We start from the raw sequence: 57259 nt of genomic DNA on the forward strand, positions 1-57259 counted from the left end.
TCCGAGAGGCGCTGAGCCACCGGCTCGAGGCTGTACTTCGGGTCGGGTGCCCCATCGGGGCGTCCCAGGTGCGAGCACACGACGAGGCGCGCTCCCTGGTTGATGAGGGCGTTGAGTGTGGGAACGGAGGCCCGCACGCGGCCATCGTCCGTTATGACGCCGTCTTTCAACGGAACATTGAGGTCACAACGGACGATGACGCGCTTGCCGGCCAGCGAACCCAACGAATCGAGGGTGCGCAGAGCCATGTCTGTTACCGGATGCCGAGGCTCAGAGCTTGCTGGCGACGAGCTCGGTGAGGTCGACGAGGCGGTTGGAGTAACCCCACTCGTTGTCGTACCAGGCCGAAACCTTGACGAGGTTGCCGCTGACGTTGGTCTGGCCTGCGTCGAACACCGACGAGTGCGGGTCGTGAACGATGTCGGTCGAGACGATCGCGTCGGTGTTGTACTTCAGGTAGCCAGCCAGAGCGCCCTCGGCAGCAGCCTTCTCGTAGGCGGCGTTGATGGTCTCCTTGGTGAGGCCCTCGGCCGGCGTGATGATCGTGAGGTCCACGATCGAACCGGTGGGAACCGGAACGCGGTACGACGAACCACTCAGCTTGCCGTTGAGCTCGGGCAGCACGAGGCCGATGGCCTTGGCAGCACCGGTGGCAGCCGGCACGATGTTCAGCGCGGCAGCGCGAGCACGGTGCAGATCGCCGTGGGGGCCATCCTGCAGGTTCTGGTCAGCGGTGTACGCGTGAGCGGTCATCATGAAACCGCGCTCGATGCCGAAGTTGTCGTTGAAGACCTTCGCGAGGGGCGCCAGGCAGTTGGTGGTGCACGAGGCGTTGGAGATGACGTGCATCGTGGCGGGGTCGTACTCGCCGTCGTTCACGCCCATGACGAAGGTTCCGTCGACATCCGTGCCGGGTGCCGAGATGAGGACCTTCTTCGCGCCGCCGGCAATGTGCTTGCTGGCGTCAGCCGCCTTGGTGAAGCGGCCGGTCGACTCGATCACGATGTCGACGCCCAGCTCGCCCCACGGGAGGTTCGCGGGGTCGCGCTCTTCGAAGACCTTGATGCTCTTGCCACCGACGGTGATGGAGTCCTCGGTGTACGAAACCTCTTCGCCCAGCCGTCCGCCGACCGAGTCGTACTTGAGGAGGTGGGCGAGCGTCTTGTTGTCGGTGAGGTCGTTCACCGCCACGATGTCGAGGTCCGCGCCCTGCTCCAGAGCTGCGCGGAGGTAGTTGCGTCCGATACGGCCGAAGCCGTTGATACCGATCTTGACAGACACGGTGTCTCCCTGATTCTTATCGCGCCGAAGCGCCGGGGGTCAGCTCCGGATCGACGACCCGGAGAGGGGTGTCATTTGTGGTGTGTGCCAGCAGACAAATGAGGCTGCCGGAGCCCCCGAGCGGGCGAGGGCTCCGCGGCATCCTCACCTGATCATGACCCTAGCAGCAGACCTGCCGTCTTCTCACGAGCCGTGACAAAGCGGTCCTGGACGTTTTGCCAGTTCACGATGTTCCAGAACGCCTTCACGTAGTCAGCGCGGACGTTCTTGTAGTCGAGGTAGTACGCGTGCTCCCACACGTCGAGCATGAGCAGCGGCACGCTGGCGGCGGCGAGCTGGCCCTGCTGGTCGAAGATCTGCTGGATGATGAGGCGCTCACCGATCGAATCCCAGAACAGCGCCGCCCAGCCCGAGCCTTGCACGCCGAGAGCGGCAGCGGTGAAGTGAGCCTGGAACTTGTCGAAGGAGCCGAAGTACTCGTCGATTGCTGCAGCGAGCTCGCCCGTGGGCTTGTCGCCGCCATCGGGCGACATGTTCGTCCAGAAGATCGAGTGGTTGGTGTGACCACCGAGGTTGAACGAGAGGTCCTTCTCGAGCTTGTTGACGTTGGCGAGGTTCCCGGTCTCGCGGGCCTCGGCAAGCTGCTCCAGAGCGGTGTTGGCGCCCGTCACGTACGCCTGGTGGTGCTTGTCGTGGTGCAGCTGCATGATCGTCGCACTGATGTGCGGCTCGAGAGCCGCGTAGTCGTACGGGAGGTCAGGCAGGGTGTAGGTGGCCATATGCTCTTCTCTTCCTGTCGTCGCGGCGCCAGGAATGCCCCGGCGTCGCTGGGGTGACAGTTGCCATCCTAGTGAGGCGGAGCACCCACTCGGCGGGTCTTGCGCGAGAAGACAACAGCCGTTACGTCGCGGTCACCTAGCGGCTGACTCAGTCCAGGGCGCTGGCAGGAACGGCGGATTCCGTTCCGGGAATGCCCTCGGCTGCCGCCTTCTTGTCGGCCATCGCGAGAAGGCGACGGATGCGGCCGGCCACGGCGTCCTTTGTGAGCGGCGGATCGGCGTGGTGACCCAGCTCGTCGAGACTCGCGTCGCGGTGCGCGAGCCGCAGATCACCGGCCTCGCGCAGGTGATCCGGGATGTCTTCACCGAGGATCTCGAGCGCTCGCTCCACGCGTGCACACGCGGCCACCGCGGCCTGAGCCGAGCGACGCAGGTTCGCGTCGTCGAAGTTCACGAGCCGGTTGACGCCGGCGCGAACCTCCCGACGCTGACGCATCTCGTCCCAGTGTGCAGCGACCTGGCGTGCACCCATGACGGCCAGTGCCGTGCGGATGGCATCCCCTTCGCGTACGACAACGCGCGGTGCACCGCGCACCTCGCGCGCCTTCGCGCCGATGCCGAGACGGTGCGCTGCCCCGACCAGGGCCATCGCCGCTTCCGAGGAGGGGCACAGCACATCCAGCGACGCGGATCGTCCGGGGTCGGTCAGGGCGCCGGCGCCCAGGAATGCGCCGCGCCATACGGCGGCGAGGTCGCCGCGCGAACCCGTCGTGAGCTTGTTGGGAAGACCCCGCACGGGCCGGCGCCGCTGGTCGAGCAGGCCGGTTTGACGAGCAAGCGTCTCTCCCCCGTCGATGACGCGCACCGCGAAGAGGGCCCCTGCCCGCGAACCGGATCCCTGCGTCTGGACGATCTCGGGCCGGACGCCGTAGATCTCCATGAGCTCTCGGGCGACCCGCCGAGCAAGCGCCTCCGAGTCGACCTCGGCCTCGACAGCGACGCGGTTGGCGATGGAGTGGAGGCCTCCGGCGAAGCGGAGCAGTGATGTCAACTCAGCGACCCGGGCGCTGGGAAGCGGATCCCGGACTGCGATGAGCTCTGCTTTGACATCGGCCGTCAGCGACACGGGGCTCCTTTCGAGGGTGCCGGCACGGCCGGCGGATGACGCTCTAGCCTACTCGGGCGCACCCCTCGAATTCTCGGCTGTCTCCTGGTTCGGCGCTACTCTCGGCCGAGGTCGCGGTGCTTCACACGCACGGCGACCCCTGCCTCGTCGGCCAGTCGCCGGGCGAGTTCTTCGACCACCACGACCGAGCGGTGCTTGCCTCCCGTGCAGCCGACAGCGACGACCGAATGCCGCTTGTTCTCCCGCTGATAGCCCTGCAGCACGGGCTGGAGGGCTGCGGCGTACGCATCCACAAACTCCCGGGCACCGGGCTGGGCGAGCACGTACTCACGCACCTGCGGGTCCTGCCCCGTGAAAGCACGAAGCGAGGGGTCCCAGTACGGATTGGGTAGAAACCGCATGTCGGCGACCATGTCGGCATCCGTCGGCAAACCGTATTTGAAGCCGAAGCTCATGATCGTGAGCATGTGGCGAGCTGCGCCCTCATCCGAGAAGAGCTCGAAGATCCGCGTCGCGAGTTGGTGCACGTTCAGCGAGGTCGTGTCCACAACGATGTCGGCGCGTTCCCGAATCTCCGAGAGCCGATCTCGCTCGGTGCGGATGCCGTCGATGAGAGTGCCTTCGCCCTGAAGGGGATGCGGGCGTCGCACGGCTTCGAATCGCCGCACGAGCACATCGTCTGAGGCGTCGAGGAAGACGATCCGCACGTTGCGGCGCGAGCGCAACTCCCCGACCTCGGCCGGAAGGGCGGTGAACAGGTCCCGGCCGCGAACGTCGACGACGGCGGCGACTTTCGGCAGCGCGGATGCCGCGATCTCGGACAACTCGAGCATCGGCTTGAGCATCTGCGGTGGCAGGTTGTCGACGACATACCAGCCGAGGTCTTCGAGGGCGTTTGCAGCAGTTGAGCGCCCGGCGCCGGACATTCCGGTCAGGATGAGCACATCACTCGTTGTGGCTGTCGTCTGGTCCATCGGGACCTCTCGTCCTGTGGTGGCGCGGTCTGCGGGCTCGTCAGGCACCGGGCCTCCCGAGCACGGCCAGCCTATCGACTCGCCAGGTGCGCGTGGATCGTGGCGGCAAGCTTCGGGCCGACGCCGGGAAGTTCCTGAATCTCCTCGGGCGTTGCGTTCTTGAGCGCGGTGACCGATCCGAAGTGGCGAAGCAACGCCCGGATACGGGCATCGCCGAGCCCGGGGATCTCGGCGAGCACGGTCTGGATGTCGCGCTTGCGCCTTCCTCGCTGCTTGGTGATAGCGAAGCGGTGGGCTTCGTCGCGCAACCGCTGCAGGAGGTACAGCGCCTCGCTGGTGCGCGGCAGGATCACCGGATAGTCCTCTCCGGGGAGCCACACCTCCTCGAGACGCTTGGCGATGCCGCACAGAGCGATCTCGGAATGGCCCGCGTCGGCTAGCGCCCGTGCCGCGGCGTTGACCTGTGGCTTGCCGCCGTCGACGACGAGCAGCTGTGGGCGGTAGGCGAAGCGGGGGCGGCTGCGGGCCGTCACGACGGTACCCTCGGCGGTCGGATCCGAGCTGACGGATGGCTCGGTCGCGGCATCCGTCTCGCCCGTCGCGGTTTCGGTGTCAGGCGCCGCATCCCGCTCGTCGTCGATATATGCAAGTCGGCGCATGAGCACTTGATAGAGCGAGTCGGTGTCGTCGGTGGTCTGCGCAACACCGAAGCTTCGGTACTGGTCCTTGCGTGGCAGCCCGTCTTCGAACACGACCATGGAGGCCACCACATTCGTGCCGCTGAGGTGCGAGACGTCATAGCACTCGATCCGCAGCGGCGCTTCGTCGAGACCCAGCGCCTCCTGCAGATCGGTCAGCGCCTGAGAACGCGCGACATAGTCGCTCGTGCGCCGTGTCTTGTGCAGCAGAAGCGCCTGTTGCGCGTTGAGCGCTGCGTTCTTCATGAGGTCGGCCTTCGCGCCGCGCTGCGCGATCTGAATCGTGACGTTTGTGCCACGCTTCTCGCGAAGCCAAGCCTCTAGTTCCGCGGCGTCGTCAGGAAGCGCGGGAACGAGCACCTGCTTGGGGATGTCGGCACGGCCCGAGGGACCGTAGGTCCGCTGCAGGATCTGGTCGACGAGCTCTCCCCCGCTGATGTCCAGTTCCTTCTCGATCGTCGTTGCCCGCACTCCACGCACGCGCCCGCCGCGGATGACGAAGTGCTGCACGGCGGCGGCGAGTTCGTCCTCCGCAATGCCGAACAGGTCGGCATCCGTGTCATCGGGCAGCACGAGCGCACTCTTGTTGAGCACCGCCTCGATGGCCTGGAGCCGGTCGCGAAAGACCGCTGCAGACTCGTAGTCCATCGCTGCTGACGCTTCCTTCATCCGGGCCGTCAGCTGCCGGGTGAAGCGCTGATCACCACCGGACATGAACGCGACGAAGTCGTCGACAATCGCGCGGTGCTCCTCGATCGTCACGCGGCCCGAGCACGGTCCGCCACAGCGGCCGATCTGGCCGGGGAAGCAGGGGCGACCGGTGGCCATCGCTCGCTTGTATGACGAGTCGCTGCAGGTGCGAATCGGGAACACCTTGATCATGAGGTCGATGACCTCATGCACCGCCCACACCTTGGGATACGGACCGAAGTACTTCGCGCCGCGGATCTTGTGGTTTCGCGTCACCATGACCCTCGGAGCTTCATCGGCGAGGGTCACTGCCATGTACGGATAGGACTTGTCATCCTTGTACCGCACGTTAAACGGCGGCGAGAACTCCTGGATCCACATGTACTCCAGTTGCAGTGCCTCGACGTCGCTGCCGACCACCGTCCACTCGACGCCGGTGGCCGTGGTGACCATCCGTCTGGTGCGCTCGTGGAGAGTGTGTAACGGCGCGAAGTAGTTCGAGAGCCTGGCCCGCAGGTTCTTCGCCTTGCCGACGTAAAGGATGCGGCCGGCGTCGTCGCGGAACCGATACACGCCCGGATTGGTCGGGATCTCCCCCGGCGCCGGCCGGTAGGCGAGCTGGGGGTGGGTGGCGCGGGCCACGCTCAACCCGCCTTGCGGGCCGCCGGCGCGTCGTGGGCGTCGAAAAGCTCGGCCAGGAACTGTCCGGTGTAGCTCTCGGGAACCGCCGCAACCTGCTCCGGCGTTCCGGTGGCGATGATCTCGCCGCCGCCCGAACCGCCTTCGGGGCCCAGATCGATGATCCAGTCGGCCGACTTGATCACATCGAGGTTGTGCTCGATCACGATCACCGTGTTGCCCTTGTCGACCAGGCCGTTCAGGACCTCCAGAAGGCGACGCACGTCTTCGAAGTGCAGGCCCGTGGTGGGCTCGTCGAGCACGTAGATGCTGCGTCCGTTGCTCCGCCGCTGCAGTTCGGTCGCGAGCTTCACGCGCTGCGCCTCACCACCGGACAGCGTGGTTGCTGACTGGCCGAGCCGCACGTAGCCGAGGCCGACGTCGACCAGGGTCTTCATATACCGATGGATGGCCTGGATCGGCTCGAAGAACTCAGCTGCCTCGGCGATCGGCATCTCGAGGACCTCAGCGATGTTCTTGCCCTTGTAGTGAACCGCGAGCGTGTCGCGGTTGTAGCGCTTGCCGTGGCAGACCTCGCAGTCCACATAAACATCTGGCAAGAAGTTCATCTCGATCTTGATGGTGCCGTCGCCCGAGCACGCCTCGCAGCGTCCGCCCTTCACGTTGAAGCTGAAGCGGCCAGGCTGGTAGCCGCGCGCCTTGGCTTCCGGAGTCTCGCTGAAGAGGGTGCGGATACGGTCGAAGACACCGGTGTAGGTGGCCGGGTTCGAGCGCGGTGTGCGCCCGATCGGGGCCTGGTCGACGTGCACGACCTTGTCGAGGTTGTCGAGACCCGTGACGCGCGTGTGCTTGCCGGGCACCGTTCGTGCTCCGTTGAGCCTCGCGGCGAGCACCTGATACAGGATGTCGTTCACGAGCGAAGACTTGCCCGAACCGCTCACACCCGTCACCGCTGTGAGGACACCGAGCGGGAACTGGGCACTGACCTGCTTGAGGTTGTTCTCGCGGGCGCCGACGACTTCCAGCATCCGCTTCTTGTCGATCTTGCGGCGCTTGCGCGGCGTCGGGATGCTGCGGCGGCCAGCAAGGTAGTCGCCGGTGATCGAGTCGGAGTCGGCGAGGAGCTCGGCCAGGGGCCCGGAGTGCACAACGTGGCCACCGTCGACGCCGGCACGGGGACCGATGTCGACGATCCAGTCAGCGGCGTGGATCGTTTCTTCGTCGTGTTCGACGACGATGAGCGTGTTACCGAGGCCCTTGAGCTTCAGGAGCGTCTCGATGAGGCGACGGTTGTCGCGCTGATGCAGGCCGATCGACGGTTCGTCGAGCACGTAGAGCACGCCGGTCAGTCCCGATCCGATCTGGGTAGCGAGACGGATGCGTTGCGCCTCGCCGCCCGAGAGCGAACCGGCCGAACGGCTGAGGTTCAGATAGTTCAGCCCGACCTGGATAAGGAACTCCAGGCGCGCGCGGATCTCGCGGAGCACCGCGGCGGCGATCATCGCCTCACGCTCGGTGAGTTCAAGATTCGCGAAGTACTGCTGCGCGTCAGCAAGGCTCAGGCGTGAGGCATCCGCGATCGAGTGCCCGTGCACCAGAACTGCGAGCACCTCGGGCTTGAGGCGGTCGCCATTGCAGGCGGGGCACGGCACTTCGCGCAGGTACTCCGACCAGCGCTGGCGCTGCGTGTCTGACTCGGCCTGCACGTACTGGCGCTCGATGTAGGGCACGACGCCCTCGAACCCGGACGTGTACCGCATCTCACGGCCGTAGCGGTTCTTCCACTTGACGTTGACCTTGAAGTTCTCGCCGTGCAGGACCGCGTTCTGAACCTCGGCCGTCAGGTCCCGCCAGGGGGTGTCCAGCGAAAAATCGAGGTCATCAGACAGGCCTTCGAGGAGGCGCTCGTAGTACTGGAACAGCCCCTTGCCCTGCGTCGTCCACGGGATGAGGACGCCCTCGCGGATCGAAAGCTCGGGGTCGCCCAGCATGAGCTCGACATCCACTGACATCCGTGTACCGAGGCCAGAACACGTCGGGCAGGCGCCGAACGGGGCGTTGAATGAGAACGTCCGCGGCTCGATCTCGGTCAGCTGCAACGGGTGACCGTTCGGGCACGAGAGCTTCTCGCTGAACGACTGCCACGCGTCGTCGCCCTCCTCGTCGACGAAGTTGACCTGCATGATGCCGCCGGCAAGGCCGAGCGCGGTCTCGACCGAGTCCGTGACGCGGCTGAGGATGTCGGGGCCAGCGACGAGGCGGTCGACGACTACCGCGATGTCGTGCTTGTAGCTCTTCTTGAGGGTGGGGGGCTCGGCAAGCTGGATGAGGTCGCCGTCGACCACGGCACGGGCGTAGCCCTTCGCAGAGAGCTCTTTGAACAGGTCGACGAACTCCCCCTTTTTCTGGCTCACCACGGGCGCGACGATCTGGTATCGCGTGCGCTCGGGCAGCTCCATGAGCTGGTCGGCGATCTGCTGGACGGTTTGGCGCTGGATCTGCGCACCGCACTCGGGGCAGTGCGGGACCCCGATACGCGCCCACAGCAGACGCATGTAGTCGTGGATCTCGGTGATCGTGCCGACCGTCGAACGCGGGTTGCGGTTGGTGGACTTCTGATCGATCGAGACGGCGGGGCTGAGCCCCTCGATGAAATCGACGTCAGGCCGGTCGACCTGACCCAGGAACTGGCGCGCGTAGGAGCTCAGCGACTCGATATAGCGACGTTGCCCCTCGGCGAAGATCGTGTCGAACGCAAGGCTCGATTTTCCGGACCCCGACAGCCCCGTGAACACGACCAGTGAGTCGCGCGGGATGTCGAGATCGACGTCCTTGAGGTTATGGACGCGGGCGCCGCGAACACTCAGTGTTCCACTGCTGTGGGCATGCGAAGAGACGGGGACGATGGGCACCCGTCAAGTGTAGGTGTGGCCTCCGACATCGGCTCCGGAGTGCGCGTCCGGCGTACCGAACGCCCGGTTCGTGAGTTGGACCCGTCAGGGGCAGTGCATGAGGGGCTTGTCGCCGGAACGATCGAACGTGTGGCGATTCATGGGCTGATGGCACAGCGGGCACGCGCGCTCGGCGCGCTCCTGTGCGGACGGTTCCGGCTCGAGCCGACTCACCTGCGCGGGTCCCGCGACGCGGATGAGGTTCGTGTTGAACCAGGTGTACCAGCCGCCTGCATCGCGCACCCGCTCACGGAGCGGTCGCTTAGGCACCTCATTCGTTCGTGTCACGATTATTAGTGTACTAACTAATTGATAGACTGGCCACATGTCCGACGAGGAAGATCTGCTGAAGCTCGACAACCAGGTGTGCTTCGCGCTGGTGACGGCAGCGCGGAACGTCGTGTCGATCTACCGACCGATCCTCGAGCCGCTCGGGCTGACGCATCCGCAGTACCTCGTGATGCTCGCGCTGTGGGAGCAATCACCCAGATCACTGGGCGAGCTCGCCGAGGAACTCGCGATGGAGCCGGCGACCCTCTCCCCCCTCGTCAAGCGGCTCGAAGGCCAGGGTCGTGTGACACGTACCCGGCGACTGGAGGACGAGCGCGTTCTCGACATCGGCTTGACCCCGCAGGGTCGAGCGTTGCGCCAGCAGGCACTCGAGGTGCCACGACGCATCATGGCGGTGACCGGGCTGGGGATCGAACAGCTCAAAGACCTCCGCGACGGCTTGCAACCGTTCGCGGGACGGATGCCGCACCTCGCCGGCTGAGGCATCCGTCCGTCCCGCCCCGTCGGGCCAGGCTCGGATGCAGGTTGTCGCAACGGCGCAGGATCTACTCGACACGCCGAGATCACACCCCCGACCCCGGCGCGTCGGCCCATCCATGCGCCGTTACGACAGGCCGGGCCACTCAGCCGCTGGCAGCCTGGCGGCTATGATCCGATCGTGATGCGGCCGGCGCCGTCGAGCGGCCAGCCGGGATTGTGCGCCACCTCCCACGGATGACCATCGGGGTCGATGAAGACACCGGAATAGCCTCCCCACGGCGTTGCGGCGCCGGGACGCCCAAGCCGGGCACCGGCCGCCACCGCGGCGCTGAGGATCGAATCCACATCGGCGGGTGACCGCACGTTATGGGCGAGAGTCACGCCGCCCCACCCGCCGGCGTCGTCGACCATCGAGTCCGCAGCGAGTTCGGCACGGCTCCAGAGCGCGAACGCGAAGCCGTCGAGCTGGTAGAAGGCCACGACGCCGGGAACCGAACCCGGATGCGGTTCCCACCCCAGCCCGCGATAGAAGGCGATCGCACGCTCGAGGTCGGCGACGCCGAGAGTGATGAGGCTCAGGCGCTGTTCCATCTGTCCCCCGCTATGCGTGGCCGGCGCGTTCCATGGCCCGCAGTTCCTTCTTCAGGTCCTGCAGTTCATCGCGCAGGCGTGCGGCAAGCTCGAACTTCAGCTCCCCGGCTGCGGCGAGCATCTGGTCGGAGATATCTCCGATCATCGCCTCGAGCTGAGTCGCGCCCTCGGCTGCGATCCCCTCGCGGCGCAGGTTCGGCGTGGGGCTCTTGCCCTTGCCGTTCTTGGATGCCGCGGCATCCTTGCGGTTCAGCATCGCCTTCGTGTCGGCGCCCTCTCGAATCAGGGCATCGGTAATGTCGGCGATCTTCTTGCGCAGCGGCTGCGGGTCGATGCCGTGTTCCTTGTTGTACGCGACCTGCTTTTCGCGACGACGGTCGGTCTCGTCGATCGCCGCGCGCATCGAGTCGGTGATCGTGTCGGCGTACATGTGCACCTGCCCCGACACGTTTCGGGCGGCTCGACCGATCGTCTGAATGAGCGATGTTCCCGACCGCAGGAACCCTTCCTTGTCGGCATCCAGGATCGACACGAGCGAAACCTCCGGAAGGTCGAGGCCTTCGCGAAGGAGATTGATGCCGACCAGGACGTCGTAGACGCCCTGACGCAGCTCGCTCAGCAGCTCGACACGGCGAAGGGTGTCGACATCCGAGTGCAGATAGCGCACCCGCACACCGTGCTCGCCGAGGAAGTCGGTGAGTTCCTCGGCCATCTTCTTCGTGAGGGTCGTCACGAGCACGCGCTCGTCACGCTCGACACGAATGCGGATCTCCTCGAGCAGGTCATCGATCTGGCCCTTGGACGGTTTGACGACGATCTCTGGGTCCACGAGCCCGGTGGGGCGGATGATCTGCTCGACGACACCGTCAGCGATCCCCATCTCGTACCGCCCGGGAGTGGCGGAGAGGTAGACGGTCTGCCCGACCCGGTTCTTGAACTCGTCGAAGCGCAGCGGCCGGTTGTCGAGCGCGGACGGCAGGCGGAAGCCGTGGTCCACGAGGGTGCGCTTGCGTGAGGCATCCCCCTCGTACATCGCCCCAATCTGCGGCACGGTGACGTGCGATTCGTCGATCACGAGCAGGAAGTCGTCGGGGAAGAAGTCGAGGAGGGTGTGTGGCGGCTCGCCCTGTTGGCGGCCGTCGAGATGCCGCGAGTAGTTCTCGATACCCGAGCAGAAGCCCAGCTGCTGCAGCATCTCGAGATCGAACGTCGTGCGCATCCGTAGCCGCTGGGCCTCCAGCAGCTTCTGCTGCGACTCGAGCTCTTTCAAACGCACCGCGAGTTCTTCTTCGATCGTGCCGATCGCGCGCTGCACCGTGTCGGTTCCGGCCACATAGTGCGAGGCCGGGAAGATCGGCACCGAGTCCATCTTCTGGATGACGTCCCCAGTCAGCGGATGCAGCAAATAGAGAGCCTCGATCTCGTCACCGAACAGCTCGATGCGGATCGCGTATTCCTCATAGACCGGGATGATCTCGATCGTGTCGCCGCGGACCCGGAAGTTGCCGCGCGAAAAGTCGACGTCGTTGCGGTTGTACTGCATCGCGATGAACTTGCGGATGAGGGCGTCGCGGTCGTACCGCTCCCCCACCTGTAGCGCGACCATGGCCCGCAGGTACTCCTCGGGCGCACCGAGGCCGTAGATGCACGACACCGTCGAGACCACGACCACGTCGCGGCGCGAGAGCAGCGAGTTCGTGGTGGAGTGGCGAAGCCGCTCGACCTCGGCGTTGATCGACGAGTCCTTCTCGATGAAGGTGTCTGTCTGCGGGACGTAGGCCTCGGGTTGGTAGTAGTCGTAGTACGAAACGAAGTACTCGACGGCGTTGTTGGGCATGAGCTCACGGAACTCGTTGGCTAGCTGGGCCGCAAGGGTCTTGTTGTGGGCCATCACGAGCGTGGGCCGCTGCACCTGCTCAATGAGCCAGGCCGTCGTTGCGGACTTTCCGGTACCAGTAGCGCCCAGCAGCACGACATCCGTTTCGCCGGCGTTGATGCGCGCCGCGAGTTCGGCGATCGCCTGCGGCTGGTCACCTGACGGGGAGTACTCGCTGACGACTTCGAAGGGCCTGACGGATCGTGTGGTCTGCACTCCTCCAGCGTAGGCGGGGGTTCCGACATCGAGGCCGCCCGGCATTTCGGTGGGCGCAAAGGATGCCTACTCTGGAGGCGTGCTCGAGTTCTTCGTGGGATCCGGTCTTGCCGCAGCAGCGGGGCTGAACGCTTGGATGCCGCTGCTGGTGCTCGGGCTCGCGAACCGCTTCTTCGACGCGATCGAGCTGCCGGCGGGGTGGGCCTGGCTGTCGAGTGACATCGCCCTCTGGATCATCGGGGCGCTGCTCGTCCTGGAAATCGTCGCCGACAAAGTGCCGGTGGTGGACTCCATCAACGATGCGGTGCAGACCGTCATCCGGCCCGCATCCGGAGGAATCGCGTTCGGCGCCGGAGCAAGCGCCGAGACCGTGCGCGTGGATGACCCCAGTGCGTTCTTCGCGAATCAGAACTGGGTGGCCATCGGCATCGGGGTTGCGATTGCGCTCGCCATCCACGTGGTGAAGGCATCCATTCGCCCGGTCGCGAACGCGGCGACGGCCGGAGTCGCAGCGCCGATAGTGAGCACCGTCGAGGATGTCTCGAGCCTCGCACTCTCGATCTTCGCGATCGTGCTGCCGATCCTCGGATTCCTGTTGCTGATCGGCGCGATCGTGGCTGCAATCGTGGTGATTCCGCGCTGGCGACGTCAGCGGGACCGGCGGGCCGCGATCCGCAACGGCAACGCCTCCCAGAGCACGTCGACCTGATCTCGGGTCTGCGCGAGCGTCCCCGCCGTGTCGATCACGACGTCGGCGATCGCAAGTCGCGCATCGTCGGGAACCTGCGATCCGATTCGGGATGCAGCCTCCTGCGGACTCATGCCGCGAAGCTCTACCAGGCGCTGTTCGCGAAGCTCGGCGGGGGCGTGTGCGACGACGACCAGTTCCCACGGGTCATCCACCCGCGCCTCCACCAGCAGCGGCACGTCGTACACGACGACGGCGTCGGGATCGGCGGCAAAGGCCTGCCCGAAGCGGCGAGCCGACTCCTCCCGCACGGCGGGATGAACGATCGCGTTGAGCACGGCGAGCCGGTCCGCGTCTCCGAACACGAGGGAGCCGAGCGCGGCGCGGTCGAGCGCTCCGTCGACCGTGAGGATGCCGTCACCGAATTCTTCGGCGATGCGGTCGAGCACCGGCGACCCGACGCTCTGGACGTCGCGGACGACCTGATCGGCGTCCACGACCACGGCGCCGAGCTCGGACAGCCGTGATGCCACGGTGGATTTGCCCGCCGCGATTCCCCCGGTGAGTGCGATGAGGGGCATGATCAGCTCCCCGCCGGTGCTGACGTCGGCGCGTCGGGACCCACGGAGGCGGGCGGGTTCGAGCGCGGCGGTTCTGCGATCAGCACCGAGATGTCGCCGGTCTTGGCCGAACGGGTGGATGCCGCATCCGCTGCGTCGATGAGCGCGCCGGCGCCGTAGCCGAAGTCGTGGGTCACGGCGACGCCGATGCCGACGACCGGGACCACGGCGTCGGGGACGGTGCGCAGAGCCTCGAACACGGCGGTGGCGAGTCGGGATGCCTGCCGTCGCGCCTCGCTCGCGTCCCAGGATGTGTCGCACACCCACAACACCGTGGCGCCGTCATCGCCGATGACAGCGAGCGGTTCGACAGTGCGCCGCACGGCATCGCGGGCTGCGACAGCGACGTGGCGCCCGACCTCGTTCCCGAAGGCCTTCGCGATGAACGGCAGGTCATCGATGCGCATCGCGATGACGCCGACCCCGATGCCCTTCTCTTCGGCGCGTTCAAGCACGTCAGTGACCGTCGCACGGAACTGCGGTTCTGTCAGGATGCGGTCGCTTCCGTCAACTGCCACGAGGTTGGTGTACCCCCGCATCCCTGCGCGGCCCGCACGCAGGATGGAGGTGACGATCGCCGCAGTGATGACGAGCGTGATCGTGACGAAGCTCGCCGGGACTGTGGAGAACCACGCCTGAAACACGGGATCATCGGGTCCGCGCAGGAGGAAGACGAGGGCCCTCGCGGCCGTATAGAGCGCCTCGATCACGAGCACGATGGCGAGGGCAATGGTCGTGCGGGTCTGCGCCAATCGACCGCGTGCGGTCTCCCATACGCCAAACGATGCCAGCACCGCCAGCGCGGCATACATCCAGACAACCCCTGCCCAGTCGCCGCCTTGCGGACCCTCGACAACGACGGCGATGAACGCAACAGCCATGCCCACACCGACCGTGCCGTAGGCCCAGCCGATGCGGTGTCCGTTGTAGCTGCGGCATCCGATCCAGATGAACCCCGTGGCCGCCACGAATGCCGCGTTTCCGGCGGCTACCGCGATCCATCCCCCACCGGCTGCCCAGATCGCGTAGGCGATGGTGGTCAGGATGCCGGCGAGAAAGGCGATCGACCAGTGCCGACCCGACACCTCGTCACGGCGAATGAGGGTTTCGGAGATGTAGATGATCCCGACGATCAGCACGACCGCTGCCGTCATGACGCTGACCGAGTAGAGGTCGAGAGTCATCTCGTCGCCTCCATGTCGGAGCGGCCCGCCGTGGTGATCGCGCCCGACATGTTGAGTGCCTCTTCGGGGTCGATCGGCGGCAGCGGAACGTCGACCTGGGCGGGAACCCGCACGAGGAAGACAGAACCGACGCCCTGCTCGCTGCCGACGATGATCTCTCCGCCGTGCGCGCGAACGATGTCGCGGCAGATCGCAAGACCGAGGCCCGTGCCGCCGACGTCGGTTCGGGCCCGGAAGAATCGCCGGAAGAGGCGGCTCTGGTCATCGGGCGACAGGCCGATCCCGTCATCGCGCACCAGCAGGTATGACGCGACGTCATCGCCGTAGACGGCTAGCTGCACCGATCCTCCTTCGCGCCCGTACTTGATGGCGTTACTGATGAGGTTGTCGGCGACTTGGCGCATCCGTGCCGGGTCCACGTAGGCATGCGTGGGTTGCACGTCGTCGGCGAAAATCGTGATCCGCCGCTCGAGCGCGGAGGGTTCCCACGCCTCGGCGGACGCCAGCACGAGCTGCTGAAGGTCGACGTTCTCGGGCGACACCGTCACATCGACTGTCGATTTCGACGACGACGTGGCCGAGAGGATGTCGGAGATGATCTGGATCATCCGTTCGGCGTTCTGCGTGGCCACGTCGAGGTCGCCACGTACCTTCTCGGGGATGCCCTCCGTCTCCAGCGCCCGGTCGAGATAGCCGACGATGGCGGTCAGCGGCGCGCGCAGTTCGTGCGACACCGATGCAACCACGTTGTCGCGAGCGAGGAGCGCGGTGCGCTCGGCGGTGACATCTCGCGAGATCACGACGGTGCCGGCATCCGCTCCCTGGGTGTCTCGCAGGCGCCGCGTCGTCACGCTCAGGGCCCGTCGCGTGGTGTCGGGAGCACCGAACCAGACGATCTGGTTGTCGAAGACCTCGCCCCGCTGCGCGCGAGCAACCGGCATCCGTTCCGGGACGAGGGGGGTCTGGCCGTCGGCGTCGAATGCCGGGAGGCGGTTGTGTCCGTCGGCGCTGATGAGCGCGTGCTGCATCCGCGCGTGAGCCTCGTTGGTGACCGTGACTGCACCGTCCGGTGAGATTCGGATGACGCCGAAGTCCACCGAGTCCAGAACCTGGGTGACCAGCTGCTCCTGATGCTGGGTGCGTTCCAGGCTCTGTCCGAGCACCAGTGCCTGTTTGTCGAGCAGCGTCCGCTGCGCGGCGAAGCGGCGCAGACTGAAGTACGCCCCGGCCGAAACAGCAAGGGTCACGATCGGTAGGAGAATCAGCGCAAAGCTGAACGCCGACTCCTTGCCGGCGGCGATCACCCACCCATACGAGACCCAGACGAACAGATTCGCCGCGAGGAACCCCGCCAATCCCAATGACGCAGACAGCCACATCACGGGAAAGAGCCACAGCAACGCAATACCGGACTCGGGGAAGGCGGCCCGCATGAACAGGATCGCGACGACGTCGATCACCGGGACGATACCCACGGCCCACGGCGAGATCGCGTTCCACGGAACGAGCATCGTCACGATCGTCATGACGAACACCATCGCGACACCGACGAAGAACAGCGTGAGATCCCCCGGGATGGCGGCGATGATCGCAAACGCGGTGATGACCAGAACGACGACGGCGAGCATCACCTGCTGCAGCACTGCCATGCGTGCTTCGGTGCCGTCGCGGCGCAGGGCGAAGTCGTCAGCAAGAGAGCGCCACAAAGTACTTCGACCTGCTGCGTGGCCCGAACCTCGGCGTGCAGAGCCGGTTCCCACCTTCCCCATACATGAACGTTATCGCGCAGGCGGGGCGGGTGGAGTCCTCCGCACGCCGCTCACTCAGAAACCGAAGTCGCCGAAGTCCCCGAAACCGCCGTCCGCGAACCCCGTGTCCCCGGCTCCGGATGCGTCAGCCCAGCCTGCATCGCCGCCCGTGTCGGTTCCCGCGTCGGCAGTTCCAGAGTCCGTGGCACCGGCGTCGGCAGCGAAGACCGGAGCCATGAAAGCGGACACGAGCGCGGACCCGATGACATACCCGGCGACCGTTCCCAGCAGCGACGAGCCGACCATCGACCCGAAGGATGGTCCCTGGCGCTGGCCGCCGAGGGTGCGCTCCATCGAGCCGGGATTCATGTACTCAGCACGGGTGGCGGCGCGGGCCATGTCGTTCGGGTCGGTCGAGCGCGGTTGCTCGGATGCCGGGAGTGTGGCTGTCATATCGGCAAGAACGTGCTGCCGCTGCTGCTCGGTGAGTTTCGCGAAAGCCTCGGCGTGGACCTGCTCGATCGTCTCAGGCGGCGCTGTGCGCAAGAGGTAGCGGTAACGCTCGATCGCGATCTCGTCCTCGGACTTCGGTGGCGTCGTTGACGGGTAACCCGCAGCGCGAGGTTGATAAGCCCGCTGGCCGTAGGGCTGCGGTGTGGTCTGGCGCGGGTTCTGGGGCTCGGTGCCGAAGAGTCGGTCAAGGAAACCCATAGTGTCCTCCGTGGGGTCGAGTTCGGGGACTCCTGACGCTATCCAGCGCAGCTTTGGGAGGGCTGTGAGATGCGGGCGTTCTCACACCGTCGCCGGCACCCCCGGCTCTCCGATCGAGAGCATGAGACGGTTGGCCCAGTTGAAGAACGACGCCGCAAGGATCGTGTCGAGCACCTCGAGGTCATCGAGACCCGCAGCCTCCAGCGCGGCGAGCTCGGCAGCACCGAACGCGGAGGGAGTCTGCGTCAGCGCGACGCTCGCATCAACAATCGCGTCCCAGCGCTGGTCGACGCGGGCCGTTACTCCCTCGTCCAGGATGCGCTGCACGTCGTCGCGTCTACCCGACTGCTGGGTCGTGAACGCGGAGTGCACAGACGCGCAGTACACGCATCCGTTGACGCGGGATGCCGCGGTCGCGGCAAGTTCGCGCTCGGCGCGCGGCAGCCCGGCATCCGTGTTCAAGAAGATGTCGAGGTCGGCCTTGGTGCGCTCTCGCAGGATGTCGGGGTCGCGGGCCAGCAGCCGGAAGTAGGGATTCTTGACCCGGGATCGCTGCACGAGCGCCTCGTAGTGGTGCGCGGTGACCTCCTCGATCAGCAGCGGCTCCACCCACGGAACCCAGTCGAGGGTCTCTTGCGTGAATCGGGTCGGAGGCACGAGGCCCTCCGGTGCGGGGATGATGGCGCTCACTGGCCGGCTCCTTCCCTGATCGAGGCGGCGGGATCGAGGGCAGCGCGCGCATCCTGCAGCGCACGAAGCCCCGCGACGACGCGCAGCTGGAACGCGAGGAATGCGACGAGCTGCGAGAGCGTGACGATGCCGGTGGCGCTCCACCCGGCATCCTCGAGTCGCTCGAGGTCAGCGGGTGCCGCGTCCCGCGGGTGCAGGGTCAGCAGGTGGGCGTGTTCGAGGGCTGCCGTGAGGCGGTCGCCGAGGATGTAGGTCGACGCGAGGTCCGTGACGGCAAACCGCGGACCGGGAACGCTCTCGGGGACGTTCTCTCCGACGAAGTCCCCGTAGGGACCATGCGGTGCGAGGCGCCCGGCGAGGTCGGCGAGGTTCAGCACGGTCGACACGAGCCGCTCGTCCTCCCGCGCGAGAAGCGCCTGGTAGTAGGCGACGGCGCTGTCTTGCCGGTGCAGTGCCGCGACGAAGGTCGCGACGGCGGCGCGCTCGGCCAGGCTCGCGTGTGCAGTGTCGGCGGGGGCGAACAGCGCGTCATAGCTCCCCTGCGCGTGACGGCGCGACTCGGGGCGCCGCGCGCGGAGCCGGTCGATCGCGGAGTCCGGATCGATTCCCGCGAGCACGTCGATGACATCGATCGTCGGGATGGGTGTCCTTTCGGTGGTCAGGCGACGCTCTGGCCGAGGTAGGCCTCCCGCACCTGCGGGTTGGCGATCAGATCGGATGCCGTGCCTTCCAGGCGCACGGTGCCGCCGGCCAGCACATACCCGCGGTGCGCAATCGAGAGCGCGAGTTCCGCTGCCTGCTCGACCATGAAGACGGCGACCCCCCGCTCGCGGTTGATGCGCTGGATGGTGTCGAGCACCTGATCGACGATGATCGGCGCGAGCCCCATCGTCGGCTCGTCCATGCAAATCAGCCGCGGCCGAGACATCAGGGCACGCGCGAAGGCAAGCATCTGCTGTTCACCACCCGACATCGTGCCGGCCTCTTGACGGCGCCGTTCGGCAAGGCGCGGGAACAGGTCGTACTGTGCCTCGAGGTCCTCGCGCAGGGCGCGAGCGCCACCCCGGCGGGTGTGGGCGCCGACGAGCAGGTTCTCTTCGATCGTCATCTCCGGAAAAACCCGCCGGGCCTCTGGCACGCTCGCGATTCCCGCCCGGACGACGTCCGCCGTCGTGTCGCCGAGGACGCTGCGGCCAGCGAACCTAATCTCGCCGCTGCGGGGCTTCACGAGCCGCAGGATGGCCTTCATCGTGGTCGACTTGCCCGACGCATTGCCGCCGAGGAGCGACACGATCTCGCCCTCGTGGATGCGGTAGCTCACATCCTGCAGGGCGTGGAACTCGCCGTAGTAGACGTTGATGCCCTGCACGTCCAGAAGCGGCTGCGCGGCATCCGTATCGCTGACCTCGATGCTCATCGTGTGCCTCCCTGCCCGCCATCGGTCGGATCGCTCGCCCCGGGGGACTCGATCACGTCTTCGATGTGGTGCGTGCGTGCCACGACGCTCGCGCGGCGCGAACCGAGGTAGGCCTCGATCACCGCGGGGTCGTTCTGCACCTCGTGCGGCGTCCCCTCGGCGATGATGCGGCCGCCATCCATCACGATGACGCGGTCGGAGATCGTCATGACCAGCTCGAGCTTGTGCTCGACGACAACCATCGTCTGCCCTTGGGCTTTGAGGTCGAGCAGCTGGTGCATGACCTCCTTGGTCTCGGAGACGTTCATTCCGGCGGTGGGTTCGTCCAGCAGCAGCAGGCGCGGGTCGGATGCCAGGGCCCTGGCGATCTCGGTGCGCCGACGGTTCGCGTACGACAGGGTCGCGGCGGGGTCGTTCCGGCGCGCCGTGAGCCGTGTCGCGAACCGCTCAAGCTGAGTCGTGACGCGCGCCTGCAGTTCCAGAGCCTCGCGGCGCTGGGCCGGCGTGCCGATGATGGCGAGCACTGTTTCGACGATGAGCGCGATCCAGCGCAGCACGGGAATCGTGCGGACGCGCGCAAGCGGCGCCGACGCGCGCACGAGGGGCGTCTGACCGACGAGCACGTTCTCTTCGACCGTGGCGTTGCCGAAGACGCGACCGTTCTGGAACGTGCGGCGGATGCCGGCGCGGGCGATCACGTCGGGTGTGCGCCCCGTGATAGCGGTCTCGCCGATGGCGATGCTGCCGCGGTCGGGGCGCAGTTCGCCCGAGAGCAGGTTGATCGTGGTGGTCTTTCCCGAGCCGTTCGGGCCGATGATGCTGACGACTTCACCGGGCGCGATGGCGAACGAGACGCCGTCGACGGCGGTCAGCGCCCCGAATGACTTGGCGAGGTCGCTGACCTGCAGAAGGGGCTGGTTCGGAGTGCTCATGAGCGGGTCCCCTCTCCCCCGGCGGCATCCGCTTCCGGGACCGCGCCGGGACCGGCGAGAGTGCCGACGAGCCCCGCGGATGCCGACTGCTCGGCGACCACGGGGGTGCCAGCATCCTTCCGTCGGAACAGTCGGGCGAACGGCAGCGGCAGCGTCCAGATGCCCTGCGGGCGGAACCAGATCAGCAACAGCAGCACGACACCGTAGATGAGCAGGCGCGTTTCGCTGGCGACGCGGAACAGTTCGAGCCCGCCGACCAGCACGATCGAGCCGAGCACGGCGCCGAAGGGCCGCAGCATCGAACCGAGCACGGCGATGATGACGATCTGGAACGACAGGTTCGGGTTGAAGATCTTCGGCTCGACGAATCCGTATTGCGCCGCCCAGAAGGCGCCCGCGACGCCGGCGATGAATCCGCCGACCGCAAACGCGAGCGACTTGTACTGCGGGGTCGCGATTCCCGCCGAGCGGGCCGCCACGTCGTCGTCGCGGATCGCGCGCCACGTGAGGCCCAGGTGCGACTTCCCGAGACGGTGCACGAGCAGGATGAGTACGAGCAGGATGCCGAGCCCCAACGCATAGAACTGCGTGGTCGACGAAATCTGGATGCCGAAGATGTCGGGCAGGGGGATCTGCGCGATTCCGCTGCCGCCGCCGGTGATCGGCGTGGCGACCAGGAGCACGGCCGAGATCGCCGCTCCCGTAGCGAGCGTCGCGATCGCGGGATAGTGGCCGGAGAGCTTCCACGACGGCGCGTTCAGCAGCGCGATCAGCACGGCGGCGACGAGGCCCGCGAGGGGCGCTGCGACCAGGAACGGGAGTCCGGCATCCTTGGTCAGCATCGCCGCCGCGTAGGCACCCAAGGCGACCGGTCCTGCTTGCCCGAGCGAGAGCTGACCCGCAGCGCCGCCGATCACCGTCATCGACAGGGCGATCATCGCGAAGGCGAGGATCTGTACGCCGATCTGCACGGCGTAGCCGTCGAAGACGCCGGGGATCGTCGGAATGAGCGCGAGAGCAATGAGCACGGCGATCTGCCATCGCCGCATGACGACGGGGCGGGCCTGCGCGAAGAAGGTTCCGGTGAGCGGCTCACGGCGCACCGTCTTCTTGCCGAGGATGCCCTCGGGTCGGATCCAGAGCACGAGCAGCAGCGCGCCGAACGTGATCAGTTGGCGTGCCGAATCGCCCCACAGGCCCACGCCGAAGGCTTCGGCGACGCCGAGCACGAGTCCGCCGATGACGGCGCCGAGGAGCGACCCGAGTCCACCGATCGCGGCCGCGGCGATACCGGCGAGCCCGATCTGGAAGCCCTGGGTCGGGGCGATCGTGGTGAAGTATGCGGCGACGAGCACGCCGGCAAGCCCGCCGAGGGCGGCCGAGACCATGAACGCGATCGACTGCACCCGCGCGACGGGCACGCCCATCTGCGCCGCCGCCTCGCGGTCCTGTGAGGTAGCCCGGATCGCGCGTCCGATCTTGGAGTAGCGCAGCACGCCGGCGAGCACGAGCATGAGCGTCACGCTCGTGACCAGGATGACGACATCGATGAGCCGCAGTGTGATGCCGCCGATCTGCCACGTGATGTCGGGAAGGCCCGAGTCGAAGCGGCGCACCTCGGGCCCAAAGACGATCTGGGTGAGGTTGTCGAGGATGATCATCACTGCGATCGTCGCGAGCACCGCCGCGATCGGCGCCTTGCCCGCGAACGGACGGACGGCCACGAGATTGATGAGCCACCCGAGCGCCGCGGTCACGATGATCGCGGCCAGGGCACCGAGCCACAGCGGCATCCCGAGGCTCGAAGTGACCAGCCAGCCGACCATGGCGCCGGCTGCGAACAGCGACCCGTGCGCGAAGTTGACGACGTTCGCAACGCCGATCACGAGCGAAAGGCCCAGCGCCACGAGGGCGTAGGCGTTTCCGTTGATGAGGCCGGCGATGAGCAGGTCGAACACGAGGCTCCAGGGGTCGGGACGGGGCGGTGCGAGTCGGGGGCGGATGCTGAAACGCGAGAGCCCGGATGAACGAGACCCTACGGTCCCGGTCATCCGGTGCGTGCTCAGCCGACCTGGTCGGTGAGGACGAACTGTCCGTCTTCGACGACCAGCCACTGGAAGCGCGGGCTGTCGATACGACGCTCGTCGTTGTAGGTGGCGGTGCCGTAGATGATCGAGGGGATGTCGGTTCCGTCGCGCAGAGCGTTGCGGATGCCCTCACGGTCGAGGGTCTCCGCGTTCTCGGCGGCCCAGGCCAGCTGCTTGAGTCCGTCGTACGCATAGGCGGCGAACAGGTTGGGCGCGTGCCCGAACTCGTCGGTGTAGGCGGTCACGAAGCTCTCGACCGCCGGATCGTCGGACTCGGGGTAGAACGTCGTGTCGACGTACACGCCCTCGGCGGCATCCTGTGCCAGGTCGAGGAACTCGGCCGAGTAGTTCGAGCCGACGGCGAGGAACGGAACGTCCAGGCCCGTCTGCTCGGCCTGCTGCACGAGGAGCGCCGTGGTGCCGTAGTACGTGTAGAAGATCACGACGTCGGGCTTGGCGTCGCGAGCCTGCACGAGCTGCGGGCGGAAGTCGGTCGAGGCCTCTTCCACCGGCGAGCTGTAGACGATCGTGTCGCCGTTGGCCGCGGCCTGGTCTTGCAGCACACCGAACGCCGTGTTGCCCCAGTCGGTGTTGAGGTAGAAGACGGCGATGTTGGAGCCGATCTCGTGCGCGGCATCCTCGATCACTCGCGCCTCGACGGCCTGCGTCACCGACGGGCTGAAGATGTAGTCGCCGGTCGCGGTGAACTCGGGGTGCGAGTTGGTGATGCCCAGCTGCAGCAGACCCGCACGCTGGTAGATCGGGCTCGCGACCATCGAGGTCGCCGACGAGAAGTCACCCAGCACCGCGAGGACCGAGTCATCGCTCACGAAGCGCTGCGCGATCGTCGTCGCCTGGCTTGCCTCGCCCTGGCTGTCTTGGAAGTCGATCTGCACCTCGCGGCCGTTGATGCCGCCGGCGCCGTTGATCTCGTCGAGGGCGATCGCGAAGCCCTCCTGCCAGTTCTCGCCGTACTCGGCCTGGTTGCCGGTCAGGGGCCCGGAGACGCCGAAGACGATCGGTTCGGTGCTGTCGGCATCCGTGCTGCCGCCGCTGCTGGAGGCGCAGCCTGCCGCGACGAGGGCTGTCGCGGTGAGGGCGGCGGCTGCCGCAAGGGTGCGCGTGCGCAGGTTCATGCTGACTCCTGGTGAGAAGGGTGCTGTGGTGCCGTGAGGTACGGCCGGATGCTGCCGCTTTCGTCGAAGCGACCCGGCTATCTTGCGCACGGGGCGCCGGAATCACGCAGCCGGGCCGTCATGAAGCGAAGCATTTCGTCACAATGCCCCGCTTCCGGTGTCACAGATTGCGGTGTTTTCGCGTCCCAAACGACAGTTTGTGACACTCGAGTTCGCGTTTCGGGCAGGAATTGCCTAGACACGAAGGTATGTCTGCCGCCTCCGCGATCGCGCTCGTCGGCGGGGGCCCTCGCGGCGTCTCGCTGCTCGAACGCCTCGTGTCGGCGCTGGCCGAGCTGCCGGAGCACGAGGCCACGCGGGTCGATGTGCACCTGATCGATGATGTCGAGGTGGGCGCTGGGCGCGTGTGGCGCACCGACCAGACTCGCGAGCTGTGCATGAATACGCTCGCGGATGCCGTGACGCTGTTCACTGACGACTCGGTGCAGATGGCCGGCACCGTGCGGCCGGGGCCGACGCTGTATGAGTGGGCGATTCTCGCCGCCCACGCCGAGGCGCCGGATGACCGGACTGGCGAGATCGTGGCAGGAATTCCCGCGCCGCGGCGGGCCGGGTTCGCTGAGTCTCCCGTACGTGAGGGGTTTATCGCCGACTACCGCGACGAGCTAGCGGTGTTGCGCCCGGAGTCGCATCCGAGCCGGTCGCTGTATGGCGAATACATCGCCTGGGCGCTCGCACGGGCGATTCAGGTGGCGCCGGGCGGCGTCACCGTGCACCCGCGCATCGGACGCGTGAGGGCAATCGTCGAACGCGGCGGACGCCAGGTACTGCAGGTCACGGATGCCGAGGGCGCGGCATCCGAGATCGCCGTCGATGCCGTTGTGTTGGCGACCGGGTGGCTCGCGAACCTACCCACCGCCGAGGAGAGCGCACTCGCGGCATCCGTGTCGGCGCGACCCGACCTCGTGTGGGTGGCGCCGGGTAACCCCGTCGACCAGGACCTGTCGCGGGTTCCCGCGGGCGAGGACGTCATCATCCGGGGTCTCGGGATGGGCTTCTTCGACACCGTCACGCTGCTCACGCTCGGGCGCGGCGGGCGGTTCGTCACGGATGCCGCCTCCCCCGGCGGTCTGCGCTATGAGGCGTCCGGGGCCGAGCCGATCCTGTGTGCGACCTCCCCGCGCGGTGTGCCGTATCGGGCCAAGACGCTCTTCGGCAGCCTCCCGCCACGCTCCCCGCAGCGACACCTGCGCGCGCTGCTGGAGGCCGGAGTTGCGCGACCGATCGACGTCGAGGGCCTCCTCTGGCCGGCGATCCGCAAGGACGCGTTCGAGGCGTACTACGAGACGCTGCATCGCGTTCGACCCGAGGCGCTGACCGGCTCGTGGGATGACCTGCGGGAGACGATCGCCGCAGATTCCGGAGACGCGGATTCGTTGGCCGCAGCTGTCGCGCCGTTTGTGGCTAACTCCTCAGATCTGTTCGATCTCGCAGCCGCACTCGACCCGTCGAACCGATCCTTCGCCGATCGCGAGGAGTTCGATGCGTGGGTGGCCGGCTTCCTCGCCGATGACCTGCGCGAAGCCGAGCGCGGTGCCGACTCACCGCTGAAGGCCGCCCTGTGGTCGATCGGATCGGCCCGGCAGCCCGTAAGCCTCGCCGGAGCCTTCGGCGGGTTCGACGCGGCGACCCGGCGCGGAGCGTTCGGACGTCTGCTGTCGATCGGCGGGATGTTCGGCTCCGGCCCGCCGGCGTTTCGCAACCGGCAGCTGCTCGCGCTGCACGCCGCGGGCATCGTGCGCTTCGTCGGTCCACGCCCCGCGCTCAGCATCGCCGACGACGCCTTCCGCGTGGTGTCGACGGAGATCCCGGATGCCGACATCACCGCTCGCACCCTCATCGATGCGTGGATGCACATGCACGATGCCGGCTCCAGCGCGGATCCCCTCGTGCGGTCGCTGACGGATGCCGGACGCCTGCGCGTCTTCCAGGTAGCGGGCCGCGACGGCGAGCTCGGCGCGACCGGCGGCATCGATATCGATCCCGACACGGGCCTGCTCGTCCACGCCGACGGTAGCCTCGATCCCGCCATTCATGTCGCGGGCATCCCCGTCGACGAGGTCGTGCACGACACGATCATCAGCCCGATGCCGGGCACCAATCCGACCATGCTGCGTGAGACCGATCGCGTCGCGCGCAGCGCCGTGCGGATCGCGCTGCGCGCGGCATCCGTTTCGTCCACCGTTTCGCTCGCAAGGAGTTCTGCATGACCGCATCCGATGTTCGCCCCCAAGCCCTCGTGACGGGCGCGACCGGCGGCATGGGCAGTGCGATCGTGCGCGAGCTCGCGCGCACGCACGACGTGATTGCCGTCGGGCGCAGCGCCGATGCACTGAGCGAGTTGGCGGCGCAGACCGGCGCGACCACCTGGACACTGGACATCACGGATGCCGACGCCCTGGCTGCCCGCACTGCCGAGCTCACGCGCCTGGACGTTCTCGTGCATGGCGCCGCGATTGCCGCGGTCCACACCACCGAGACCGCGACTCCCGAGGACTGGGAGCGGCAGTTCGCCATCAACGTGTTCGCTCCGGCCGAGCTCACGCGGCACGTGCTGCCGCTGCTGCGCGAGAGCCAGGGAACCGTCGTGTTCATCGGGTCGGGCGCCGGAACCCGTCCGGTCCCGGGACACGCCATCTACACGGCATCCAAGCACGCGCTTCGAGGCTTTGCCGACGTGCTGCGCATCGACGAGCAGCGCCACCGGGTGCGGGTCGTGACCCTCGCGCCGGGACAGACCGACACCGGGATGCTGCGCACCCAGTCAGCCGAGATGGGAACGCCCTACGAGCCCGAGCGTTACATCAAGCCGTCGTCGGTGGCGGCTACCGTGCGCTTCCTCGTGGATGCCTCCCCCGACGTGCACCTCACCGACATCGCCGTGCGGCCGCGGGTCGAGATCGCCCGCCTCTGACGCACGCTGTCGCCCGGTGCGGCGGCGAGCCGACGTTCGCAGAATCGCGCGAACTTCGCACTCCTGCCCGCAATGCCTGCGACATACGCGCGATTCTGCGAGGTTCGTGACGTCGGCCGCGCGCGACTCGGCGGCCACAGAGACCGGATGCCGTCACGAATCGAGAAGACGGATGTCGCGGCATCCGGCTAACGTGTGCTCATGCCTGCACCGACGCCGCACGCCGCCGACGCTCACGACCTGATCCGGGTGCAGGGCGCGCGTGAGAACAACCTCAAAAACGTCGACGTCGAGTTGCCCAAGCGCCGGCTCACGGTCTTCACCGGGGTGAGCGGCTCGGGCAAGAGCTCGCTCGTGTTCGGCACGATCGCGGCTGAGTCGTCGCGGATGATCAACGAGACGTATTCGACGTTCATCCAGGCATTCATGAACACGCCGCCGCGCCCCGACGTCGATGTGCTCGAGGGACTGACGCCGGCGATCATCGTCGACCAGGAACGGATGGGCGCAAACGTCCGATCCACGGTCGGAACGGCGACGGATGCCAACGCCCTGCTGCGGATCCTGTTCAGCCGGGTCGGCCAGCCCCACGTCGGCGGCCCGCAGGCCTTCTCGTTCAACGTCGCCTCGGTCAGCGGCAAGGGCGCGGTGACGATGCAGACGGCGGAGGGCAAGAAGGTCGAGCGGCGCAGCTTCACCGTGACCGGCGGCATGTGTCCGCGATGCGAGGGCATGGGCCAGATCAACGACGTCGACCTCCCGCAGCTGTTCGACGAATCGAAGTCGCTTGCCGGCGGCGCGCTCACCATCCCCGGCTATTCGGCCGACGGGTGGTACGTGAAGATCTTCGGCGCCGTCGTGCCGCTGGATCTCCCCATCCGCGATTTCACCGAGCAGCAGCGCCACGATTTTCTCTACGGCCAGGCGCGCAAGGTCAAGTTCGAGAACATGAACATGACCTACGAGGGGCTCGTACCGAAGATCCAGAAGTCGTTCCTCTCGAAGGATGTCGAGGCGATGCAGCCCCACATCCGGGCGTTCGTCGAGCGCGCTGTCGCATTCCAGCCCTGCCCCGAGTGTGGCGGCACGCGCCTGAACGAGGGGGCACGCTCGTCGAAGATCGCCGGCACGAGCATTGCGGATGCCTGTGCCATGCAGATCTCGGACCTTGCGGCGTGGGTGAAGGGCCTCGACGAACCGAGCGCCGCTCCCCTCCTGCGAAGCCTCGGCGCCCTGTTCGATTCCTTCGTCGACATCGGGCTCGGATATCTGTCGCTCGACCGCGCATCCGGGAGCCTGTCAGGAGGCGAGGCGCAGCGGACCAAGATGATCCGGCACCTCGGATCGGCGCTGACAGATGTCACGTATGTGTTCGATGAACCGACCGTCGGGCTGCATCCGCACGACATCCAGCGCATGAACCGGCTTCTCGAGCAACTGCGCGACAAGGGCAACACCGTGCTCGTCGTCGAACACAAGCCCGAGACGATCGCGATCGCCGACCATGTCGTCGACCTCGGACCCGGCGCCGGATCGAATGGCGGCGAGATCATGTTCGAGGGCACTGTCGAGGGTTTGCGCGCCTCGGGCACCCTGACCGGCCGCCACCTGGATGACCGGGCGCAGCTCAAACCCGCCGTGCGCGAGCGGACGGGCGCGATCGAGGTTCGCGGCGCAAGCTCGCACAACCTGCAGAACGTGGATGTCGACATCCCGCTCGGGGTGCTTGTCGCCGTGACGGGCGTTGCAGGGTCGGGCAAGAGTTCGCTGATCCACGGGTCGGTCGCCGGGCGCGAGGGCGTCGTCGCGATCGATCAGAGCGCGATCAAGGGTTCGCGCCGGTCGAGCCCCGGCACGTACGCGGGGATGCTGGATCCGATCCGTAAGGCCTTCGCAAAAGCAAACGGCGTCAAGCCGGCCCTCTTCAGCGCGAACTCCGAGGGCGCCTGCCCGGTGTGTGGTGGGTCGGGCGTTATCGTCACCCAGCTCGGGCCCATGGAGCAGGTCGAGTCACCCTGCGACGTCTGTGACGGCAAGGGCTTCGACGAAGCCGTTCTGGAGTTTCGACTGGCCGGCAAAACCATCGTCGAGGTGCTCGACATGTCGGCATCCGAGGCCCTCGCCTTCTTCGGGGCGGGTGAGGCGAAGGTACCGGCGGCCGCGACGATCCTGGGGCGGATGGTGGATGTCGGACTCGGCTACATCCGGATCGGCCAGCCCCTGCCGACGCTCTCAGGCGGTGAGCGGCAACGGCTGAAGCTTGCCGTGCAGATGGGCGAGAAGGGCAGTGTCTACGTGCTGGACGAGCCCACGACGGGCCTGCACCTCGCGGATGTCGAGAACCTGCTCGCCCTGCTCGACCGGCTCGTTGATTCGGGTGTGTCGGTCATCGTGATCGAACACCACCAGGCGGTGATGGCTCACGCCGACTGGATCATCGACCTCGGCCCGGGCGCGGGCCACGACGGCGGCCGAGTCGTGTTCGAAGGCACCCCCGCCGATCTCGTGAAGGCCCGCTCGACGCTGACAGGCGAGCACCTCGCCGAGTACGTCGGCGCCTGACGCACCCGCCGCGCTGCGCGCAGCATCCGTGCCCGCGCGCTGCGCGCAGCATCCGTGCCCGCGCGCTGCGCGCAGCATCCGTGCCCGCGCACTGCGCGCAGCATCCGTGCCCACGTAGCGCACTCCGTGCGCCGCGAGACACCCCGCGCTGCGCGAGACACCGTGCGCCCCGTGAGGCACCGCGCGAGGAGGGGTGTCTCAGCACCCGAGCAGTGTTTCGTCCGGGGCAGGGTATGTCACGCGCCGGCCCCGGCATCTCCCACGTTCGCAGAATGGCGCGAAGTTCGCAGGTTGTGCCACCGGTATTACGAGGTACGCGCGAAACTGCGGAGTTCGCGCCCCCACCAGACTCAGGCCTTGTCTGCGTCAGCCTTCTCGTAGGAGGCGACGAGTTCGAGTTCCTTGGACTTTTTGGGCAGGAAGATCCAGACGACCGCCGCGCCGATCGCGATAGCGACGGCTCCGACGGCGTAGGCCGCGATCGCGCCGGTCTCGAGCGACTGCTGCGCGGCCTGGATGATCTGGTCTTTGTACTGCGGGTACTGGTCGGCCACGTGCAGCGCCGATGCGTACGAGGCCTGGAGGGCTGCGGTGACCTGATCGCTGATGCTCGAGGCTTCGGAGGACTCAGAAATGAGCTTGCCGAACGCGTGAGCGAAGCCGGCGGCGAGGATGGCGCCGAGCACACCCTGCATGACGGATCCGCCGAGGTCGCGCTGCAGGTCGGCGGTGGCAGATGCCATCCCGACTCGGCGGACCGGAGTCGATTCGGTGATGGCGCGGGATGCCGGTGTCATGGCGAATCCCGCGCCGATACCGATCACCATGTAGCCGAGCGAGACGTACCAGAACGGCGTGGTCTCGTTCCAGAACAACGCCATGATGAAGCCAACGAGCACGAAGACGTAGCCGAGCATCATGGTGAACCGCGAGCCACGGGTGAGGACGAGCTTTGCCGAGTGCGGGGCGACCAGCAGCAGGCCGATACCGGCGGGAACGATCGAGAGGGATGCCTCGAGCGTGGAGTATCCGAGGATGTTCTGCTGGAACTGCTGACCCACGAACATCGCGCCCATTAGCGACCCGAAGACGATGAGACCGCCCGTGGCGGGTGCCCAGAACATCCGGCGCCGGGCGACCTTCAGGTCGTAGAGCGGGCTCTTGGCGGTCAGCTGGCGCCACGCGAACAGGGCGATCAGGACCACCGCTGAGATCAGCAGGATGACGCCGAACGTGCGCGTGGTCGGCACGAACACTGTCGAAAGGCCGAGCACGATCGACCCGATCATGAACACCGAGATCACGCCACCGAGGTGGTCGACCTTGTCCTTGTTCTCGGCGACGTGCGACGGCACATAGAGCCACACGAGGATGAACCCGGCGATCGCGAACGGCACCGCGAGCAGGAATGCCGCTCCCCACCAGAACCACAGCAGCAGGATGCCGGCAAGCACCGATCCGATGACGGTTGAGGTGGCACTGACCGCCGACCAGAGGGCGATCGCGAGGGTGCGCTGCTTGCCAGGCCCCCACAGCGCCGTGATGAGCGAGAGGGTCACCGGGTAGGCCATGCCCGCCGCGATACCGGTGAAGATGCGCGCGACGACGAGCATCTCGATGGACGCCGCGAAGGCCGCGAAGAAGCTGATGATGACCGTGAGCCCGAGGCCGATGACCAGCAGCTGCTTGCGTCCGTAGCGGTCGGCAACGGCGCCGAGGTAGAGCACCGACATCGCGAGGCCGAGCGAGCAACCGACAGCGACGAGGTTGAGCGCGGTCTGCCCCGCCCCGAACGCGTCGCCGATGTCGGGAAGCGCGATGTTCGCTGCCGCGAGGTTGATGTTGCAGACCAGCGCACCGAGGATCAGCGCGGTCAGCACGAGCTTCGGCCGAGCGGGTGCGGCGGGGGCGGCGGGGGCGGCGGGCACGGATGCTGCAGCGTCGGTCACGCGACCACACTAGCGATGCTCGGTCAGCCCACCGGACGGTTGGGCTTCTTCAATTGCCGCAACACGCCGCGACGTCGCTGCCTGACCGGCAGCTTGCGGCAAGTGAACTCTCCGAAGCATCCGGTGCGTCGGCGTCAGGCGGCCGCGGCAGGGGCGAACCTCACGCGCGCGAGCTCTTCCGAAGCGTCCCAGAGGCGCGCGGCATCCGTCTCGCTGCGCAGCGGCTTCCAGAGTTTCTGGCGCCCCGGCCGACCGCCGACCTGTCCGAGGCCCTGCGGCCCGAAGAACTCGCCACCCTCTCCGGTCGTCGCGGCCATGAGCGCCGGCAGCGCGGCCGACTCCGGCGTCCCGGCGAGGCCCAGCCGCGACATCCGTCGCACGAGCCGGATGTCGCTTGTGTCTTCTGTCCTGCCGATCTCGGGCCGCGCGGCAAGCAGACTCGTCGGGGCCACGCCCGGGTGCGAGATCGTGCTCGTGATCCCCCATCCGGATGCGGCGCTGCAGCGCTGCAGCTCGAGACCGAACAGCCCGCAGCCGAGCTTGGACTGCCCGTACGCGCGCATGTCGTCGTACTCGCTCTCCCAGTTCAGGTCGTCCCAGTTGATCCGCGCATTGCGCGCCGCGATGCTCGTCTGGGTCACGACGCGAGCACGGCCGGCACGCAGCAACGGCAGCAGGTGCGCCGTCAGGGCGACGTGCGAGAGGTGGTTCGTGCCCAACTGCATCTCGAATCCGTCGGCGGTGACCTGCCGCGCGGGCGGCCGCATCACGCCGGCATTGTTGATCAAGACGTGCACGGGCGCACCCTCCTCGCGCAGGGACTCCCCGAGCGCGGCGACGGATGCCAGCGACGACAGGTCGAGGTCGCGCAGCGACACCTGCGCGTCCGGGTGCGCCGCGCGGATGCCGGCGATGGCGGCCTCGCCCTTCGTGCGGTTGCGCACGGGAAGCACGACCTCGGCGCCGGCTCCCGCGAGGGACCGGGCGATCACGAAGCCGATCCCGTCGCTGCCGCCGGTGACGACGGCACGGCGTCCGGTGAGGTCGGGCAGGGGCAGATCGTAGGTGCGAGGCATGTCGATTCTTCTTTCGTCCGGAGGGATGGCTTCAGCATCCGTCGCCGGGCGAACCGTATCCACGGCCTGACGATCCGAGGCTGCGCACGGCGATCTGGGAGAGGATGCCTACATGATCGATCGACCCGGACTCGCGCACTTTCTGCGCACCCGCCGCGAGGCGCTGCAGCCCGAGGATGTCGGGCTCTTTCGGGGCGCTCGCCGGCGCACAAGCGGCTTGCGACGTGAAGAGGTCGCGGCCCTGTGTCACATGTCGGCCGATTACTACTCCCGTCTCGAGCGCGAGAAGGGTCCGCAGCCGTCGGAGCAGATGGTCGCCGCCATCGCGCAAGGGATGCACCTGTCGACCGACGAGCGCGATCACCTCTTCCGCCTCGCCGGCCATCGTCCGCCCGAGCGTGGCGCGGCATCCGAGCACGTCAGTCCCGGGATGCTGCGGATCCTCGACCGCCTCACCGACACCCCCGCCGAAGTCGTCACCGAGCTGGGCGAGACGCTGCGGCAAACTCCCCAGGGCGTCGCACTGGTCGGAGACCTCATGCGCTTCACCGGCCCCGCGCGCAGCATCGGTTACCGCTGGTTCACCGATCCGGATGCCCGCGGCATCCATTTGGAAGAAGACCACGAGTTCTACTCCCGCATGTATGCCGCGGGCCTGCGGACGATCGCCGCGCAGCGCGGGCCGACCTCGCGCGCTGCGCGATACGTCGAGCTGCTGCTGGCCGAAAGCGCGGAGTTCCGCGAGTACTGGGATCGGCATGAGATCGGCATCCGTCCCCGGGAGCTCAAGCGGTATGTCCATCCCGAGGTCGGGCTGCTGGAGCTGACCTGCCAAGTGCTGACGGATGCCGAAACCTCGCACAGTCTGCTCGTCTACACGGCCGTCCCCGGGAGTGAGAGCGCCGAAAAGCTTCAGTTGCTGGGCGTTCTCGCCCGCGCGGGCACCCGGTAGCCCGTCGGGGCCGTGGCTAACTCCTGAAAGATCCGCCGCGAGCGGCCCGTTGAGCCGGAATCTAGCCCCACGGCCACCGATCTGCAGGAGTTAGCCACACCGTTGCCGGCGCTACTCCCCCGCGGCGTGCGGGTCGGAGGTGTTCAACGCCGCCACGACCTGCAGGTAGTCGCCGCGCGCCTCGCCGTAGCGCAGGAACTTCACACGCTCGACGAGAATCTCGGATGCCTCGGGCTGCGTCTCGAGGAGGGTCATGACCTCGTCGATGAAGTCGGCGAGCGGCAGCGCGTTCGGGTTGGCCTCGTGTCCGGGCATGAGCTCGGTCTGCACCGCCGGCGGCACGAGCTCCAGCACAGATACCGACGTTCCGGCGAGCTGTAGCCGTAGCGTCTCGCTGAGCATGTGGATCGCCGCCTTCGACGCGTTGTAGCTCGGTGTGACCCGCAGCGGCGCGTGCGCAAGTCCCGACGAGACAGTCATGATCGTGGCATCCGGCCGGGTCTGCAGGTGTTCGATCAACGCCGCGATGAGCCGGATCGGCCCGAGCACGTTTGTCGTGATGATCTCTTCGGCGGTCGGCAGGAATCCGTCCGCACGGGTCCAATCCTCGGCCCGCATGATGCCGGCCATCGTGATCAGGACGTTCAGGTCGGGGTGGTTCTCGAGCACGGTAGCGGCGGCAGAACGGATGCTGTCAGCATCCGCCGTATCGATCTGCACCGTGTCGATGCCGGGGTGCGCGTCGCGGATCTCGTCGAGCAGCGCCGTCCGACGCCCGCCGACGATCACGGTGTTGCCGCGCTCCTGCAGCCGAAGGGCGAGAGCGAGCCCGATGCCGCTCGTGGCCCCGGGAATGAAGATGGTGTTTCCGGTGATGTTCATGTCTCCACCGTGCGCCGGGGTGCGAGGCCGCGGCAGAGAGCGGATGTCCAGGGATTCGCGGTCCCTGGAACGGATGCCGACAGCCGCGCATACTGGCGGAATGGACCGTGACGCGCTCGCCGAGTTTCTCGTGCATCACCGCTCCGCACTCCAGCCGCAGGATGTCGGCCTCTCAGCCGGGGCGCGCCGCCGCACGCAGGGGCTCCGACGCGAGGAGGTCGCGCAGCTGGCGGCGATGTCGACCGACTACTACACGCGTCTCGAGCAGCGCCGCGGACCACAGCCAAGCACGCAGATGCTCACTTCGCTCGGCCGGGCGCTGCGTCTGAACGCCGAGGAGCGCGACTACCTCTTCCGCGTCGCCGGGCACAGCGCGCCCGACCGCGCCGCGAGCGACTTCGTGTCACCGGGCCTCCTCCGCATGATGGATCGGCTCACCGACGTGCCCGCGTTCATCCTCACCGCCCTCGATGAGACGCTCGTGCAGAATGCGCCGGGCCGGGCGCTGTTCGGCGACGCGTCGGTGTTTACGGGGCTCGAGCGCAGTGGCATCTACCGCTGGTTCGCCCACCCCGACACCGCCCGCACGGTCTACCCCGAGAGCGATCACGCCCGCCAGTCGCTCGCGCTGGTCTCGTCGCTGCGGGCGGCGTATGGGGCGATGGGTCCGCGTTCGCGAGCTGGCGAGATCGCCCGGGCGTTGGAGGCCCAGAGCGCGGAGTTCGCCGAGCTGTGGCCAAGCCAGCGGGTCGGGCGCCGGTTCGAAGACCACAAGGTCGTCATCCATCCCGAGATCGGGCCGATCGAGGTCGACTGCCAGGCCCTGTTCACCGAGGATGCCTCGCAGACCCTCGTCGTGCTGACGGCTCCCCCGGGCACGGATGCCGACAGCCGCCTGCGCCTGCTCGCGGTGCTCGGCACGCAGCAGTTCAGTGACGTCGACCGGTGAGCCGGCTCACTCTTCGCTGGATGGAGTAGGCGGAGCGATCAGTTCAAGCCCCGGGAACGACGTGCGATATCTGCGAGCGTCACGGGTAAGTAGCGTGTGACCGCGCACAAGCGCGTGGGCGCCGATGTAGAAGTCCGGCAGAACCGCCGAGCGCGACCCGCCCCGCTGTCGGTAACGGGCGAAAGCCTGCGCTGCCGGGAACCCCGCGTCGAAGGGGATGCTTTCTCTGGTCAGCGCGAGCGGCGCAAGCGCTGCGTCGACATCGGATGCCGCTGCGAATCTCACCGACAGCTCGGCGAAGATCAGTTGGTTGATCAGGATGGGGCCGCGGTCTATCGCCGCGGCCAGGGCGTCGCTCGACCACGCACCCCATCGGGGATCATCGGTGAGAACGTCGAGCAAGACGTTCGTGTCGACGAGCGTCGATCGCTCAGCTGTCACGAGTCAGCGCGAGGATCTCGTCGGTGGATGGTCCCGGGCCAGCTGCGCCACGTATGCGCAGCACCGCGCGCTGACCGGGAGTCAGATCGTCACGATGGATGATCCGCAGAACTCCCCCGTCATCAATGACTTCGACCTCGTCGCCGGTTGCGAAACCGTGTTTGTGGCGCAGTTCGGCTGGGATAGTCACCTGTCCCTTGGCATTCAGCTTCATCTCACACCCCGTATTACACCGACGCTCTTCAGTGTAATACCCCGCGTAGCGCCGACTACCGGGTGGCGTCGATGACGCAGAAGCGGTTGCCCTCGGGGTCCTCCATGATGATGTAATCAGCGTTGGCGGGGCGCTTGCTCCAGTGCACTTCGCGCGCGCCGAGCGCGGTGAGCCGCTCGACCTCAGCGGCTTGGTCGTCGGCGTACAGGTCGAGGTGGATGCGTGGGGGAAGCATCCGGGTCGAGGGCACTTTGTCGAGTGAGACGTTGGGGCCGTCCCCCGAGCGCGGGCGCAGCAGCGCGAAGTCGTCGTCGATCGGTTGCCGCGGCTCGTAGTCCAGCGCCTGCGTCCAGAACCGAAGCTGCGCGGCGAGGTCGTCGACACGGATGACGATAGATCCGACGGTCAGCATGGCTCGACCGTACGCGCGACGGATGCCGTCAGCAACCGGTCCCGGCCGCCAGGCCTCGCGCCACAGATCACCGCACGACGAAGACGTTCTCGGCGAGCTTGACGGCTCCGTCCGGCGCGGGGTCACCATCGGGCACGAGCTGGTACGTGGCAGAGGTCCCTCTGCTCACACCGAGAACGCCGCGAGATGTGCATCCGGTCGACGCCTGGTCGTGGGCGACCAGCACAAGGCAGAACTTGAGTCCCTCGGCTCCGATCCCGCGCACGGCCCACACCTGCGTGCCGTCGTCGTCGCCGGCGTACCGCGACATGCTCTGTGTGAGATCCGAAAGCAGGTCACTTGCAGCTTCGGGCAGCGTGTCGACGTCTTCGGCCCCGGTGTCGAAGATGCCGTACGTGTAGGTGCGCGGCGAGTTCGTCGGCTCGGGTGTCGTCTCGGTGCACCCGACGAGCCCGAGCACGCCAACAAACCCCACAGCAAGTACTGCGATCCCCCGATGCATGCGCCCAGTGTGCCACAGCACCTCCGGTCGTTGAGCGAGCCCGCTCCCGGTCGTTGAGCGAGCGAAGCGAGACGAAACGCCCCCACCAACACCAGAAGGCCGGGACCCCCGTGGGGATCCCGGCCTTCCGTTGCTGTGTGGTGCTACCGGCTGTGACGCGGGTGGTGCCGGGTCTTAGCGGCCCGAGAGCTTCTCGCGAAGGGCCGCGAGTGCTTCGTCATCCGCGAGCGTGCCCACGGGGCTTTCGCTCGAGTACGAGCCGGAGCCGGATGCAGATGCACCGCTGTAGCTGTCGTCGGCTTCCTTGGCAGCCTCGGCCTCGGCGGCCTTGGCAACCGTAGCCTTGTGGGCTTCCCAGCGCGCCTGGGCTGCAGCGTATTCCTGCTCCCACTTCTCGCGCTGCTCGTCGAAGCCTTCCTTCCACTGGTTGGTCTCGGGGTCGAAGCCCTCGGGGTACTTGTATTCCCCGTTCTCGTCGTACTCCGTGACCATGCCGTAGAGGGCCGGGTCGAACTCGACACCGAAGGGGTCGATGGACTCGTTGGCCTGCTTCAGCGAGAGCGAGATGCGGCGACGCTCGAGGTCGATGTCGATGACCTTGACGAAGACCTCTTCGCCGACCGACACGACCTGCTCGGCGAGCTCGACGTGCTTGCCCGAGAGCTCGGAGATGTGCACGAGGCCCTCGATGCCGTCTGCGACGCGAACGAACGCACCGAACGGAACGAGCTTGGTGACCTTACCCGGTGCGATCTGGCCGATCGCGTGGGTGCGGGCGAACACCTGCCACGGGTCTTCCTGGGTGGCCTTGAGCGAGAGCGACACGCGCTCGCGGTCGAGGTCGACCTCGAGGATCTCGACGGTGACTTCCTGGCCCACCTCGACGACCTCGGATGCGTGCTCGATGTGCTTCCACGAGAGCTCCGAGACGTGCACGAGACCGTCGACGCCACCGAGGTCGACGAACGCACCGAAGTTGACGATCGACGAGACGGTGCCCTTGCGGACCTGGCCCTTGTGCAGGTTGTTGAGGAAGTTCGAGCGCGACTCCGACTGGGTCTGCTCGAGCAGCGCACGGCGCGAGAGCACGACGTTGTTGCGGTTCTTGTCGAGCTCGAGGATCTTCGCCTCGATCTCCTGGCCCAGGTACGGGGTCAGGTCGCGGACGCGACGCAGCTCGATCAGCGATGCGGGGAGGAATCCGCGCAGGCCGATGTCGACGATGAGTCCACCCTTGACGACCTCGATCACGGAACCGGTGACAACACCGTCGTTCTCCTTGATCTTCTCGACGTCGCCCCAGGCACGCTCGTACTGGGCACGCTTCTTCGAGAGGATGAGGCGGCCTTCCTTGTCCTCCTTCTGGAGAACCAGCGCCTCGACCTGGTCGCCGACGTTGACAACCTCGTTGGGGTCGACGTCGTGCTTGATGGAAAGTTCACGGGAGGGGATGACACCCTCGGTCTTGTATCCGACGTCGAGGAGCACCTCGTCGCGGTCGATCTTGACGACGGTGCCCTCGATGAGCGAGCCGTCGTTGAAGTCCTTGCCCTTGAGGGTCTCTTCGACCGCGGCCAGGAAGTCCTCAGCAGATCCGATGTCGTTGATCGCAACCTGCTTGGTGGCCGGGGCGGTCGTTGCAGTAGTCATGTAGTGGGTTGTCCTTGGATGGTGTTGTAGTCGGGGCCAGGCTCGAAATCCGGGCAAACGGATGCCGCACCAAGGCCAGGTGGATTGGGTTATGCGATGTCACTCCCCCGCGTTCCCGCGGGCAGGCATGCAGAACGAAGCCCACGAGTGACACTTCAGGATATCAGAGTTGGGGGTGCGATTCGACGGCGGCCCCGCTCCCCCTCGGCCTCCTAGATGGCGGAGACGCCCGAGGACTTCACGCACGATCGTGAGAGTGCCGCACGAATCAGCGACCTTTAGTGGGACCTGCATCGCGCCGGGTTATTGAGGAACCCGGCGCGCGGCGCCTGACCCTCGCGCGCGCCTCACGGTTGGGCCGCGGGAGTGACCTAAGCCATACTGAGCAGGTGCATGCGACGCCGTACGATGCCATCGCCAACGAGTACTACGACAACGTTCACAAGACTTGTCGCAACTTCGATGCGACCACGGTAGCTGCGCTGGCAGGCATCCGATCGAACCTTCCATCGGGCAAAGTGCTGGAGGTTGGCGCCGGTCGCGGACGCGCCAACGAATTCCTGGGAATCGAGCCGCAGCGTGTCGTTCAACTGGACAATTCTGAAGCCATGCTCCGCCTCAAGCCGCGAGAGGATTCGTTTCTCAGGGTGCTGAACGATGCGGAGAGTTTGCCGTTCCCTGATGGCGAGTTCGACCTGGTGCTCGGCTTTCTTTGCGATCCCTTCCTGGGCCTCAACTTCCTAAGTGAAGCGCGACGCGTACTCAGACCGGGCGGCATGTTGGTCGCAACTACTCCTAGCGAGACCTGGGGTAAGGCTCTTCGCGGGGGTATTGGAGTCGATGGCATGGAAACGCGCTTTGTCCTGCGCGATGGGAGCACCGTAAAGGTGCCGTCGGCGTTGTACCCAGTTGCCCAACTGAGGTCCATGCTCGAAGCTGCGGGATTCAAGGGCGAGAGCATCGAGATCAACTCGCACCACCTTCCGCACAGCGCGGAACCGGTGTCGGACGACGTCATTGCCCCCGCGAAGCAACTCGGAGTCTCGCCGCATGATCTCGTACTGTTGGATCTCATCGAGGCCCGAGCCTGAACTATGAAGTCGCTCCTACGAGGAATATCCCGACGCCAGCGTTATCGAGTCTATGCACGCCTGGGAGCTATCTTTGTGGCGGCGGTTGCGGCTTACTTTTTCGCGCTACTCGTCCAGGAAAATCGCTACGAGTGGGCGCTGATTCCAGCGGTCATACTCGCGGCCGCAAGCATTGCCGAGTTCGTTGTCACAGATCTTCTCCTCGACAAGCGGTTCCCGCCTCGAAGTGCCGCACTGCTCGAACGTCTACAGCAGAAACTCATCACGACGCCTATCCATAACGAGATCGTGTCCGCGCTGAACTCTTGCGTTAGTGGGTTTCACGGCTGCGACCCGTCGAAGATCAGCTCAACATTGCACTTGCGTGTTGACGTGCTCTCTGAAGAGGATTCGGAGACCGTTCCCTCCCTCATACAGGTCGCTAACTACACGCGACCTTCTCTCGGGGGTCCGAGGTGGCGAACCCTTAATCCCGCGGTAGGGCTGGTGGGCAGATGCCTTCGATTGAACGACCTCGTATGGGTTAACTTTCGAGACCGTGCGGAGTACGACTACAGGATGGTGGCCGAGTTCGGTTTCGCGCCAGAGGATGTCCAACGACACACGACGAGTGCACGCTCATACCTGGCGTCGCCCCTTCGCGACAGCGGACGTCTCGTGGGCGTTCTGTATTTCTTCTCCACAGAACCGCAAGTGTTCCCAATAGCTGCGGACCAAGATCAACTCACCCGTGCCGGCGACGAGATACTCCGCCTCATGCGCGTAGCGGAGATTCTCTGACTCATATCTGCCCGTGGTACGACCGACATTGGCGCGATCTCAGCGGCCCGCACGGGCGTGTCCTCCCCCGATAGTCTCCCGATTGAGGCAGACGAGTTTCGCGATCGTGTCCAGTGGCCTCGACACGACCGAGGACGGCCGGCCCGTGCACGAAGGACTCGCAGACCGCGTTCTCCTCGCCGTCACGGTGGTGCAGCTTCCCCAGTCGCGACTAGTCGTGAGCCATAGCGGGTTCTCCGTTCCCCTGAGCACCTAGGAGCTGTTCACGAAGTGCGTTGAGCCACGGCCCGTTCTCGACCCGCCAGAAGTACCAGGCGTTCCCGCTCTTGCCTTCACGGACAACCCTCGCGGCAGCTGCAGGGCTCGAATACGTCTTGCCCTCGTAGAGGACCTGTCCCCCGGCCAGCACTTCGCACCGCGCATCCGGCCATCGGTCGTCGGTGCAGACAAGTACCGCGCCCACATCGAGAAGACCCGCCTCGATGAGGTGGGCGTAGCTCGCAGTCGCCTTCGACAGACGCGAGGATCGATCAATCACCTTTCCTTGGTGTCCGTCCGGCACCGGCCAGGTGTCCAAGAATGCCTTCGTAAGCTCAGCGGTGCGCTCGTCGATCAGCAACTCGTCCCAGCCTTCACTGGAGCGATCGACGACTACTCGGTTCATGAGGAACACGTCGTGACGGCGCATAGCGGCGCGCTTGCCCCCCCACTCCGAGCCACGCGCTGTTCGAAACCGAGGCGTTGAGCGATCCCGTGAGGAGCGTGAGGTTTCCGAGACGGTGCACGTGATCATCGCGATCGGCTTCGTCTGCAGCACCGTCGACGGGCCAGTTCGTCCGCCACCCCCGCGGCAGAAGATGCTCGATCTGTTGCTTGTCGCGTGCCACACGGATGCCCGTCCTCGACGCGCCGGGCGAGGTGTAGCCGCGGTACCAGTCCTCGGCCGCCTGAAGGAGGAGCCGCTGCATTGGCTGCGAGAACCGACGGTAGAAGTGCTCTGTCGCGAGCACCGAGGTGACCTCCGCGTCACCTGGCCAATAGGTGCTCGCATACTGTTGACCGGTCAAGTATCGCTCGACTGCTTCGGTAAGTTCCGGCTCGGCAACTCCTCGCCCGACCGAGATGAGATCGGCGGCGATGCGGCCGAGGTCGCTGCTCTGCAGTCGCAGAAGCCTACGCCGGATGATCCAGCTCTCGACCATTCCGATTACTTGATCGACGACCGGCTGCGAGTAGCCGGCGCCCGGCTCCGTCAGCCACAGCACGACGGGCTTCGTGATCTCAACCTGCGCTACACCCATCCGGTACATGTGGAGTTCGAGACGACTGAGGTCAGCGTAGGCGTCCGCGGCACGCTCGGTGAGGTGCTGATAGGTCTTTGCCTGCTCGCTGATCAACTGGAGCAGCTCGACCATCGAGAGCGTCGTCTCGTGTTCCACGAAGAACTTGAAGCGGGTAAAGGTCGAGCGGGGGCTGATCTCTTTGCCCACCCGGGACACGAGCCACTGGCTCAGGAAGACCGCGCTGCGCGTCGTCGCGTAACGACCGACGCTGACCTCCGTCTCCCAGAACTTCGACTCGAACGGCCACAGCTCCCTATACGCGCGCTCTTCATCCTCACCCTCGAGCTTAAGGCGCTGGAAGACGAAGTTCTTGATGAGGTCCGCCGCGGTGAGCGGCGTGCCGCGTGCGTTCAGCGTCTCAAAGATCTCCTGAGAGTCCTCGCTCGCGTTGAGCTGGATGACGACCAACTCAAGGGCATTCTGGAGAGCTACTGAAAGCGCGTCGGCTCTCACTGGCGTCGGCTCGGGTCCCTCGTCGAGCCACTTGCCCACGCGGCCGTAGAAGTACTCATGTGCCCTAACGATCAGCGAGTCACGGTGCGAGAGTTCGGCGTATTCGATGGGTGGGTCCGCCTGCATCACCTCCTGAAAGGCGACTCGATCACGGTTCGTGTGGCGGAGCTTCAGCCCGGGCTTGTCCGTACCCAAGAACATCGCACTGTTGTGGGTCAGGAACTCGAGCTGACCGGTAAGCGCCGCCAGCTCGCGAGCGGTGAACGCCGCCGCGGTCGCGTCCAGCACAAGCTGCAGTGTAGTGAGTCGCTGCTGACCGTCCACGATCAGGAACTCCTGCACGCCGACCGGCTGCGCGTCCGCCTGCTGCGTCACGACCGCCCCGAGGAAGTGGGTCGCAAGCGTCCCCGTGCTACCCAGGCGGTGCTCCGCGATACGACGGATGTCGGCCCAGAGCGGCCCCCACTGCTCGTCCTCGTTCCATACGTACGGACGCTGATACAGAGGGACCGTGAGGTGCTGCGGCATCCCGAAGATGCCCTGGGGAGTGGTTACATCAGTTTTCATGTCTCACCTCAAGCCCGGTTCATCGGGCTAACTCTCGATCCGAATCCGCTGCGAGCGCCTCAACTAATCCTCGACAGCTGCTTGAGAAATGAGCCCCTCAGTCTTCGTTCCCTCGACAGCCATCCAGGCGATGAGGCGCACGTCGTCCAGCGCGATTGGAGGAAGCGGTTCGACCTTCTCGGCGGGCTGGATGCCGAATGCGTCGAGCACCTGGATGATCTCAGCCACTACATCCTCCGGCTTCCCGGGCGTGCGGAGCGCAGCTCGCATCGCCTTCCGAGCCTTGGCAGTCGGAACGGTATTGAGGCGCTTTATCGTCTGGAGTTGCGCCGCACCGAGGTGCCCGCCGTTGTTCAGGATGACCTCTCGCGCGTCGCGGAAGGATACCGGGATCTCGGCAGCGAGGGCGTTCGGATCGGTGGCCCGCATCCATTCGTCGTGCGCGTCCTCCTGGGCGAGCGCCCACGCTTCATAGGCAGCGCGGAACGCCTCGCTCGGCAGGGAGCGCGGCCTGTCGGGCTTGCCGGGGTCTGCGGTGACGAGCGAGATCAGGGTGTCGTCGACCACGACTCGACCTTCTTCGTCGGCGACGGGCTGCCAGGCGTCGTCGGCATTCACGTTGCGGAACCAGATGTGTCCGGTGTCGCCCATCTTCATGCAGAACACGAACGAGCGGCCGGCGACGGCCGGGTTCACGAATCCGCTGCCGATACCGTAGGGCAGGTCTTCGAGCCGTCCGCGGAGCGCCTGGTCGGCGTCGAGCGCGTTAGCGAGCCGTCGCCGGTACTCCTCCCCCGATCCCGCAGCCGAGCCGCCTCCCTGCTCGATAAGTTCCTCGATCTCGCCGACGATCGCGTCGGGGTCGTAGTGCTCCTGCGGCGGGTAGTGCGAAACCCCTGGGAGCACCTTCCCCGCGCCGATGGCGGCATCCGCCTGCCGAAGCTTGCGGATCAGGGTCTGCTCCAGCCCGAGGAACTCGTCAAGGTGCTCGGCCGGGAAGAACACGTCGAGTTCGATCGACTTGTGCTGGCTGCCGATGCGGTCGACACGGCCGTGGCGCTGCACGATGCGCATCGGGTTCCACGGCAGGTCGTAGTTGACGATGTGCGCTGCCTGTTGGAGATTCACGCCTTCGGCGAGCACGTCGGTCGTCAGCAGGATGTCGTAGAGGTCTGCCTCGATGGGAGTGCCATCGTCGCGGAGCTGGCCCGCAGTACGGGGCGCGAAATTGGCGACCGCTTTCGCGCGAGTGGGCTGGTCGATGCCGCCGCGCTTGCCCGAGGCGAACTCGCCGATCACCGCGGGGGCGACCCGGCCGCGGTACGCCGCGAGTGGCGAGCCGTCAGGCACCGCGTCCAGCGCAGCGACAAGGCGTTCGTGCAGGTCGCGGATCGTGTCAGCGTAAGTGGAGAACACGATGACTTTCCGCCGGTCGCCGCTGGGGGCGTTCGTCACGGCGGGCTTCTCGGCCTCGGCCGCGATCCGCTCCAGCTCGGCGAGCAGTGCCGCCACCTTCGGCTCGCCGTCGTGCGCCGCCGCCTGAGCGAGCGACTGGAGTTGACGGATCAGCACGAGGTCGCGCTCAACATCCGATGCCAGCAGCTCCGCGTCGTACAACGCGGCAGGCGTGGCCTGATGCTCATCGTCTTCGTCGAGACCGGCGACGATTTCGTCAAGGTCCTCTGACTCGGAGTTCACATAGTCCCGCAGCGCGCCACCGACCAGCACCGTGCCTTTCCCCAACGCCGAGAGGAACGCCTCGTGCGTCTGGATGAGCACACCGAGCGTGCCGGCCAACGCAGTCGGGGAGGATTCGAGGCGCTTGAGTAGCGCGGAGCGCAGCAGCCCCATGTTCGAGACCTCGGTCTTGTTCAGGTCCTCGGTCCTCAGATACCTACTGGGAACGTACCGGGCAAGCAGGAGCCGCCCTAGGTCGCTGCGGCGCACGCTGAACGACGCGACATGCGCCTCATCGTCGGGGATGTCGAGCGCGTAGGTGACCGCATCGACCAACGCCTCGCCCGGCGCATCGAGCTGATAGTCCACGCGACGCACGTCGGCATCGGGGAACTCGACCGGGATCTTCTTGCCGCCCGGCCCGGCGATCGTCTCGCCGCGATAGTTGTCCTTGACGAATTTCCTGGTGCGTCGCACCGCGACCTGATCCATCAGGTCGAACAGGTGCGCGGGCGTCAGCGCCTCCGAGTCGAGCGCCTGCGCGTCGCGGATGTACTTGCGGATCGACGGGATGCCGATGGAGGCGAAGCGCGCGTCGTCGCGGATGAAGTACTTGACCAGGGTCTCCAGGTCGATGAGCGAGTTGTTCACCGGCGTCGCGGTCAGCAGCACGACCTTCTTCGGGTGCCGCCCCGCGAGGATAATCCGATCCAACGCCTCCGAGCGCGCAGCTCCCGCGTTCCGCAGGTTGTGCGCCTCATCCACGATCACCAGCGCAGCGTCCTCGGCACGCTCGTAGAACCCGAGGTGCTCCGGGTGCCCCGGGTCCATGCGGCTGCGAATCTCCTCATAGGAGTGCACCGAGACGCGGCGAGAGATGTCGTACCGCTCCAGCACCGGGTCCCACACCGATGCCTTCAGCGCTGCGGGAGCTGCGACAAGCACACGCTGACGCTGCTGCTCGGTGGCCGCTGCGATCACTTCGAGCGCGAGGAAAGTCTTACCAAGACCCACTTCGTCGGCCACCAGCACGCCGCCGATCTCCTCCAACAGCCGCCGCATCCGCTTCACGCCGTCGGCCTGGAACCGGGTCAGCTCGAAGCGCGTCGGACCAGCCTGCTCATCGTCGAGGTGCTCGCCGTAGCGGGCCAGCAACATGCGGAGGAAGACGCTCCACGGGGTGTGCTCGGCCCACAGCGGCTCGTACAGACCCGCCAGGTCGAAGACTTCGGAGTCGGCCCAGCACTCCTCGAACCAGTCGATCACCTGCGGCGTCGACCCGTGCTGCCCAGACGCGCCGACGTTCAGCTCGGCGTTGCGCGTGAGCCCAGCGTAGGTCAGGTTCGACGACCCCGCGAGATACGCGGGATGCGTCGGATGGTGGCTGATGAACGCTTTGCCGTGCAGGAACCCGCCCGTATAGCGGCGGATCTCCACAATCGGCTCACCGCGCTCGTCGGCGGCACGCAGCCACGCCACGAGCCGCTGCGCCGACTGGGTAGCCCGAAGCTCGAACCCGAGCGCGTCGCGCTCCGCCTTCAGCCAGCGCACATGGTCGGTCAGCGCCGCATCGAGTCGCTTTTGGAGCGTCGCGTCGGCATCCACCGGCAGCAGCGGATCGGGCACCGGGTCGGCCCCGAGCAGGATGCGGATGCGCGGCAGCTTCTCCAACTCATCAGCGAGCAACAGGAACCCTGCCGGGTTGATGTAGGCCGTCGCAATCGCGGCGCTCGGCGGCACCGCAAGCGCCTCCCGGTTGACCCGGAACAGCCGACGCACCTCCTCGCGCACCGTCATCGGCGGCGCGATCCGGTTCGTCGCAAAGACCGGAAGCTGGTCGGTCATGCCGCGTCCTTCCACTGCTCGTAGTACGCGAGCACACGTTCCAGCCGGGCGGCGTAGTCCCAGCCACGATGGAACGTGGCAAAGACGTGCTCGACCTGCTCCTGCGTCAGCCCGTAGAGGAGCGAGACAAGTGCGTCGAGTTCCGCGATCAGCTCCATCTTTGTCGCCTCATCGACGGCCGTCGCGACCTCGACTCCGACCTCTTCGGCCCAGGTCTTGTACCGCTCGTCGACTGCCGCGAGGCGACCTGCAATCACAACCGTCCGAGCCGCGATGGTTGACTCGAACTTCGACCACGGCACCGGGAGCCGAGTCAAGATTCCGAAGGTCAGGTGAAGCTCAACCCACCGCCGTGCACTCCAGTCGAACGGTATCGAGGCCATCACCCCCAACAGGAACGCCTCGTGTCGCGCTGACCCCCGACGGGTGACAACCATGTGAGCGGGATCGACAATTGCTCGCCCAGGCGGCGCAAGGCAAGGAATGGAGGTTCGTGTGTCCGTCGCGCGCGCGATGCCTCGGTACACGATCCGGGCCTGGTCGAGCTGTAGGCGTCCTTCAGGTAGCGTCATGCCCGAATAGGCCGAACGCGAAGTCCGTGCAGCCCCTTCAAACTTTCGTCGGAGGTACGGACGCAGCACATCCACCGGGGAGTACGCGTATGGAACCCCAGCATCTGGGTTCCAAATATTGAAGGAAGCACCGGTACCAACTGGAATGCGTCCGCGCGACTCCTCGACATCGAACTCAAGGACTGGCTTGTCCTTTGTCGCATTCAGGTCTCCCTGGATTAGAGCGAAATCCACGTCAGGCGGAGTGTTGCGGAAGACACCTGAGAGCATCATCGTTCGCAGGACTTGCGCAGCCGCCGTGTCTGGGATCAGCGGGAATGCCGCAGTTTCGGACCACGACCCGAACTCTTCGGCAGGAACCTCCGCCGTAGTGGCAGCTCCCGAAACGAACTCCGACTGATTGAAGAAGGGCCCTGCGAACCGCACGACATGATCCGCGCCGCGCTCCAAGACAGTGAGACCCACCGTGTACTGAGGATGGACGTTTGGAAATACCCACTGCATGTTGTTGGTCAGGAAGCACACGTCAGCGAAAGAACCCCCTGCGAGAACCGAGCGACGCCACTCCGCAAGTGACGCGCCCGAGAGCGCGCCACGGGGCAGAACCAGCCCAGCGCGACCCCCTTCGCGCAACAAGCTCCAGTTCCTCCACCCAAACATCTGGTAGAGATCGAGATGTGCAGCGCCGACTCCAGGGAATGGCCCCGCTGCAATGGCCCGCCGCAGCGAATTGACTTGCTCAATCTCGGCCAAGTATTGCGACTCAAGATCGGGCCGATTCTCACGAAGTTCACGAAGCACAACGATGCGCTTCGACTGCGGCATCGAGCGCAGACCTGGCAAGCGAAGCCCCCACCAGTGATGCTCCGCGACGTGCAACTCCTCCCAGGGCGGGTTGCCCACCAACACGTCGAAACCGGGCCGGTCACGGAGGAACACCTCGGGGAAGAGATACGGCATGTGCGCAGGCTGGAGCCGACCGACGGCCTCGCGCACTTCGCGCATTGCCGCGAGGGCAGTGAACTGCTCGGCGTTCCATGCCTCGTCAATGGTCACGCCCAGGCGCTTGGCGACGGCCACATCGAAGATCGCCTTGGCCGGGGCAGCGGCGTCTCGCGCCTTCGCCAGCATTTCCGCGCCCGCCGCGACTTCGGACTTGTCGGCTTCGGATGCGTTCGCGTAGTCGATGAGGAGGTCGCGTGCGGCCGTCAGCGGTTCACGGATGATCTGCTCGAACAGGCCGTCGGCCTTCAGCGCGTCCATCGCCTCGTCGATGGTGCCGATGCCGGTGAGAGAGTTGGCGAGGACGAGGCCGTGGTCGAGGCTCGACATCGGCAGGCCGGGCACGAAGGTGTGGATCCAGAGGGCGAGCTGCGACAGCTCGACGGCGAGCGGGTTGATGTCAAGGCCGTAGATGCAGCGGCGGGCCACCTGGCGGCGAAGGAGCTGGCCGTCGGTGATCGCCTTTGCGCCCTCCGTGTCCTGCCCGAGTGCCTCGCGCGCCTTCTCCGCGAGGCGTGCGAGTTCAGCCCGCACGCCTGGCACCTCGGTGGCGGTGAGGAAGTCGCGCATGCCGCGCTCGATCTTGTCTACGGCGGCGACGAGGAAGTGGGCGGATCCCATCGCCAGGTCGGCGACGCGGAAGTCGAAGAAGGCGTCAGAAGCTTGGCGTTCCTTGCCCTCGTCCATGAGGGTCTTGATCCGGTCGAGGTGGGCCTTCAGCGCGGGCTCGACCGACCGCTCAATGAGGTGATCCACGACGATCTTCGGCGTGTAGTACGAACCGGTCGCCTTGCGCTCCCCCGAGGCGGAGTGGAAGTACGGGCGACCCGCGGGCGCGACGACCTCATCGTCGTCCTTCGCGGGAACGTATGCGCCGTTCCGGTCGACGGTGAGGTCCTGCTCGGCGAGCGAGAGGCTGGACTCCAGCAGGCCCTCATAGATGGTACCGAACTCGCGCACCTGAAGGCTGCGAAAGTCGACGGGCCCCCGGGTCTGATCGATTGTCTCCTCGCTGAGGAGCTCCCGCAGGGCGGGGCCGATAACGCTGTCGGCAAGCTTGAGGCGCGAAAGCAGGGCACCTTCTTCCGAGGCAGGGTCGAACAGACTCCCGCCATAGGCGGGCACCTCCCAGCGAGAGTTGCCGTGGAAGATCACGTCCCACACTTGGGTGAGATCTGACCAGATAGCTGAAGACTCGGTGGAGAACTGGCCTGGGGCAGTATCGAGCTCGCGGCTGATAAAAGCCTGGAGCGAGTTCGCGTCGTAGTGGTCGTTGCGACCCGCGGGCAGTAGCTCGGTGGCCTCGCCGTATGCCTGGAACAGCAGTCGGAAGAGGGTGCGCATCGTGAGCCGATACGCGGTCTGGAGCCCGTTCGCGTCGAGGGCGAGCCCGAGCGACGGGAGCTGATCAGCAATGGCGAGCGCCACCCGAGGCACCACGCCCTCATACACGCGGTCACGCAGCCGCGTGCCGAGGTCGGCCGCGTACTTGCCCGAGCCTTCGAGGATCTGCTGCGCGGAACCATCCGCGTCCAAAGCATCAGCGGAGAAAATGAGCGTCAAGAGCGCGGCCTGCTCGGGGTCGAGCAGATCGAGATCCAGCTCAAAGTAAGTCTCCGACTGGCCGCGCTGGCCGACGCCTACGCCATCGCGACCGGGATAGAGCCGCAGCGTGGACTTGCGGAGTGCGATCACCCACGGCACATTCTCGCGGCCAGCGATCTCCAGCGCCTTGGCCACGGGCGTGAGCTGGTACGTCGTGGACTTCTGATCGAAGTGCTCGTCGTCACGCAGCAGCACTGCGACAGCGCGGCGCGGGCCGCTGGAAGTGCGCAGGACGAGCAGCCGCTCCGATCCGGCGGGCTCGGCGTCGAACCCGAGCGCGGTGACCAGATCGATGCCGCGCTTGGGCAAGATCGGCATCGCCTTCTGGCCTGCTGACTCCCAATCGGCACGGCGGGGCACGTCACGATTTAGGTGATAGGTGGCGAACAGGAAGTGGTTGGAGAAGCCGTCCGTGCCCGCCGAGGACATCGCCTCCTGGATGGCGCGAATGCGCCCGTGAGCGGCGAGCCCATTGACCTCTTCCAGTACTGACTGGAGCTGGCGCTCCGCCTGCTCGACCGCCAACGGGCGGATGGGCGGCGCCCCCGCGGACGGATAGTAGATCCATACGCCGTCGTGCGTGACGGCCGCGACGATGAAGCCCATTGGTGCCCGCGTACCGCGCGACTTCCACAGGTCGTTCAGCACGCCCTTCGTGGGCCGCGCGACCAGGCGGGCGACACCGACCTGGATCGCTCCTGCCCCGGCGTCATCCCGACCAAGGACGACGATCGCGTCGGTCGCGCCCGCTGGCGCATCCGACCATGCAACCGTGCTCGCCCCTACAAGATTCAAGACGGACACTCGTACTCCCCCACTATCGACATCGGATCATCGCGCCAACGCGGCAAGCCGCAACCGCCCCTCAACCTACCGCCGCAGAGACTTCTCAAGCGACCATCCAACTGAATGCGAGACGCATCGCGGCTGCGGCCGCGACCGAGGCGCCGAGGCGGACTTTGCCTAACGGCGCCCAAGCCCCGGGAGCCCACCTCGTACGACCTTCACGCCACCCACGCTGTATATCGTCCGATCGAATCGTGGGCTCACCTGCTGGCGCTGGATCACGCCGTGTTTCCAGTCCGCTGCATACTCATGAGCAAGTTCGAGCTCAGAGCCTGCCGCGCTCTCACGCCTGCCGCCGTGTCGACTCCTCGCCTTTGTCTCCCGACCTCGTCTGTGTCGACTTTCATTAGCATCGGCTCCCATCACGCCACCCCCGCCGTGCGGATGCGACGGATGACGCGCGCGACATCCATCGCGTTCTCGTGCCGCCACTGCGCGAGGCGCGTGCGCTGGCGGCGCCGCTCCGGGGCGGCCGCGCCCGTCGTGTGGAGCCACCAGTCCAGGGCGTCCTCGGCGTAGGCGGCGAAGGCGATCGGCCGCTCACGGCGGATCAGGTCCAGCGCCTCGATCGGATCCCACCCGAGTGCAAGCAGGATCGCGAAACCCATGCTGGGACCGCGGTTGATGCCCATGTGGCAGTGCGACAGCACCACGTGTCCGCCGGCGATCTGCTCGAGCGCGTAGGCCGTGCCCTCGTCGAACCAGTCGTACGGCATCCGTTGGCCCGCGTCATCCACCCCGATCCAGAGGTAGTCGATCTGCGGATTCTCTTCGGTGACCCAGTCCGCGTCATCCCACTCGGCCCGGCAGTCGATGATCGTGTCGATCCCCGCCGCCGTGAGCTCCGCGAGCTGGGCGCGTGCTGTGGTCATGCGCCTCGTGTCGAGGTCTCCCCCGATCCACAGGCTCGCGGTCAGCCTGCTCGCATTGGCCCTCACGATCGGCACTGTCGTCTTGGTCATGATTCCCTCGTTCCACCGGAGGGGTTGAACACCGGCACGGACTCATACGGCTGTCGTGCACGAACTGGGACAACCAGTCGACGAAATGATGAACGCGCAGTCGGATGTCGCACCCACTCCCTACGCTGAATCCCACGAGGGAGGCTGGCGATGCGCGAGTTCGGCAGGAACGGTACGCACAACCCGAGTTTCGAGGCGGTCGAGCGGGAGATCACGAAGGTCGTCTCCGCGAAATACGCAGGCTGGCCGGCGGCTGATCGTGAGGACCTCGTCACGCGAGTGATGGAGTCGTACTTTCACAGGTTCGGTCGCGACCCGCTACCGCAGGCCGATGACGGAACTCCACTCGTCCCCAAAGCGTGGCTGCGAACCGTGATCACGAACGCGGCGATCGATATGTATCGTCATACGGAGCGTCGGCCGGCCGATCCGGTCGACTTCGCCGGCATCGACGACCCACTCGTCGAAGAGCGCTTGCACCGCGCACTGGATGACCGCTCGCCGAGTCTGAGCACGCTTGTTGCCACGCGCATCACGATCGAAGAAGCTCTGAAGCAGCTGGCACAGGAGCATCCGCGGGACGTCGAACTCATCGTCTGGAGCGTCGTCGCTGACCTACCGATCGACGAGGTCGCACTCCGGGCCGGAATCTCCCGCGACGCCGCGAAGAAGGCTGTACGCCGCGCGCTCGATCGGCTCCGCGACGTGCTGGAGCGGGACGGGCGCTGAACCCGAGCCCGCTCCAGCGCCGCTGCGTTCAGCCGCGGCGGGCGACCCTCCGTTCGGGTACGTACTGAGCGGTGGTGCGCGCGAACTCGCGCTTCCACGACCACTGGTCCATCACGTACTGCGCGAACTCCTCCTCCGAGAACCTGAGTTCCTCGTCGACCGACATCGCCGCCATCGTGAGGATGCGGTCATAGTCGTCAGTGTGGTCCTCAGGCTCGGGCAGCCGGAAGTACTGGTCCACCTGCCCGCCGCGCCGAATGTCGGCAAGGCGCGTCTCCAGCTCCTGGATCCACCGCTCGCGATATCCCTCGAGCGCGCGCTCGAAGACGTCACGATGTGCGTCCCGATTCCGCTGGACGACTTTGATGAACTCATCCCGGTTGACTCGGACAGAATCCATGTGACACTCCCTTCGCTGTGCAGATCACGGTGATCTGCCGCACATTCATGTACGTGCGGAAGGCCGCGAAGGTGACATCGCCGATAGCCGTCGGGCTTGTCTACGCGAATACCTCCACCGAAGCCGTCGCACCCGGGGTGCTCTGCACCCGGGCGTTACAGGTCACGAGCGTGGCGCTCGTGAGTTCGGCAAGTGCGACGTATCCGAGCTCGCCGCCTCACGCGACCATGGCCACAACGACTGATGCGTCGAGCACAACGGGCGCGGGTGCCACGCTATCGGCATCCGTTGTCATCGACGCCCCTCGTGGACAGCAGCGACGATCTCGTCCGCTGTCAGGGCGGGATTCACACTGGCGGCCAGTCGCGCACGCACCGCTGCTTCCGCCGCGCTGGGCGTGCTCGCGATGCGGACGAACTCTGCGCTCAGGAACTCCTGCAGCGACATGCCCGACCGCGCCGCGCGGGCAGCGAGCTCGTCGCGCACCTCATTGGGCACGTTGCGGATCGTGATGTTCACCGGCATAGCGCCAGAGTAGGCGCGGATGCCTGCATTTTGCATGCACTCCTCCCCTGCTGTGTTCTTGTTATCAGGCATCCCCAACTCACTCCACCCGTGATCTTGCTACTTCGGTAGCATCGAAGAATGGTGCACGTGAAAGTCAGCCTCAGCCTCAGCACCGATGACCTCGCGTTCCTCGACGACCAGACTCGAACTGGCGTCTATTCCAGTCGGTCCGCGGCGGTGCAAGACGCCGTGCGAGTGCTGCGCGAAGAACGACTCGCGGATGCCTACGCCGACACCTTCGCCGAACCTGCCGATGATGCGTGGGATGCGGCATCCGGCGACGGACTTGCGCGGCCGTGACAGACCCTGTGCGCGCGTTGCGGCGCGGTCACGTCGTGCTCGTCGATCTCGATCCAACCGTCGGATCCGAAGCCGCGCGAACTCGCCCGGCCATCGTTGTCAGCAACGCGACGGCAAACCTCAGCGCTGCGCGCACCGGCCACGGGGTGATCACGGTCGTGCCGGTGACCTCGAACATCTCGACGGTTCATCCGTTTCAGGTGCTTCTCTCGCCGGAAGAATCGGGACTCCCCCGGCCCAGCAAAGCCCAGGCCGAACAGGTGCGCGCAGTGTCGATTTCGCGCGTGAGCCGCGTCACCGGACGCATCACCGGCGAATCGCTCCGCGCTCTCGACGACGCCCTGCGGCTGCACTTGTCTTTGTAACAGCGCTCAGCTCATCGAGGGTCACGCGGGTGCCGTCATCCTCAGCCTTGGCGTGCCGGTAGGCGGCAACCTCCTGGGCCCACTCGAACGCTTCGAAAGCCTCCACGTTTGTCACGCGACGACGAGGGGCTCGACGTCGTGGCTCTTGCCTTCGAGTTCGCGGGCGAGGTCGAAACTCGTCTGCATCGCCATCCAAGCGCGGGCCGTCCCGACGCCCGCGCGCTCGAGACGGACCGCGAGGTTCGGACTCACCCCGGAGTGTCCGTGAATGACACGACTAAGCGTGACGCGGGAAACGCCGAGTCGTGCGGCCGCTACCGCGACAGTCAGCCCCAGTTCGCCGAGCACGTCCTCCCCGATGATCTGCCCTGGGTGCGGTGGGCTCTTCATCATGATGCTCCTCCCTTAGTGATGGTCCTGGTAGTCGACGAGCTCGACATCCTGCCCGACGAATCTGAAGGTCACTCGCCAGTTACCGTTGACCCAGATCGACCAGTGGCCAGCGAGGTCGCCCCTCAGTTCGTGTGTCCGAAATCCCGGGATCGCGAGGTCCGCGGACGATTGCGCGACATCGAGGAGACCCAGGATGCGAGTGAGCTTCGGCGCGTGTGCCGGCTGGACGCCCCTCTTCGAGTCTGACTCGTAGAGCGCCTGGAGTCCCTTGTGTCGGAAGCTCACGATCACCAGCCGAGCGTATCGCGTATCGCATCGCGATACACGGATCATTCACGACAGGGATCGACCAGCGCGGGGCAGCGGGTGCATTGTCGGCGCGTACCCGACGGCGAACCGGCGATCCCAAGGCGTGAGAGCCCGACTCAGCCCACCCAGAGGGTCGAGAGCACGAGCGCGGCGGGCGCCAGAGGCAGAACCCAGCCGAGGAGTGCGTCGGTGCGGCATCCGTCTGCTCGCTCAGGATCACGGCGGGCACGCCATCCGGTCACGACCCAGACGGATGCCGAGGCCGCCAGCACCAGCAAAGTCACGACGCGAACGGATGCCGCCACCTCGAAGCCGGCGAGGAGGGTCGTGATCTGCGCGAAGGCGATGACACCCCACGGCACGATGGCGACCGCAGATCCGAGGGCGAAAGCGGGACCGCCGAAGCGGCCGGTCGCGGCGCGGTGATCGTGGACGATGAGGAAGAGCGCTCCGGCCGCCCCCAGCGCGTAGATCGGCACGAGACTCGTGACCTCGGTGATGCCGTTCAGCTGCGCGACGAGAAAGGTGCCGACCCCGGCCAGCTGCGAGTATTCGATCCAGCGCCAGGTGTGGCGATCGGCTGCGGCATCCGTGGCGTGACGTCTGCGGACGGCAGGGACGAGCAGCAGCAGGCGCATCGCGGCGACGAACAGCAGCAGTACGGCGATCGCCGCGCCCATCTGGATGCCGGGCCACACGTCGGGCGTCGGAGTGACGACGATCATCATCCCGCCGTCGGCCGGGGCGATTCCGGGTGGGGTGAGGGTCAGTGTGATGAGGGGCGCGAAGCCCGACTGCAGGCTCGAGGCGACGAGGGCGACCGCGGCGAGGATGACGGCAGCAGCCGCGACCGCGAGGTCAGCGCGCGGCACGGGCGGGGTGCCTGTCGGTGCGTCGGCGCGCGGGCGGGTGGGGTTGATCATGCCACTCCTTTTCCGGGCCTGGGTGCGCCGATGTCGGTCTGGTGTCGAGCTTAGGTCGTGTGCGTTCGCGGGCGTCGGTTCCTCCCCAGGCGGCTTGAGAAATGACCTGTCCACAGGCTGTTTTCGGTTCTGTTGCGGCCCGCGATGAATGTCGGAGGTCGGTGAGAGAGTGAGCGTATGAACATCCTCACGGCGATGCGCGAGCGGCTTGACCGGCTCGCGGTCTTCGCTGAGCTGGATGTCGAGCCCTCGAGCCTCCCGTCGGGCGCCGCGGCGCTCAGTGATGCATCCGTGTTGGAGGTGTTGCGAGAGGTCACCGGCATCGCGAACGACGCGGAACGGTTGCAGTCGGTGGTCGCGGGCGTCGCCGCCCAGCGGTCGAAGCGCGAGAACGGACATTCCGGGCTCGCGGCCACCCAGGGGCACGCGTCACCGGTTGCTCTGGTGCAGTCGATCACCGGCGGAACGCGCGCTGATGCGCTGCGGCAGGTGCGCGTCGGGCAGTCGCTGCTCGATGGCGCGGCGCCGGATGCGGCTGCTGCCTCGGGTGCTGAGCAGGCACCGGCGACGGATGACTCCCCCGACGCCACTCGCGCGCCGTGGCACGCTCCGCTGCAGTCAGCCCTGTGGGCCGGTCGGTTGACAACGGCGCAGCACGATGCGATCCGTGGTGGTCTGGGTGAGCCCGAGGCTGATGGGGTGGACCCGGCATCCGCTGCTCTCGCGTGGTCGGTCGCGGCCGAGACGCTCGTCGATGAGGCGGTGGCCGGGGCATCCGTTGAGGAGCTGCGCGCTCGGGCCCGGCAGTTGCGCGACATCCTCGACCCCGTCGGCGCCGAGAACCGGTTCCAGGAGCGGTACGAGAAGCGGTCGCTGCGCATGTGGATCGATCAGCACGGGCAACACCATGGCCACTTGCTTCTCGACGATGAGATGGCGCTCTGGCTGCGGTCGACGTTCGCCGCGGCGCTGCGTCCACGGCGTGGTGGCCCCCGGTTCATCTCGGATGCCGACCGCGCCGCCGCCAAGGAGCTTTCGGACGATCCGCGCAGCAACGAGCAGCTCGAGTACGACCTGTTCGTCGATCTCATCCGTGCCGGGGCACTTGCCAACGCCTCGGATGTCTTCGGGGCGCGTCAACCCGGGGTGCGGATCGTCATGGTGGGCGATGCCGACGGGCCACGGGACCCGATCGGGCGGCTCATCAAGACCGGCCACGCCGAAGACGGCGGGGATGCCCTTCCCGGATCGGTCGTCGACCGCAACATCTGCATGAACGGAACCGTGACTGTCACCATCGACAGTGGCGGCAACCCGCTCGATGTCGGACACGAGCAGCGCCTGTTCACGACGAAACAGAAGATCGCGCTGGCAGTTCGCGACGGCGGATGCGCCGGGGAAGGATGCCCCGTGCCGGCGTCGTACTGCGAGGCCCACCACATCGACCACGTCGCCACCGAGAACGGCCGAACCGACATCGACCGCGGCATACTGCTCTGCCGGTTCCACCACATGCAGCTCCACAACAACGGGTGGAAGATCATCCGCGACGGCCACGGCGCGTTCATTCTCGTGCCACCGGCAGGCCATCTGGGGCCTCGCGGCGAGCCGGCGACGCCCCGTGCGTTGCGAACGAAGGCGCCGTGGGCGTGGGCGTGGGATCCGCCACCACCTCCCGACCGACCACCCTGGCGCGAGAATGCGCCGCCCTCCTCACAGCGACAGCCGGGGCAAGGTGATCAGTCACGACGCCCGAACGATGATTCCGCTCGACCGGCAACTCTCAGCGCACGCGAACGAGAGCCGCGAACTGCGTGACGATGCCGGGATAATCAGCGACTGCGACGGGATGATCAACGACCGCGACCGCTGGCGGGATGATCAATGACAGATGGCGGGATGAGAGCATCTGCGACGGAGCCGGCAGAAGCCCGCGCTCAATTGGACCCCTCTGTGGTGTCGTTGAGCGCCCCGGCCTCGCGCTCGATGTCCGCGGACTCGCGCTCAATGTCCGCGGACTCGCGTTCGATGTTCGCAGCCTTGTGCTCCAGTACCGAGCGCTGCGCGCGGTTCTCGGTCATTCCGGCCGCCCGCAGCAACTCCTCCCGCGCTTCGCTCCGTCGGTCCAGTTGCGAGAGCAGCTCACCGCGGACGCTCGGCAC

General features: G+C 66.6%; 52 protein-coding genes (2 of these 52 cut by a window edge). 13 read left to right on the forward strand and 39 right to left on the reverse strand.

Annotated features, from left to right (window positions below; all coding sequences use genetic code 11):
• The 8 genes from AB0O89_RS00590 to AB0O89_RS00625 form a co-directional block, all read right to left on the reverse strand.
• Nucleotides 1-248 carry the 5' end (the start) of a phosphoglycerate kinase gene (locus AB0O89_RS00590; RefSeq protein WP_363493283.1) on the reverse strand. The gene continues 970 nt to the left of window position 1, outside the view, so 248 of the gene's 1218 nt are visible here — the first part of the coding sequence; its start codon is at nucleotides 246-248; its stop codon lies beyond the left edge, outside the window.
• A gap of 22 nt (nucleotides 249-270) precedes the next feature.
• Nucleotides 271-1281, reverse strand: a complete 1011-nt coding sequence (gene gap / locus AB0O89_RS00595; protein ID WP_300592534.1) for a type I glyceraldehyde-3-phosphate dehydrogenase — start codon at nucleotides 1279-1281, stop codon at nucleotides 271-273.
• Between the two features lie 152 nt (nucleotides 1282-1433).
• The gene (locus AB0O89_RS00600; RefSeq protein WP_292711307.1) at nucleotides 1434-2060 is read right to left on the reverse strand and encodes a superoxide dismutase; all 627 of its coding nucleotides are present in this window, start codon (nucleotides 2058-2060) and stop codon (nucleotides 1434-1436) included.
• A 148-nt stretch (nucleotides 2061-2208) separates the two neighbouring features.
• Nucleotides 2209-3186 carry a DNA-binding protein WhiA gene (gene whiA / locus AB0O89_RS00605; RefSeq protein ID WP_292711304.1) on the reverse strand — a complete coding sequence of 326 codons (978 nt, stop codon included), beginning with the start codon at nucleotides 3184-3186 and terminating at the stop codon, nucleotides 2209-2211.
• Between the two features lie 95 nt (nucleotides 3187-3281).
• Nucleotides 3282-4160: an RNase adapter RapZ gene (gene rapZ, locus AB0O89_RS00610; RefSeq protein ID WP_300592554.1), complete on the reverse strand. Its 879-nt coding sequence runs from the start codon at nucleotides 4158-4160 to the stop codon at nucleotides 3282-3284.
• A gap of 71 nt (nucleotides 4161-4231) precedes the next feature.
• Entirely contained in the window at nucleotides 4232-6190 is a 1959-nt protein-coding gene (uvrC, locus tag AB0O89_RS00615) for an excinuclease ABC subunit UvrC (RefSeq protein WP_300592538.1), read from the reverse strand.
• A gap of 2 nt (nucleotides 6191-6192) precedes the next feature.
• Complete coding sequence (uvrA, locus tag AB0O89_RS00620) at nucleotides 6193-9099, reverse strand: excinuclease ABC subunit UvrA (RefSeq protein WP_363493286.1); 2907 nt, start codon at nucleotides 9097-9099, stop codon at nucleotides 6193-6195.
• 84 nt (nucleotides 9100-9183) lie between these two features.
• Nucleotides 9184-9432 (reverse strand): hypothetical protein, encoded by a 249-nt coding sequence (locus tag AB0O89_RS00625; protein WP_300592557.1) that lies wholly within the window; start codon nucleotides 9430-9432, stop codon nucleotides 9184-9186.
• A 31-nt stretch (nucleotides 9433-9463) separates the two neighbouring features.
• Here AB0O89_RS00625 and AB0O89_RS00630 point away from each other — a divergent pair, with 31 nt between their 5' ends.
• A complete protein-coding gene (locus tag AB0O89_RS00630; protein WP_363493288.1) occupies nucleotides 9464-9910 on the forward strand; it encodes a MarR family transcriptional regulator in 447 nt (148 codons plus the stop codon).
• 164 nt (nucleotides 9911-10074) lie between these two features.
• On the opposite strand, the gene AB0O89_RS00635 is transcribed toward AB0O89_RS00630, so the two are convergent.
• Nucleotides 10075-10500: a VOC family protein gene (locus AB0O89_RS00635; RefSeq protein ID WP_363493290.1), complete on the reverse strand. Its 426-nt coding sequence runs from the start codon at nucleotides 10498-10500 to the stop codon at nucleotides 10075-10077.
• Nucleotides 10501-10510: 10 nt separating this feature from the next.
• Nucleotides 10511-12592, reverse strand: a complete 2082-nt coding sequence (gene uvrB, locus AB0O89_RS00640) for an excinuclease ABC subunit UvrB (protein WP_363493292.1) — start codon at nucleotides 12590-12592, stop codon at nucleotides 10511-10513.
• A gap of 79 nt (nucleotides 12593-12671) precedes the next feature.
• Between uvrB and AB0O89_RS00645 the strand changes: the two genes are divergently transcribed.
• Nucleotides 12672-13301: a DUF4126 domain-containing protein gene (locus AB0O89_RS00645; protein ID WP_292734825.1), complete on the forward strand. Its 630-nt coding sequence runs from the start codon at nucleotides 12672-12674 to the stop codon at nucleotides 13299-13301.
• Here AB0O89_RS00645 and coaE read toward each other — a convergent pair.
• From coaE to AB0O89_RS00695, 10 genes are all read right to left on the reverse strand, one after another.
• Nucleotides 13241-13861 carry a dephospho-CoA kinase gene (coaE, locus tag AB0O89_RS00650; RefSeq protein ID WP_292734704.1) on the reverse strand — a complete coding sequence of 207 codons (621 nt, stop codon included), beginning with the start codon at nucleotides 13859-13861 and terminating at the stop codon, nucleotides 13241-13243. The two genes, AB0O89_RS00645 and coaE, sit on opposite strands and share 61 nt — an antisense overlap.
• A gap of 2 nt (nucleotides 13862-13863) precedes the next feature.
• Complete coding sequence (locus AB0O89_RS00655) at nucleotides 13864-15084, reverse strand: hypothetical protein (protein ID WP_292734707.1); 1221 nt, start codon at nucleotides 15082-15084, stop codon at nucleotides 13864-13866.
• Entirely contained in the window at nucleotides 15081-16733 is a 1653-nt protein-coding gene (locus AB0O89_RS00660; RefSeq protein ID WP_363493295.1) for an ATP-binding protein, read from the reverse strand. The genes AB0O89_RS00655 and AB0O89_RS00660 overlap by 4 nt, the downstream gene beginning before the upstream one ends.
• Nucleotides 16734-16907: 174 nt before the next feature.
• Nucleotides 16908-17543, reverse strand: coding sequence for a hypothetical protein (locus AB0O89_RS00665; RefSeq protein WP_363493297.1), 636 nt, complete (start codon nucleotides 17541-17543; stop codon nucleotides 16908-16910).
• An 81-nt stretch (nucleotides 17544-17624) separates the two neighbouring features.
• Entirely contained in the window at nucleotides 17625-18233 is a 609-nt protein-coding gene (locus AB0O89_RS00670) for an alkylhydroperoxidase domain protein (protein WP_363493298.1), read from the reverse strand.
• Entirely contained in the window at nucleotides 18230-18850 is a 621-nt protein-coding gene (locus AB0O89_RS00675; protein WP_363493300.1) for a CMD domain protein, read from the reverse strand. Before AB0O89_RS00675 ends, AB0O89_RS00670 begins: the two co-directional genes overlap by 4 nt.
• A 41-nt stretch (nucleotides 18851-18891) precedes the next feature.
• Nucleotides 18892-19650, reverse strand: coding sequence for an ABC transporter ATP-binding protein (locus tag AB0O89_RS00680; RefSeq protein WP_363493301.1), 759 nt, complete (start codon nucleotides 19648-19650; stop codon nucleotides 18892-18894).
• A complete protein-coding gene (locus AB0O89_RS00685; protein ID WP_363493303.1) occupies nucleotides 19647-20582 on the reverse strand; it encodes an ABC transporter ATP-binding protein in 936 nt (311 codons plus the stop codon). Before AB0O89_RS00685 ends, AB0O89_RS00680 begins: the two co-directional genes overlap by 4 nt.
• Nucleotides 20579-22633: an ABC transporter permease gene (locus AB0O89_RS00690; RefSeq protein ID WP_363493305.1), complete on the reverse strand. Its 2055-nt coding sequence runs from the start codon at nucleotides 22631-22633 to the stop codon at nucleotides 20579-20581. The genes AB0O89_RS00685 and AB0O89_RS00690 overlap by 4 nt, the downstream gene beginning before the upstream one ends.
• An 11-nt stretch (nucleotides 22634-22644) precedes the next feature.
• A complete protein-coding gene (locus tag AB0O89_RS00695) occupies nucleotides 22645-23805 on the reverse strand; it encodes an ABC transporter substrate-binding protein (RefSeq protein WP_292711253.1) in 1161 nt (386 codons plus the stop codon).
• A 248-nt stretch (nucleotides 23806-24053) separates the two neighbouring features.
• Here AB0O89_RS00695 and AB0O89_RS00700 point away from each other — a divergent pair, with 248 nt between their 5' ends.
• The 3 genes from AB0O89_RS00700 to AB0O89_RS00710 all read left to right on the forward strand — a co-directional run bounded on the left by AB0O89_RS00700 (nucleotide 24054) and on the right by AB0O89_RS00710 (nucleotide 29341).
• Nucleotides 24054-26075 (forward strand): FAD/NAD(P)-binding protein, encoded by a 2022-nt coding sequence (locus tag AB0O89_RS00700; protein WP_363493307.1) that lies wholly within the window; start codon nucleotides 24054-24056, stop codon nucleotides 26073-26075.
• Nucleotides 26072-26779: an SDR family oxidoreductase gene (locus AB0O89_RS00705; protein ID WP_363493309.1), complete on the forward strand. Its 708-nt coding sequence runs from the start codon at nucleotides 26072-26074 to the stop codon at nucleotides 26777-26779. The genes AB0O89_RS00700 and AB0O89_RS00705 overlap by 4 nt, the downstream gene beginning before the upstream one ends.
• A 201-nt stretch (nucleotides 26780-26980) precedes the next feature.
• Nucleotides 26981-29341: an excinuclease ABC subunit UvrA gene (locus tag AB0O89_RS00710; RefSeq protein ID WP_363493311.1), complete on the forward strand. Its 2361-nt coding sequence runs from the start codon at nucleotides 26981-26983 to the stop codon at nucleotides 29339-29341.
• Between the two features lie 350 nt (nucleotides 29342-29691).
• Here the strand turns inward: AB0O89_RS00710 and AB0O89_RS00715 are convergent, their stop codons facing one another.
• Nucleotides 29692-31290: an MFS transporter gene (locus AB0O89_RS00715; protein ID WP_363493313.1), complete on the reverse strand. Its 1599-nt coding sequence runs from the start codon at nucleotides 31288-31290 to the stop codon at nucleotides 29692-29694.
• Between the two features lie 134 nt (nucleotides 31291-31424).
• Entirely contained in the window at nucleotides 31425-32366 is a 942-nt protein-coding gene (locus tag AB0O89_RS00720; RefSeq protein WP_363493315.1) for an SDR family oxidoreductase, read from the reverse strand.
• A 112-nt stretch (nucleotides 32367-32478) separates the two neighbouring features.
• On the opposite strand from AB0O89_RS00720, the gene AB0O89_RS00725 reads away from it, so the two are divergent.
• Nucleotides 32479-33318, forward strand: a complete 840-nt coding sequence (locus AB0O89_RS00725) for a helix-turn-helix transcriptional regulator (protein ID WP_363493317.1) — start codon at nucleotides 32479-32481, stop codon at nucleotides 33316-33318.
• 111 nt (nucleotides 33319-33429) lie between these two features.
• On the opposite strand, the gene AB0O89_RS00730 is transcribed toward AB0O89_RS00725, so the two are convergent.
• Entirely contained in the window at nucleotides 33430-34200 is a 771-nt protein-coding gene (locus AB0O89_RS00730) for an SDR family NAD(P)-dependent oxidoreductase (protein WP_300592690.1), read from the reverse strand.
• Nucleotides 34201-34300: 100 nt separating this feature from the next.
• Here AB0O89_RS00730 and AB0O89_RS00735 point away from each other — a divergent pair, with 100 nt between their 5' ends.
• Nucleotides 34301-35149 (forward strand): helix-turn-helix transcriptional regulator, encoded by an 849-nt coding sequence (locus tag AB0O89_RS00735; RefSeq protein ID WP_300592687.1) that lies wholly within the window; start codon nucleotides 34301-34303, stop codon nucleotides 35147-35149.
• A 6-nt stretch (nucleotides 35150-35155) separates the two neighbouring features.
• Here AB0O89_RS00735 and AB0O89_RS00740 read toward each other — a convergent pair whose 3' ends face one another.
• The 5 genes from AB0O89_RS00740 to rpsA form a co-directional block, all read right to left on the reverse strand.
• Nucleotides 35156-35590 (reverse strand): type II toxin-antitoxin system VapC family toxin, encoded by a 435-nt coding sequence (locus tag AB0O89_RS00740; protein WP_300592684.1) that lies wholly within the window; start codon nucleotides 35588-35590, stop codon nucleotides 35156-35158.
• Nucleotides 35580-35804 (reverse strand): AbrB/MazE/SpoVT family DNA-binding domain-containing protein, encoded by a 225-nt coding sequence (locus AB0O89_RS00745; protein WP_300592679.1) that lies wholly within the window; start codon nucleotides 35802-35804, stop codon nucleotides 35580-35582. The genes AB0O89_RS00740 and AB0O89_RS00745 overlap by 11 nt, the downstream gene beginning before the upstream one ends.
• A 55-nt stretch (nucleotides 35805-35859) precedes the next feature.
• Nucleotides 35860-36216, reverse strand: a complete 357-nt coding sequence (locus tag AB0O89_RS00750) for a VOC family protein (protein ID WP_363493319.1) — start codon at nucleotides 36214-36216, stop codon at nucleotides 35860-35862.
• A gap of 67 nt (nucleotides 36217-36283) precedes the next feature.
• Complete coding sequence (locus AB0O89_RS00755) at nucleotides 36284-36718, reverse strand: hypothetical protein (protein ID WP_363493321.1); 435 nt, start codon at nucleotides 36716-36718, stop codon at nucleotides 36284-36286.
• 174 nt (nucleotides 36719-36892) lie between these two features.
• Nucleotides 36893-38368: a 30S ribosomal protein S1 gene (gene rpsA / locus AB0O89_RS00760; RefSeq protein WP_363493322.1), complete on the reverse strand. Its 1476-nt coding sequence runs from the start codon at nucleotides 38366-38368 to the stop codon at nucleotides 36893-36895.
• 389 nt (nucleotides 38369-38757) lie between these two features.
• Between rpsA and AB0O89_RS00765 the strand changes: the two genes are divergently transcribed.
• Nucleotides 38758-39459: a class I SAM-dependent methyltransferase gene (locus tag AB0O89_RS00765; protein ID WP_363493324.1), complete on the forward strand. Its 702-nt coding sequence runs from the start codon at nucleotides 38758-38760 to the stop codon at nucleotides 39457-39459.
• A gap of 75 nt (nucleotides 39460-39534) precedes the next feature.
• The gene (locus AB0O89_RS00770; RefSeq protein WP_363493326.1) at nucleotides 39535-40239 is read left to right on the forward strand and encodes a GAF domain-containing protein; all 705 of its coding nucleotides are present in this window, start codon (nucleotides 39535-39537) and stop codon (nucleotides 40237-40239) included.
• Nucleotides 40240-40450: 211 nt separating this feature from the next.
• On the opposite strand, the gene AB0O89_RS00775 is transcribed toward AB0O89_RS00770, so the two are convergent.
• The 5 genes from AB0O89_RS00775 to AB0O89_RS00795 all read right to left on the reverse strand — a co-directional run bounded on the left by AB0O89_RS00775 (nucleotide 40451) and on the right by AB0O89_RS00795 (nucleotide 51111).
• Nucleotides 40451-40903, reverse strand: a complete 453-nt coding sequence (locus tag AB0O89_RS00775) for a hypothetical protein (protein WP_363493328.1) — start codon at nucleotides 40901-40903, stop codon at nucleotides 40451-40453.
• Nucleotides 40872-42602 carry a DUF262 domain-containing HNH endonuclease family protein gene (locus tag AB0O89_RS00780; RefSeq protein WP_363493330.1) on the reverse strand — a complete coding sequence of 577 codons (1731 nt, stop codon included), beginning with the start codon at nucleotides 42600-42602 and terminating at the stop codon, nucleotides 40872-40874. Before AB0O89_RS00780 ends, AB0O89_RS00775 begins: the two co-directional genes overlap by 32 nt.
• A 63-nt stretch (nucleotides 42603-42665) precedes the next feature.
• Nucleotides 42666-46124 (reverse strand): SNF2-related protein, encoded by a 3459-nt coding sequence (locus tag AB0O89_RS00785; protein ID WP_363493331.1) that lies wholly within the window; start codon nucleotides 46122-46124, stop codon nucleotides 42666-42668.
• Nucleotides 46121-50107: a hypothetical protein gene (locus AB0O89_RS00790; RefSeq protein WP_363493333.1), complete on the reverse strand. Its 3987-nt coding sequence runs from the start codon at nucleotides 50105-50107 to the stop codon at nucleotides 46121-46123. The genes AB0O89_RS00785 and AB0O89_RS00790 overlap by 4 nt, the downstream gene beginning before the upstream one ends.
• Nucleotides 50108-50511: 404 nt before the next feature.
• Nucleotides 50512-51111, reverse strand: coding sequence for a dual specificity protein phosphatase (locus tag AB0O89_RS00795; RefSeq protein ID WP_363493335.1), 600 nt, complete (start codon nucleotides 51109-51111; stop codon nucleotides 50512-50514).
• Between the two features lie 150 nt (nucleotides 51112-51261).
• Here AB0O89_RS00795 and AB0O89_RS00800 point away from each other — a divergent pair, with 150 nt between their 5' ends.
• The gene (locus AB0O89_RS00800; RefSeq protein WP_363493337.1) at nucleotides 51262-51840 is read left to right on the forward strand and encodes a sigma-70 family RNA polymerase sigma factor; all 579 of its coding nucleotides are present in this window, start codon (nucleotides 51262-51264) and stop codon (nucleotides 51838-51840) included.
• Nucleotides 51841-51868: 28 nt separating this feature from the next.
• Here AB0O89_RS00800 and AB0O89_RS00805 read toward each other — a convergent pair whose 3' ends face one another.
• Complete coding sequence (locus AB0O89_RS00805; protein WP_363493339.1) at nucleotides 51869-52240, reverse strand: hypothetical protein; 372 nt, start codon at nucleotides 52238-52240, stop codon at nucleotides 51869-51871.
• A 291-nt stretch (nucleotides 52241-52531) separates the two neighbouring features.
• Nucleotides 52532-52801, reverse strand: a complete 270-nt coding sequence (locus AB0O89_RS00810) for a hypothetical protein (RefSeq protein WP_363493341.1) — start codon at nucleotides 52799-52801, stop codon at nucleotides 52532-52534.
• An 84-nt stretch (nucleotides 52802-52885) separates the two neighbouring features.
• On the opposite strand from AB0O89_RS00810, the gene AB0O89_RS00815 reads away from it, so the two are divergent.
• Complete coding sequence (locus AB0O89_RS00815; RefSeq protein ID WP_363493343.1) at nucleotides 52886-53107, forward strand: ribbon-helix-helix domain-containing protein; 222 nt, start codon at nucleotides 52886-52888, stop codon at nucleotides 53105-53107.
• Nucleotides 53104-53472: a type II toxin-antitoxin system PemK/MazF family toxin gene (locus AB0O89_RS00820; RefSeq protein WP_363493345.1), complete on the forward strand. Its 369-nt coding sequence runs from the start codon at nucleotides 53104-53106 to the stop codon at nucleotides 53470-53472. The genes AB0O89_RS00815 and AB0O89_RS00820 overlap by 4 nt, the downstream gene beginning before the upstream one ends.
• A 111-nt stretch (nucleotides 53473-53583) precedes the next feature.
• Here AB0O89_RS00820 and AB0O89_RS00825 read toward each other — a convergent pair whose 3' ends face one another.
• From AB0O89_RS00825 to AB0O89_RS00835, 3 genes are all read right to left on the reverse strand, one after another.
• Complete coding sequence (locus tag AB0O89_RS00825) at nucleotides 53584-53865, reverse strand: HigA family addiction module antitoxin (RefSeq protein WP_363493347.1); 282 nt, start codon at nucleotides 53863-53865, stop codon at nucleotides 53584-53586.
• 12 nt (nucleotides 53866-53877) lie between these two features.
• Nucleotides 53878-54156 (reverse strand): type II toxin-antitoxin system RelE/ParE family toxin, encoded by a 279-nt coding sequence (locus AB0O89_RS00830; RefSeq protein WP_363493349.1) that lies wholly within the window; start codon nucleotides 54154-54156, stop codon nucleotides 53878-53880.
• Between the two features lie 134 nt (nucleotides 54157-54290).
• Nucleotides 54291-55097: a hypothetical protein gene (locus AB0O89_RS00835; protein WP_363493351.1), complete on the reverse strand. Its 807-nt coding sequence runs from the start codon at nucleotides 55095-55097 to the stop codon at nucleotides 54291-54293.
• 177 nt (nucleotides 55098-55274) lie between these two features.
• On the opposite strand from AB0O89_RS00835, the gene AB0O89_RS00840 reads away from it, so the two are divergent.
• A complete protein-coding gene (locus AB0O89_RS00840) occupies nucleotides 55275-56915 on the forward strand; it encodes an HNH endonuclease (protein ID WP_363493353.1) in 1641 nt (546 codons plus the stop codon).
• Between the two features lie 119 nt (nucleotides 56916-57034).
• On the opposite strand, the gene AB0O89_RS00845 is transcribed toward AB0O89_RS00840, so the two are convergent.
• Nucleotides 57035-57259 carry the 3' end of a sigma-70 family RNA polymerase sigma factor gene (locus tag AB0O89_RS00845; protein WP_363493355.1) on the reverse strand. Its footprint extends 1149 nt past the window's final position, so the window shows 225 of its 1374 coding nt (coding positions 1150-1374); its start codon lies off the right edge, out of view; it ends in the stop codon at nucleotides 57035-57037.

Origin of the sequence: Microbacterium sp. NPDC076895 (genome assembly GCF_040687115.1) — a bacterium.
Classification (GTDB): domain Bacteria; phylum Actinomycetota; class Actinomycetes; order Actinomycetales; family Microbacteriaceae; genus Microbacterium.

What these genes read in the sequence shown, in the direction of transcription:
- AB0O89_RS00600 (WP_292711307.1), bottom strand. Translation starts at nt 2,060, where the DNA reads ATGGCCACCTACACCCTGCCTGACCTCCCGTACGACTACGCGGCTCTC.
- rapZ (WP_300592554.1), bottom strand. Translation starts at nt 4,160, where the DNA reads ATGGACCAGACGACAGCCACAACGAGTGATGTGCTCATCCTGACCGGA.
- AB0O89_RS00630 (WP_363493288.1), top strand. Translation starts at nt 9,464, where the DNA reads ATGTCCGACGAGGAAGATCTGCTGAAGCTCGACAACCAGGTGTGCTTC.
- AB0O89_RS00635 (WP_363493290.1), bottom strand. Translation starts at nt 10,500, where the DNA reads ATGGAACAGCGCCTGAGCCTCATCACTCTCGGCGTCGCCGACCTCGAG.
- coaE (WP_292734704.1), bottom strand. Translation starts at nt 13,861, where the DNA reads ATGCCCCTCATCGCACTCACCGGGGGAATCGCGGCGGGCAAATCCACC.
- AB0O89_RS00655 (WP_292734707.1), bottom strand. Translation starts at nt 15,084, where the DNA reads ATGACTCTCGACCTCTACTCGGTCAGCGTCATGACGGCAGCGGTCGTG.
- AB0O89_RS00660 (WP_363493295.1), bottom strand. Translation starts at nt 16,733, where the DNA reads ATGGCAGTGCTGCAGCAGGTGATGCTCGCCGTCGTCGTTCTGGTCATC.
- AB0O89_RS00665 (WP_363493297.1), bottom strand. Translation starts at nt 17,543, where the DNA reads ATGGGTTTCCTTGACCGACTCTTCGGCACCGAGCCCCAGAACCCGCGC.
- AB0O89_RS00680 (WP_363493301.1), bottom strand. Translation starts at nt 19,650, where the DNA reads ATGAGCATCGAGGTCAGCGATACGGATGCCGCGCAGCCGCTTCTGGAC.
- AB0O89_RS00685 (WP_363493303.1), bottom strand. Translation starts at nt 20,582, where the DNA reads ATGAGCACTCCGAACCAGCCCCTTCTGCAGGTCAGCGACCTCGCCAAG.
- AB0O89_RS00690 (WP_363493305.1), bottom strand. Translation starts at nt 22,633, where the DNA reads ATGACCGGGACCGTAGGGTCTCGTTCATCCGGGCTCTCGCGTTTCAGC.
- AB0O89_RS00695 (WP_292711253.1), bottom strand. Translation starts at nt 23,805, where the DNA reads ATGAACCTGCGCACGCGCACCCTTGCGGCAGCCGCCGCCCTCACCGCG.
- AB0O89_RS00700 (WP_363493307.1), top strand. Translation starts at nt 24,054, where the DNA reads ATGTCTGCCGCCTCCGCGATCGCGCTCGTCGGCGGGGGCCCTCGCGGC.
- AB0O89_RS00705 (WP_363493309.1), top strand. Translation starts at nt 26,072, where the DNA reads ATGACCGCATCCGATGTTCGCCCCCAAGCCCTCGTGACGGGCGCGACC.
- AB0O89_RS00710 (WP_363493311.1), top strand. Translation starts at nt 26,981, where the DNA reads ATGCCTGCACCGACGCCGCACGCCGCCGACGCTCACGACCTGATCCGG.
- AB0O89_RS00720 (WP_363493315.1), bottom strand. Translation starts at nt 32,366, where the DNA reads ATGCCTCGCACCTACGATCTGCCCCTGCCCGACCTCACCGGACGCCGT.
- AB0O89_RS00725 (WP_363493317.1), top strand. Translation starts at nt 32,479, where the DNA reads ATGATCGATCGACCCGGACTCGCGCACTTTCTGCGCACCCGCCGCGAG.
- AB0O89_RS00730 (WP_300592690.1), bottom strand. Translation starts at nt 34,200, where the DNA reads ATGAACATCACCGGAAACACCATCTTCATTCCCGGGGCCACGAGCGGC.
- AB0O89_RS00735 (WP_300592687.1), top strand. Translation starts at nt 34,301, where the DNA reads ATGGACCGTGACGCGCTCGCCGAGTTTCTCGTGCATCACCGCTCCGCA.
- AB0O89_RS00745 (WP_300592679.1), bottom strand. Translation starts at nt 35,804, where the DNA reads ATGAAGCTGAATGCCAAGGGACAGGTGACTATCCCAGCCGAACTGCGC.
- AB0O89_RS00750 (WP_363493319.1), bottom strand. Translation starts at nt 36,216, where the DNA reads ATGCTGACCGTCGGATCTATCGTCATCCGTGTCGACGACCTCGCCGCG.
- AB0O89_RS00755 (WP_363493321.1), bottom strand. Translation starts at nt 36,718, where the DNA reads ATGCATCGGGGGATCGCAGTACTTGCTGTGGGGTTTGTTGGCGTGCTC.
- rpsA (WP_363493322.1), bottom strand. Translation starts at nt 38,368, where the DNA reads ATGACTACTGCAACGACCGCCCCGGCCACCAAGCAGGTTGCGATCAAC.
- AB0O89_RS00775 (WP_363493328.1), bottom strand. Translation starts at nt 40,903, where the DNA reads ATGAACCGAGTAGTCGTCGATCGCTCCAGTGAAGGCTGGGACGAGTTG.
- AB0O89_RS00780 (WP_363493330.1), bottom strand. Translation starts at nt 42,602, where the DNA reads ATGAAAACTGATGTAACCACTCCCCAGGGCATCTTCGGGATGCCGCAG.
- AB0O89_RS00785 (WP_363493331.1), bottom strand. Translation starts at nt 46,124, where the DNA reads ATGACCGACCAGCTTCCGGTCTTTGCGACGAACCGGATCGCGCCGCCG.
- AB0O89_RS00795 (WP_363493335.1), bottom strand. Translation starts at nt 51,111, where the DNA reads ATGACCAAGACGACAGTGCCGATCGTGAGGGCCAATGCGAGCAGGCTG.
- AB0O89_RS00800 (WP_363493337.1), top strand. Translation starts at nt 51,262, where the DNA reads ATGCGCGAGTTCGGCAGGAACGGTACGCACAACCCGAGTTTCGAGGCG.
- AB0O89_RS00805 (WP_363493339.1), bottom strand. Translation starts at nt 52,240, where the DNA reads ATGGATTCTGTCCGAGTCAACCGGGATGAGTTCATCAAAGTCGTCCAG.
- AB0O89_RS00810 (WP_363493341.1), bottom strand. Translation starts at nt 52,801, where the DNA reads ATGCAAAATGCAGGCATCCGCGCCTACTCTGGCGCTATGCCGGTGAAC.
- AB0O89_RS00815 (WP_363493343.1), top strand. Translation starts at nt 52,886, where the DNA reads ATGGTGCACGTGAAAGTCAGCCTCAGCCTCAGCACCGATGACCTCGCG.
- AB0O89_RS00825 (WP_363493347.1), bottom strand. Translation starts at nt 53,865, where the DNA reads ATGATGAAGAGCCCACCGCACCCAGGGCAGATCATCGGGGAGGACGTG.
- AB0O89_RS00835 (WP_363493351.1), bottom strand. Translation starts at nt 55,097, where the DNA reads ATGATCAACCCCACCCGCCCGCGCGCCGACGCACCGACAGGCACCCCG.
- AB0O89_RS00840 (WP_363493353.1), top strand. Translation starts at nt 55,275, where the DNA reads ATGAACATCCTCACGGCGATGCGCGAGCGGCTTGACCGGCTCGCGGTC.